Annotated in this window: 59 protein-coding genes, 5 tRNA genes, 1 other RNA gene and 1 riboswitch (2 of these 66 only partly in view); of the genes, 37 read left to right on the top strand and 28 right to left on the bottom strand. The window is 40.5% G+C overall.

Annotated features, from left to right (window positions below; genetic code table 11):
- The 3 genes from folP to rlmE all read right to left on the bottom strand — a co-directional run.
- A protein-coding gene (gene folP, locus D9K81_RS02695) for a dihydropteroate synthase (protein ID WP_120373782.1) crosses the window boundary here: on the bottom strand, positions 1 to 850 show its 5' portion. 8 nt of this gene lie to the left of the window's left edge; 850 of the gene's 858 nt are visible here — the first part of the coding sequence; the start codon lies at positions 848 to 850; its stop codon lies off the left edge, out of view.
- Positions 851 to 977: 127 nt separating this feature from the next.
- On the bottom strand, positions 978 to 2,867 hold the full coding sequence (gene ftsH, locus D9K81_RS02690) for an ATP-dependent zinc metalloprotease FtsH (protein ID WP_120373783.1): 1,890 nt from the start codon (positions 2,865 to 2,867) through the stop codon (positions 978 to 980).
- 131 nt (positions 2,868 to 2,998) lie between these two features.
- Complete coding sequence (rlmE, locus tag D9K81_RS02685) at positions 2,999 to 3,649, bottom strand: 23S rRNA (uridine(2552)-2'-O)-methyltransferase RlmE (RefSeq protein WP_120373784.1); 651 nt, start codon at positions 3,647 to 3,649, stop codon at positions 2,999 to 3,001.
- 195 nt (positions 3,650 to 3,844) lie between these two features.
- On the opposite strand from rlmE, the gene D9K81_RS02680 reads away from it, so the two are divergent.
- Entirely contained in the window at positions 3,845 to 4,168 is a 324-nt protein-coding gene (locus D9K81_RS02680) for a YhbY family RNA-binding protein (protein ID WP_120373785.1), read from the top strand.
- A 9-nt stretch (positions 4,169 to 4,177) separates the two neighbouring features.
- Positions 4,178 to 4,717, top strand: coding sequence for a DOMON-like domain-containing protein (locus tag D9K81_RS02675; RefSeq protein WP_120373786.1), 540 nt, complete (start codon positions 4,178 to 4,180; stop codon positions 4,715 to 4,717).
- Between the two features lie 323 nt (positions 4,718 to 5,040).
- Here the strand turns inward: D9K81_RS02675 and D9K81_RS02670 are convergent, their stop codons facing one another.
- On the bottom strand, positions 5,041 to 5,520 hold the full coding sequence (locus D9K81_RS02670; protein WP_120373787.1) for a hypothetical protein: 480 nt from the start codon (positions 5,518 to 5,520) through the stop codon (positions 5,041 to 5,043).
- A 309-nt stretch (positions 5,521 to 5,829) separates the two neighbouring features.
- On the opposite strand from D9K81_RS02670, the gene carA reads away from it, so the two are divergent.
- The 7 genes from carA (at position 5,830) to D9K81_RS02635 (ending at position 13,264) form a co-directional block, all read left to right on the top strand.
- Positions 5,830 to 6,972 (top strand): glutamine-hydrolyzing carbamoyl-phosphate synthase small subunit, encoded by a 1,143-nt coding sequence (gene carA, locus D9K81_RS02665; RefSeq protein ID WP_106984535.1) that lies wholly within the window; start codon positions 5,830 to 5,832, stop codon positions 6,970 to 6,972.
- A 13-nt stretch (positions 6,973 to 6,985) separates the two neighbouring features.
- On the top strand, positions 6,986 to 10,216 hold the full coding sequence (carB, locus tag D9K81_RS02660; RefSeq protein ID WP_120373789.1) for a carbamoyl-phosphate synthase large subunit: 3,231 nt from the start codon (positions 6,986 to 6,988) through the stop codon (positions 10,214 to 10,216).
- Between the two features lie 91 nt (positions 10,217 to 10,307).
- The gene (greA, locus tag D9K81_RS02655) at positions 10,308 to 10,787 is read left to right on the top strand and encodes a transcription elongation factor GreA (RefSeq protein WP_120373790.1); all 480 of its coding nucleotides are present in this window, start codon (positions 10,308 to 10,310) and stop codon (positions 10,785 to 10,787) included.
- A gap of 192 nt (positions 10,788 to 10,979) precedes the next feature.
- A complete protein-coding gene (locus D9K81_RS02650; protein ID WP_120373791.1) occupies positions 10,980 to 11,852 on the top strand; it encodes a class I SAM-dependent methyltransferase in 873 nt (290 codons plus the stop codon).
- Positions 11,853 to 11,907: 55 nt separating this feature from the next.
- Positions 11,908 to 12,528: a CatB-related O-acetyltransferase gene (locus D9K81_RS02645; protein WP_120373792.1), complete on the top strand. Its 621-nt coding sequence runs from the start codon at positions 11,908 to 11,910 to the stop codon at positions 12,526 to 12,528.
- 38 nt (positions 12,529 to 12,566) lie between these two features.
- On the top strand, positions 12,567 to 12,818 hold the full coding sequence (locus D9K81_RS02640) for a hypothetical protein (RefSeq protein WP_120373793.1): 252 nt from the start codon (positions 12,567 to 12,569) through the stop codon (positions 12,816 to 12,818).
- Between the two features lie 65 nt (positions 12,819 to 12,883).
- A complete protein-coding gene (locus tag D9K81_RS02635; protein ID WP_120373794.1) occupies positions 12,884 to 13,264 on the top strand; it encodes a hypothetical protein in 381 nt (126 codons plus the stop codon).
- A 40-nt stretch (positions 13,265 to 13,304) separates the two neighbouring features.
- Here the strand turns inward: D9K81_RS02635 and D9K81_RS02630 are convergent.
- The 4 genes from D9K81_RS02630 to coaD all read right to left on the bottom strand — a co-directional run bounded on the left by D9K81_RS02630 (position 13,305) and on the right by coaD (position 14,615).
- Positions 13,305 to 13,381, bottom strand: a tRNA-Met gene (locus D9K81_RS02630).
- Positions 13,382 to 13,454: 73 nt separating this feature from the next.
- Positions 13,455 to 13,832: RNase P RNA component class A (rnpB, locus tag D9K81_RS02625), an RNA gene on the bottom strand.
- Positions 13,833 to 13,858: 26 nt separating this feature from the next.
- On the bottom strand, positions 13,859 to 14,122 hold the full coding sequence (locus tag D9K81_RS02620) for a YfhL family 4Fe-4S dicluster ferredoxin (RefSeq protein WP_120373795.1): 264 nt from the start codon (positions 14,120 to 14,122) through the stop codon (positions 13,859 to 13,861).
- Position 14,123: 1 nt separating this feature from the next.
- Positions 14,124 to 14,615: a pantetheine-phosphate adenylyltransferase gene (gene coaD, locus D9K81_RS02615; RefSeq protein ID WP_120373796.1), complete on the bottom strand. Its 492-nt coding sequence runs from the start codon at positions 14,613 to 14,615 to the stop codon at positions 14,124 to 14,126.
- A 136-nt stretch (positions 14,616 to 14,751) separates the two neighbouring features.
- Here coaD and smpB point away from each other — a divergent pair, with 136 nt between their 5' ends.
- Positions 14,752 to 15,231, top strand: coding sequence for an SsrA-binding protein SmpB (gene smpB / locus D9K81_RS02610; protein WP_086176263.1), 480 nt, complete (start codon positions 14,752 to 14,754; stop codon positions 15,229 to 15,231).
- Between the two features lie 92 nt (positions 15,232 to 15,323).
- On the opposite strand, the gene D9K81_RS02605 is transcribed toward smpB, so the two are convergent.
- From D9K81_RS02605 to rluD, 4 genes are all read right to left on the bottom strand, one after another.
- The gene (locus tag D9K81_RS02605; RefSeq protein WP_120373797.1) at positions 15,324 to 16,748 is read right to left on the bottom strand and encodes a hypothetical protein; all 1,425 of its coding nucleotides are present in this window, start codon (positions 16,746 to 16,748) and stop codon (positions 15,324 to 15,326) included.
- A 231-nt stretch (positions 16,749 to 16,979) separates the two neighbouring features.
- The gene (locus D9K81_RS02600) at positions 16,980 to 17,531 is read right to left on the bottom strand and encodes a flavodoxin family protein (RefSeq protein WP_120373798.1); all 552 of its coding nucleotides are present in this window, start codon (positions 17,529 to 17,531) and stop codon (positions 16,980 to 16,982) included.
- A gap of 40 nt (positions 17,532 to 17,571) precedes the next feature.
- Positions 17,572 to 18,312 carry a peptidoglycan editing factor PgeF gene (pgeF, locus tag D9K81_RS02595; RefSeq protein WP_120373799.1) on the bottom strand — a complete coding sequence of 247 codons (741 nt, stop codon included), beginning with the start codon at positions 18,310 to 18,312 and terminating at the stop codon, positions 17,572 to 17,574.
- Between the two features lie 101 nt (positions 18,313 to 18,413).
- Complete coding sequence (gene rluD, locus D9K81_RS02590) at positions 18,414 to 19,466, bottom strand: 23S rRNA pseudouridine(1911/1915/1917) synthase RluD (RefSeq protein WP_120373800.1); 1,053 nt, start codon at positions 19,464 to 19,466, stop codon at positions 18,414 to 18,416.
- A 71-nt stretch (positions 19,467 to 19,537) separates the two neighbouring features.
- On the opposite strand from rluD, the gene D9K81_RS02585 reads away from it, so the two are divergent.
- Positions 19,538 to 20,530, top strand: a complete 993-nt coding sequence (locus D9K81_RS02585) for an outer membrane protein assembly factor BamD (RefSeq protein ID WP_120373801.1) — start codon at positions 19,538 to 19,540, stop codon at positions 20,528 to 20,530.
- Between the two features lie 221 nt (positions 20,531 to 20,751).
- Positions 20,752 to 22,668, top strand: coding sequence for a DNA primase (locus D9K81_RS02580; protein WP_120373802.1), 1,917 nt, complete (start codon positions 20,752 to 20,754; stop codon positions 22,666 to 22,668).
- A gap of 15 nt (positions 22,669 to 22,683) precedes the next feature.
- On the opposite strand, the gene hemA is transcribed toward D9K81_RS02580, so the two are convergent.
- Complete coding sequence (gene hemA / locus D9K81_RS02575; protein ID WP_120373803.1) at positions 22,684 to 23,967, bottom strand: glutamyl-tRNA reductase; 1,284 nt, start codon at positions 23,965 to 23,967, stop codon at positions 22,684 to 22,686.
- 78 nt (positions 23,968 to 24,045) lie between these two features.
- Here hemA and D9K81_RS02570 point away from each other — a divergent pair, with 78 nt between their 5' ends.
- The 11 genes from D9K81_RS02570 to panD all read left to right on the top strand — a co-directional run bounded on the left by D9K81_RS02570 (position 24,046) and on the right by panD (position 30,507).
- Positions 24,046 to 25,758 (top strand): tetratricopeptide repeat protein, encoded by a 1,713-nt coding sequence (locus D9K81_RS02570; protein ID WP_120373958.1) that lies wholly within the window; start codon positions 24,046 to 24,048, stop codon positions 25,756 to 25,758.
- Positions 25,759 to 25,767: 9 nt separating this feature from the next.
- Complete coding sequence (gene lolB / locus D9K81_RS02565) at positions 25,768 to 26,379, top strand: lipoprotein insertase outer membrane protein LolB (protein WP_120373804.1); 612 nt, start codon at positions 25,768 to 25,770, stop codon at positions 26,377 to 26,379.
- A 343-nt stretch (positions 26,380 to 26,722) separates the two neighbouring features.
- Positions 26,723 to 27,556 carry a 4-(cytidine 5'-diphospho)-2-C-methyl-D-erythritol kinase gene (gene ispE / locus D9K81_RS02560; RefSeq protein WP_228199817.1) on the top strand — a complete coding sequence of 278 codons (834 nt, stop codon included), beginning with the start codon at positions 26,723 to 26,725 and terminating at the stop codon, positions 27,554 to 27,556.
- A 1-nt stretch (position 27,557) separates the two neighbouring features.
- A tRNA-Gln gene (locus D9K81_RS02555) sits at positions 27,558 to 27,632 on the top strand.
- A gap of 28 nt (positions 27,633 to 27,660) precedes the next feature.
- Positions 27,661 to 27,735 (top strand) — tRNA-Gln (locus D9K81_RS02550).
- An 18-nt stretch (positions 27,736 to 27,753) separates the two neighbouring features.
- Positions 27,754 to 27,828, top strand: a tRNA-Gln gene (locus D9K81_RS02545).
- A gap of 91 nt (positions 27,829 to 27,919) precedes the next feature.
- Positions 27,920 to 27,994, top strand: a tRNA-Gln gene (locus D9K81_RS02540).
- Positions 27,995 to 28,031: 37 nt separating this feature from the next.
- A complete protein-coding gene (locus D9K81_RS02535) occupies positions 28,032 to 28,985 on the top strand; it encodes a ribose-phosphate pyrophosphokinase (protein WP_106984518.1) in 954 nt (317 codons plus the stop codon).
- 98 nt (positions 28,986 to 29,083) lie between these two features.
- Complete coding sequence (gene rplY / locus D9K81_RS02530) at positions 29,084 to 29,380, top strand: 50S ribosomal protein L25 (RefSeq protein ID WP_120373806.1); 297 nt, start codon at positions 29,084 to 29,086, stop codon at positions 29,378 to 29,380.
- Positions 29,381 to 29,399: 19 nt separating this feature from the next.
- Entirely contained in the window at positions 29,400 to 29,975 is a 576-nt protein-coding gene (gene pth / locus D9K81_RS02525) for an aminoacyl-tRNA hydrolase (protein ID WP_120373807.1), read from the top strand.
- Between the two features lie 151 nt (positions 29,976 to 30,126).
- Positions 30,127 to 30,507, top strand: coding sequence for an aspartate 1-decarboxylase (gene panD, locus D9K81_RS02520; RefSeq protein ID WP_067668515.1), 381 nt, complete (start codon positions 30,127 to 30,129; stop codon positions 30,505 to 30,507).
- A 100-nt stretch (positions 30,508 to 30,607) separates the two neighbouring features.
- Here the strand turns inward: panD and D9K81_RS02515 are convergent, their stop codons facing one another.
- Positions 30,608 to 31,138 carry a GDYXXLXY domain-containing protein gene (locus D9K81_RS02515; RefSeq protein WP_120373808.1) on the bottom strand — a complete coding sequence of 177 codons (531 nt, stop codon included), beginning with the start codon at positions 31,136 to 31,138 and terminating at the stop codon, positions 30,608 to 30,610.
- Positions 31,135 to 32,934 (bottom strand): DUF2157 domain-containing protein, encoded by a 1,800-nt coding sequence (locus D9K81_RS02510; RefSeq protein WP_120373809.1) that lies wholly within the window; start codon positions 32,932 to 32,934, stop codon positions 31,135 to 31,137. Before D9K81_RS02510 ends, D9K81_RS02515 begins: the two co-directional genes overlap by 4 nt.
- Positions 32,935 to 33,208: 274 nt before the next feature.
- A riboswitch (FMN riboswitch) is annotated at positions 33,209 to 33,358 on the top strand.
- 104 nt (positions 33,359 to 33,462) lie between these two features.
- Here D9K81_RS02510 and ribB point away from each other — a divergent pair.
- Complete coding sequence (gene ribB / locus D9K81_RS02505; protein WP_120373810.1) at positions 33,463 to 34,122, top strand: 3,4-dihydroxy-2-butanone-4-phosphate synthase; 660 nt, start codon at positions 33,463 to 33,465, stop codon at positions 34,120 to 34,122.
- Positions 34,123 to 34,288: 166 nt separating this feature from the next.
- On the opposite strand, the gene D9K81_RS02500 is transcribed toward ribB, so the two are convergent.
- Complete coding sequence (locus tag D9K81_RS02500; RefSeq protein WP_120373811.1) at positions 34,289 to 34,825, bottom strand: HPP family protein; 537 nt, start codon at positions 34,823 to 34,825, stop codon at positions 34,289 to 34,291.
- Positions 34,826 to 34,930: 105 nt separating this feature from the next.
- Between D9K81_RS02500 and D9K81_RS02495 the strand changes: the two genes are divergently transcribed.
- Complete coding sequence (locus D9K81_RS02495) at positions 34,931 to 35,494, top strand: TetR/AcrR family transcriptional regulator (RefSeq protein ID WP_120373812.1); 564 nt, start codon at positions 34,931 to 34,933, stop codon at positions 35,492 to 35,494.
- Here D9K81_RS02495 and D9K81_RS02490 read toward each other — a convergent pair.
- Both D9K81_RS02490 and D9K81_RS02485 read right to left on the bottom strand, forming a co-directional pair.
- Positions 35,486 to 36,097 (bottom strand): LysE family translocator, encoded by a 612-nt coding sequence (locus D9K81_RS02490; protein WP_120373813.1) that lies wholly within the window; start codon positions 36,095 to 36,097, stop codon positions 35,486 to 35,488. The two genes, D9K81_RS02495 and D9K81_RS02490, sit on opposite strands and share 9 nt — an antisense overlap.
- Positions 36,098 to 36,145: 48 nt before the next feature.
- Positions 36,146 to 36,637, bottom strand: coding sequence for a DUF1289 domain-containing protein (locus tag D9K81_RS02485; RefSeq protein ID WP_120373814.1), 492 nt, complete (start codon positions 36,635 to 36,637; stop codon positions 36,146 to 36,148).
- A gap of 188 nt (positions 36,638 to 36,825) precedes the next feature.
- Between D9K81_RS02485 and trhO the strand changes: the two genes are divergently transcribed.
- The 3 genes from trhO (at position 36,826) to D9K81_RS02470 (ending at position 39,148) form a co-directional block, all read left to right on the top strand.
- Entirely contained in the window at positions 36,826 to 37,758 is a 933-nt protein-coding gene (gene trhO / locus D9K81_RS02480) for an oxygen-dependent tRNA uridine(34) hydroxylase TrhO (RefSeq protein WP_120373815.1), read from the top strand.
- Between the two features lie 193 nt (positions 37,759 to 37,951).
- Positions 37,952 to 38,578 (top strand): DedA family protein, encoded by a 627-nt coding sequence (locus tag D9K81_RS02475; protein ID WP_120373816.1) that lies wholly within the window; start codon positions 37,952 to 37,954, stop codon positions 38,576 to 38,578.
- A 138-nt stretch (positions 38,579 to 38,716) separates the two neighbouring features.
- Positions 38,717 to 39,148, top strand: a complete 432-nt coding sequence (locus D9K81_RS02470) for an ABZJ_00895 family protein (RefSeq protein ID WP_120373817.1) — start codon at positions 38,717 to 38,719, stop codon at positions 39,146 to 39,148.
- Between the two features lie 67 nt (positions 39,149 to 39,215).
- Here the strand turns inward: D9K81_RS02470 and D9K81_RS02465 are convergent, their stop codons facing one another.
- Positions 39,216 to 39,740, bottom strand: a complete 525-nt coding sequence (locus tag D9K81_RS02465) for a YecA/YgfB family protein (RefSeq protein WP_120373818.1) — start codon at positions 39,738 to 39,740, stop codon at positions 39,216 to 39,218.
- A gap of 69 nt (positions 39,741 to 39,809) precedes the next feature.
- A complete protein-coding gene (locus tag D9K81_RS02460) occupies positions 39,810 to 40,019 on the bottom strand; it encodes a PA3496 family putative envelope integrity protein (RefSeq protein WP_106984504.1) in 210 nt (69 codons plus the stop codon).
- A gap of 411 nt (positions 40,020 to 40,430) precedes the next feature.
- On the opposite strand from D9K81_RS02460, the gene rpoD reads away from it, so the two are divergent.
- From rpoD to D9K81_RS02430, 6 genes are all read left to right on the top strand, one after another.
- Positions 40,431 to 42,320: an RNA polymerase sigma factor RpoD gene (gene rpoD / locus D9K81_RS02455; protein ID WP_120373819.1), complete on the top strand. Its 1,890-nt coding sequence runs from the start codon at positions 40,431 to 40,433 to the stop codon at positions 42,318 to 42,320.
- A gap of 126 nt (positions 42,321 to 42,446) precedes the next feature.
- Positions 42,447 to 42,734 (top strand): YbeD family protein, encoded by a 288-nt coding sequence (locus D9K81_RS02450; protein ID WP_120373959.1) that lies wholly within the window; start codon positions 42,447 to 42,449, stop codon positions 42,732 to 42,734.
- A 138-nt stretch (positions 42,735 to 42,872) separates the two neighbouring features.
- On the top strand, positions 42,873 to 43,532 hold the full coding sequence (lipB, locus tag D9K81_RS02445) for a lipoyl(octanoyl) transferase LipB (protein ID WP_171406861.1): 660 nt from the start codon (positions 42,873 to 42,875) through the stop codon (positions 43,530 to 43,532).
- A 75-nt stretch (positions 43,533 to 43,607) separates the two neighbouring features.
- Positions 43,608 to 44,141 (top strand): hypothetical protein, encoded by a 534-nt coding sequence (locus D9K81_RS02440; protein ID WP_120373821.1) that lies wholly within the window; start codon positions 43,608 to 43,610, stop codon positions 44,139 to 44,141.
- 3 nt (positions 44,142 to 44,144) lie between these two features.
- Complete coding sequence (locus D9K81_RS02435) at positions 44,145 to 45,329, top strand: iron-containing alcohol dehydrogenase (protein WP_120373822.1); 1,185 nt, start codon at positions 44,145 to 44,147, stop codon at positions 45,327 to 45,329.
- A 277-nt stretch (positions 45,330 to 45,606) separates the two neighbouring features.
- Entirely contained in the window at positions 45,607 to 46,995 is a 1,389-nt protein-coding gene (locus tag D9K81_RS02430) for an APC family permease (RefSeq protein ID WP_120373823.1), read from the top strand.
- A gap of 169 nt (positions 46,996 to 47,164) precedes the next feature.
- On the opposite strand, the gene D9K81_RS02425 is transcribed toward D9K81_RS02430, so the two are convergent.
- The 8 genes from D9K81_RS02425 to rplU form a co-directional block, all read right to left on the bottom strand.
- A complete protein-coding gene (locus D9K81_RS02425) occupies positions 47,165 to 47,605 on the bottom strand; it encodes a hypothetical protein (RefSeq protein ID WP_227601967.1) in 441 nt (146 codons plus the stop codon).
- A gap of 199 nt (positions 47,606 to 47,804) precedes the next feature.
- On the bottom strand, positions 47,805 to 48,284 hold the full coding sequence (locus tag D9K81_RS02420; RefSeq protein WP_120373961.1) for a tRNA (cytidine(34)-2'-O)-methyltransferase: 480 nt from the start codon (positions 48,282 to 48,284) through the stop codon (positions 47,805 to 47,807).
- Between the two features lie 36 nt (positions 48,285 to 48,320).
- On the bottom strand, positions 48,321 to 49,697 hold the full coding sequence (gene cysG, locus D9K81_RS02415; protein WP_120373824.1) for a siroheme synthase CysG: 1,377 nt from the start codon (positions 49,695 to 49,697) through the stop codon (positions 48,321 to 48,323).
- A 78-nt stretch (positions 49,698 to 49,775) separates the two neighbouring features.
- On the bottom strand, positions 49,776 to 51,047 hold the full coding sequence (serS, locus tag D9K81_RS02410) for a serine--tRNA ligase (RefSeq protein WP_120373825.1): 1,272 nt from the start codon (positions 51,045 to 51,047) through the stop codon (positions 49,776 to 49,778).
- Between the two features lie 131 nt (positions 51,048 to 51,178).
- Positions 51,179 to 51,967: an RsiV family protein gene (locus tag D9K81_RS02405; protein WP_120373826.1), complete on the bottom strand. Its 789-nt coding sequence runs from the start codon at positions 51,965 to 51,967 to the stop codon at positions 51,179 to 51,181.
- 205 nt (positions 51,968 to 52,172) lie between these two features.
- A complete protein-coding gene (lolA, locus tag D9K81_RS02400; RefSeq protein ID WP_120373827.1) occupies positions 52,173 to 52,868 on the bottom strand; it encodes an outer membrane lipoprotein chaperone LolA in 696 nt (231 codons plus the stop codon).
- Between the two features lie 328 nt (positions 52,869 to 53,196).
- Positions 53,197 to 53,451 carry a 50S ribosomal protein L27 gene (rpmA, locus tag D9K81_RS02395; protein WP_106984493.1) on the bottom strand — a complete coding sequence of 85 codons (255 nt, stop codon included), beginning with the start codon at positions 53,449 to 53,451 and terminating at the stop codon, positions 53,197 to 53,199.
- 20 nt (positions 53,452 to 53,471) lie between these two features.
- On the bottom strand, positions 53,472 to 53,783 hold the full coding sequence (rplU, locus tag D9K81_RS02390) for a 50S ribosomal protein L21 (protein WP_068911959.1): 312 nt from the start codon (positions 53,781 to 53,783) through the stop codon (positions 53,472 to 53,474).
- 455 nt (positions 53,784 to 54,238) lie between these two features.
- Between rplU and sdsA the strand changes: the two genes are divergently transcribed.
- From sdsA to D9K81_RS02375, 3 genes are all read left to right on the top strand, one after another.
- On the top strand, positions 54,239 to 55,216 hold the full coding sequence (gene sdsA, locus D9K81_RS02385; protein ID WP_120373828.1) for an All-trans-nonaprenyl-diphosphate synthase: 978 nt from the start codon (positions 54,239 to 54,241) through the stop codon (positions 55,214 to 55,216).
- A gap of 23 nt (positions 55,217 to 55,239) precedes the next feature.
- The gene (locus D9K81_RS02380) at positions 55,240 to 57,291 is read left to right on the top strand and encodes a site-specific recombinase (protein WP_120373829.1); all 2,052 of its coding nucleotides are present in this window, start codon (positions 55,240 to 55,242) and stop codon (positions 57,289 to 57,291) included.
- Positions 57,292 to 57,444: 153 nt separating this feature from the next.
- Positions 57,445 to 57,671, top strand: partial view of a phosphatase PAP2 family protein gene (locus tag D9K81_RS02375; protein ID WP_120373830.1) — the 5' end (the start) only. 379 nt of this gene lie beyond the right edge of the window; 227 of the gene's 606 nt are visible here — the first part of the coding sequence; it begins with the start codon at positions 57,445 to 57,447; its stop codon lies beyond the right edge, outside the window.

Below are 57,671 nucleotides of genomic sequence, written 5' to 3'. Positions count from 1 at the left end.
CAGCCAAACGCATAGCATTCCACATTAAAATTGCATCTTTGGTTGCTTTAACATCATGCGCGCGTACCATACAGGCGCCCTGCTGAATACTCATTAAATGAGCCATTACAGACCCCACTGCACGCTCTTTTGCATCGCTTGCTCCCACCGCTTCACCAATAAACCGCTTGCGCGACAATGCCGATAAAATTGGATAGCCCAATGCATTGAGCTGATATAACTCATTTAATAATTTTAAGTTTTGTTGTGCATTTTTAGCAAAACCAAAGCCAGGATCAATCATAATATTTTCAGCTTTTACACCTGCATCTAATGCATCCTGCACACGCTGTGATATTTCGTCCATCACATCAGTGGTTACATCCGTATATTGATCCAAATGATTCATGGTGGTCGGCTCACCACGCATGTGCATAATAATGACTGGAATATTCAGCTCAGCTGCGGTCTCTAAAGCATTCGGGCGGGTCAGCGCACGTACATCATTCCAAATATGCGCTCCAGCATTTACAGCTGCAGATATCACCTCTGGTGAAGAAGTATCAATAGAAATGACGACGTCTAATTTTGCCAACTCTTCTACCACAGGCACAACGCGACGTATTTCTTCTTCTACAGCAACAGCAGATGCACCAGGGCGTGTTGATTCACCCCCAACATCAATAACCGTTGCACCCTCGGCAATCATCTGCTTAGCACGCGCTACAGCTTCATCTTTACCATTGTGTTGCCCACCATCGCTAAACGAATCAGGTGTCACATTTAAAATGCCCATTACATGTGGTGTCGACAAATCCAAAGTCAACTCACCACATTTTAAGATTTTATTTGGTAAAGGCATTAAGCGCATACTAAGTCTCCTAAATGAATCTAACTATGTTATCAATTTTGCGTATGCGAAGTCGCCATTGTGCTCATCCAAAAACAAAAAAGAGCCTCACTGAGGCTCTTTTTTTTAAACTTATACAGTTAATGCATTAATTTGCAGGTAACGGTGGTGGTGTCGCTGGACCATCTGTAGGTGTAACATCAATCACTGGATTTTCTGCTACATATACTTTAGGTGGCTGTGGTTCACGACCTTCCATAATGTCACGAATTTGTTCGCGATCAATCGTTTCCCACTCAAGTAAAGCTTTCACCATCGCATGCGCAATATCCATGTTGTTTTCAAGAATATCACGAGCTACGCGGTACTGTTCATCAATAATACGACGAACTTCAGCATCGACTTGTTGTTGTGTTGCTTCTGAAATTGTACGACTACCAATGCTACCCATGAATGATTGCTGAGAATCATCTTCATAGACCATTACGCCCAATTTATCAGACATACCGTACTTCGTTACCATCGCACGTGCCATTTTAGTTGCACGTTCAAAGTCATTTGAAGCGCCTGTCGACATTTGGTTAATGAAGACTTCTTCGGCAATACGACCACCAAACAAAATAGAAAGTTCATTCAACATTTTGTCTTTGTAATGGCTGGTTTGGTCGTGCTCAGGCAACTGCCAAGTCACACCTAAAGCCCAACCACGAGGCATAATAGTTACTTTATGTACTGGGTCTGTACCCGGTAAAATTTCAGCAACAATCGCATGGCCTGCTTCATGATAAGCCGTTGCGCGACGTTCTTCTTCACGAAGTACCATCGATTTACGCTCAGGACCCATATAAAGTTTATCTTTTGCATCTTCAAAATCATGCATATCGACTGTGTTTTTATTGCGACGTGCAGCAAACAATGCAGCTTCGTTCACAAGGTTAGCCAATTGTGCACCAGAGAAACCCGGTGTACCACGTGCTAGAACTTTAACGTCAACACCAGTCGTTGAAGGCAATTTTTTCAAGTGAACATTTAAAATCTGCTCACGGCCCTTAATGTCTGGCAGACCAACCATCACTTGACGGTCAAAACGACCTGGACGAAGTAATGCTTTATCTAGAACGTCTGCACGGTTAGTAGCAGCAATTACGATAATACCTTCATTGCCTTCAAAACCGTCCATTTCTACAAGCATTTGGTTAAGTGTTTGCTCACGCTCATCATGACCACCACCTGTACCTGAACCACGATGACGACCTACCGCATCAATTTCATCGATAAAGATGATACATGGTGCATGGCGTTTCGCTTGTTCAAACATATCGCGAACACGGGACGCGCCCACACCCACAAACATTTCAACAAAGTCAGAACCAGAAATACTAAAGAATGGAACTTTTGCTTCACCAGCAATTGCCTTCGCAAGTAAAGTTTTACCCGTACCCGGAGGACCAACCATTAATACGCCACGTGGAATTGTCGCACCAAGACGTTTGAATTTTGTAGGGTCTTTTAAGAAATCTACAATTTCAACAACTTCTTGTTTTGCTTCATCACAACCTGCAACATCAGTAAATGTTACTTTAATTTGATCTTCTGTCAGCATTTTGGCTTTAGATTTACCAAAGCTCATCGGGCCATTTTTGCCACCAGCACCGCCACCCATATTCCGCATAAAGAACATGAATAACAAAATGATTAACAATACTGGGAAGCTCGCAATCAAAAGCTGCATTAATAAACCTTGACGTTGAGGTGCAGTACCTTCAACAACAACGTTATTTTTAATCAAATTCGGCATCAGTTCAGGATCTTGAACGGCTGGACGAATGCTTTCAAATTCAGAACCGTTTGATTTTTCACCACGGATTCTTTCGCCATCAATCGTGACGCGTTTAATTTGACCAGCATTCACCGCTGCAACAAACTCTGAATAATTCAGCGCTGTCGGCTGATTGCGGTCACTGACGTTGCTGAATATAAGTACCAGCACACCCAGTATGACGAGCCACAATACGGCATTCTTAAAAAGATCGCTCAAAGCTTTATTCCCATTTCAATCTAATTTGATCATGCCCAATACTGGGTGACCCTAATTTAACGCTGCAGATCAGCGAGCAATAATGTAAACCGTACAAAATGCACAATTTTTAAAGCGTTGGCAAGTAAACTTTATTTCAAAGCTTTCTTACGTCCCTGCCCGACTAAAAATACCTCTTTAGATCGAGCACGCGAAGCCGCAGGTTTAGCAGTTTTTAAAACATCGAAACTGTCGACGATCTGCTTACGAAACTCATCAAAACCTGTGCCTTGGAAAACCTTAACAACAAATTGACCATTTGGACCAAGTACTTTGTTCGCAAAATCAAGTGCAAGCTCACAAAGATAAATTTGACGTGGCTGATCTACGGCTTTGTTACCTGAAGTATTGGGGGCCATATCTGAAATTACAACGTCAACTTGGCGTCCATTTAAAATATTTAACAATTTATCGAACACTTCTTGCTCACGGAAGTCACCTTGCAAAAAGGTCACATCTGGTAAGGCGTCCATTTCCAAAATATCAGAGGCAATCACCAAACCCTTAGAACCAACAAGTTTACCTGCAATTTGCGACCAACTTCCCGGTGCAGCACCCAAGTCTACTACCACCATACCCGGCTTAATAAGCTTATATTTTTCTTGCATTTCTAGAAGTTTATAAGCTGCACGAGCACGGTAGCCTTCCTTTTGTGCTTTTTTCACAAATGGATCATCTAAATGCTCTCGCATCCAATCACGACTACTTTTAGATAACTTTTGGTTGGTAATGCGTGTAGCCATAACTCTCTAAATAAAAATAACTTCTAATTTTTTATTGTACGTGAAAAACACACTTTTTGCAGTATGCATGTGTATATAAATCATTACCCAGCGCATGTTTTTTCCAATAAATTACATCGATAAATTGCATAGAATTTACAGCGTTTCAATCTCACTTTTGTTATACTAAGCCGTTTTAAAATTTAGGTTATACTTATGGCGGCTTTATCTATTCAAGAACGTAAACGCTTACGTCAAATTGGTCATGCATTAAATCCAGTTGTAATGCTTGGCGACAAAGGCTTGTCCGAAGGCGTAACTGAAGAATTAAACCGCGCGCTCAATGATCACGAACTGATTAAAGTTAAAATCGTGGCTGAAGACCGTGAAGCACGTGCTGCACTTATTTCTGAAGTTGCTGCAGTGTCTGGCGCTGAAGTAGTACAAACAATTGGTAAAATTGCTTTGCTTTACAAAAAAGCGGCTAAGCAAAATCCAAAACTTTCAAACCTTGTTCGTCACGCACACTTGTCAAACTAATCTCCCTTTATGGCTAGTTTCGAACTCAGTGCCTTTGATCGTCGATTTCAAGCGATTTCTGTCGTTGGCGCAATTGAACAAAAAAGTCCGTATACCTTAAACACAGGTTTTTGGATACGCGACCCTAATCAACTGATCCAATGGCCAGAAGCTTCTGCATCTAATCCGCGTCGTGACTTTCTATGGGAACAGACCTGCTTCGAGATTTTTATTGGTGTGCATGGTGAAGATTTTTACCGTGAAATCAATCTATCTCCCTCCGAAGCATGGCAAGCCTATCAGTTTGAAGAATACCGCTATCCGGAAAATATGCCGCCGCAAGCTACGTATGATATTGAGCTGAACCAATTAAAGCGCACACATTACGGATTAAATGTCAGTCTGGATCTAACAGAATTTATGTTGATTCATAAATTAAAATGGGCAGACCTATATATTGGTCTAAGCGCAGTACTCAAAACTTCTCAAGGTGATCAGTATTACGCGATGCAACACAGCAGCCCACAAGCAGATTTTCACAATAAGCGTGACTGGCTACATCAATTTTGATGAATATCAAAGCACAAAAAATGAGGCAGATTGCCTCATTTTTTTCGCCTAACGTTTAGCTTTTATCACACACAATGCTTTCGCTCATACAAAGCATCATTCAACAGCAACTTATTGCATTGTTAATTTATCTTAGATTTAGCGTATGCATCCAAACTTAATACCAGCACAAATAATAACGCGCATTTAAAACTTAAAATAAAGACAAAAAATGGGCAGTCCCTACCCTACCCATTTTTTCATGCTAACAACCCACTTGAATTTGCTCATTTATACACACAACTCAGCAAACTTCCCTTTCAAGCGAACATCAGCGCAATCTTTTAGCTTTTTAGCGTTGAGTCTTGAGCATCAGCCTTTACTGGGTTCACTTTTTTCCAGGCTTCCAGCGTATGCTCTTTTGAGCGCTTAAACGTTTCTGTAATCTGCTCTTTGTGCTTACCTGAAATCTCAGAGACATCTGCTTTCAACTCTTTACCTAATTTTGATAAATCATCTAACACAGCATTAAATTCAGTTTTAACAAATGTTTTTAACTCGGTGAAGTCTTTTTGCGATGTACCAAAATGACTTTTGAGCAATTCAATTTTTTGCAAAATATCTTGCTTCAATTGCTGTAGCTGACCTTGCACATTTGCATTCAGCACCTTGGCCTCTTCCTGAAGTTTTTCTTTACTATCTACAACGGCCTCTACAGCTTGTTCAGTCGCTTCTTTCGCCACTTTTTCAAGCTTATCGGCACCCTCTGTTGCAATAGACTTCAGGGTTGTTTTCTCTGTACTTGCTTTTTCTTGAGTTGCCATGATTGTTATACCTATAGTTATTCATGAAACCACATATTAGCGATACTTGATAAATTTTAATTTATGATTTGTCAGACAATAATTAATTGCTTACATTTTTCGACAAACAACAAAAAACAAACTTTTTTATGAAATGCAAGCGCTTTATCTTATATATTCACGACTTTTAGAATGGACTTCCAAGGGCTTACTGCGTATAATGCCGTGTTAAGTTCAAGCGAGCAGACATAGGGAGGGTAGGTTTTAAAGTAACCTTCCTTTTTTTTCGTCTTCTCGCTTTTTTACAGCCTAAATTTCAGGAGCTTTGGTTTGAGCACCCCAGCAATTTTAGCCCTTGCCGACGGAACTATCTTTAAAGGTACTTCTATTGGTGCATCGGGTAGTACGACTGGTGAAGTCGTTTTCAACACTGCCATGACTGGCTATCAAGAAATTTTGACTGACCCAAGTTATGCACAGCAACTTGTAACCCTAACTTACCCACATATCGGTAATACAGGTTGTAATGATGAAGACGCTGAGTCAGGTCGAATTCATAAAGTATGGGCCAACGGATTGATCATTCGTGACCTACCTTTATTGCATAGCAACTTCCGATCTACGCAGTCATTAGGTGAATACTTAAAAGAACATAATGTTGTTGCCATTGCGGACATCGATACCCGACGATTAACACGTATCTTACGTGACAAAGGCGCGCAAAACGGCTGTATTCTTGCTGGTGAAAATATCACTGAAGAACAAGCATTAGAAAAAGCACGCGCTTTTGGTGGTTTAAACGGTTTAGATCTTGCAAAAGAATGCTGCGACCCTGAAGGCTTTGAATGGTCTGAAGGCTCTTGGACACTTGGCAAAGGCTTTTCTCAGCCTGAACTTAAATTCCATGTTGTTGCATACGATTACGGTGTCAAAACCAACATCTTGCGTATGCTTGCAGATCGCGGTTGTAAATTGACTGTCGTACCTGCGCAAACTCCTGCTGCTGACGTACTTGCGTTGAATCCAGATGGCGTGTTCTTGTCGAACGGCCCCGGCGATCCAGCGGCATGTGACTACGCAATTGAAGCTGTAAAAACAATTGTAGAAGACGCTCGTAATGTACCTGTATTTGGTATTTGCTTGGGTCACCAAATTCTTGCGCTAGCAAGCGGTGCTAAGACTGTGAAAATGCCTCACGGTCACCACGGTGCCAACCATCCTGTACAGAACATCGAAACTGGTACAGTGATGATTACTTCGCAAAACCACGGCTTCGCAGTAGATGCAGAAACACTACCTGCAAACTTGAAAGCTACGCACAAATCACTGTTCGACCAAACCCTACAAGGGATTCATCGCACAGACAAACCTGCGTTCAGTTTCCAAGGTCACCCTGAAGCAAGCCCTGGTCCACATGACTGCGCACCATTGTTCGATCATTTCATCGAACTTATCGAAGCATCTAAGAAGTAATTAAGGAAGCATCATGGCTAAACGTACAGACATTAAAAGCATCTTAATTATTGGTGCGGGTCCGATTGTGATCGGTCAAGCATGTGAGTTTGACTACTCAGGTGCGCAAGCTTGTAAAGCCCTTCGTGAAGAAGGCTACCGTGTTATTTTGGTGAACTCTAACCCAGCGACCATTATGACTGACCCTGCAATGGCAGATGCAACGTACATCGAACCGATTACTTGGCAAACTGTTGCAGCTATCATTGAGAAAGAACGCCCTGACGCAGTTCTTCCTACAATGGGTGGTCAAACTGCTTTGAACTGTGCCCTTGCACTTGATGAGCACGGTATTTTAGAAAAATACAATGTTGAATTGATTGGCGCGACGAAAGAAGCAATCGAAAAAGCGGAAGACCGTAAACTTTTCGATATCGCAATGCGCAAAATCGGTTTGGAATGTCCACGTGCTGACGTTGCAGAAAGCATGGAACACGCTTTGGAAATCCAAGCACGTTTCGGCTTCCCTGTAATTATCCGCCCATCATTCACGATGGGTGGTTCAGGTGGCGGTATCGCGTACAACAAAGAAGAATTCATTGAAATCTGTGAACGTGGTTTCGATCTTTCTCCAACCAAACAATTATTGATCGATGAATCTTTAATTGGTTGGAAAGAATACGAAATGGAAGTTGTTCGTGACAAAAACGACAACTGTATCATCGTATGTACGATTGAAAACTTTGACCCAATGGGCGTACACACAGGTGACTCAATCACTGTTGCTCCTGCGCAAACATTGACAGACAAAGAATTCCAGCTTTTACGTAATGCATCTTTAGCTGTACTTCGTGAAATTGGTGTTGAAACTGGCGGTTCTAACGTACAGTTCGGTATCAACCCGAAAGACGGCCGTATGGTTGTGATCGAGATGAACCCACGTGTATCACGTTCATCTGCTCTTGCGTCTAAAGCAACTGGTTTCCCAATTGCAAAAATCGCTGCAAAATTGGCTGTTGGTTATACCCTTGATGAATTGAAAAATGACATCACTGGCGGTACAACTCCAGCTTCATTCGAACCTGCGATTGACTACGTTGTAACCAAGATTCCTCGTTTCAACTTCGAAAAATTCCCACAAGCTGATGCAACACTTACAACTCAGATGAAGTCTGTAGGTGAAGTCATGGCAATTGGTCGTAACTTCCAAGAGTCTGTATCTAAAGCCCTTCGTGGTCTTGAAGTGGGCGCTTGTGGTTTTGATGAAAAAATTGAAGTGGGTACTGAAGGCGCGCGTGAGAAAATCTTACAAGAGCTTAAAGTTCCAGGTCCAGAGCGTATTTGGTACGTGGGCGATGCATTCCGTCACGGTTTCACACTAGACGAAGTATTTGCTGCGACAAACATCGACCGTTGGTTCTTAATCCAAATCGAAGACATCATTAAAACTGAAAACCAAATCAAAACTTTAGGTTTTGGTGATTTGAATGCGGACAACATCCGTTCATTCAAACGTAAAGGTTTATCAGATCTTCGCATTGCGAACTTGATGGGCATTTCACAAAAACAATTCCGTAAACACCGTTGGAACTTGGGCGTGACTCCAGTTTACAAACGTGTAGATACATGTGCTGCTGAGTTTGAATCAGATACAGCTTACATGTACTCAACTTACGATGAAGAATGTGAAGCAAATCCTTCAACTCGTGACAAGATCATGGTGATTGGTGGCGGTCCTAACCGTATTGGTCAAGGTATCGAATTCGATTACTGCTGTGTACACGCGGCACTTGCTATGCGTGATGACGGCTACGAAACAATCATGGTGAACTGTAACCCTGAAACTGTTTCTACAGATTACGACACATCTGATCGTTTGTACTTCGAACCAATTACACTTGAAGATGTTCTTGAAATCGTGCGTATTGAGAAGCCTAAAGGCATTATCGTACAGTACGGTGGTCAAACACCTTTAAAATTGGCTCGTGCTTTAGAAGAAGCTGGTGCGCCAATCATTGGTACATCTCCTGACGCCATTGACCGTGCAGAAGACCGCGAACGTTTCCAACAAATGATTCAACGTCTGCAACTTCGTCAACCAAACAACAGTATTGTAAAATCTGCTGAAGAAGGTATGGCTGAAGCAGCGAAAGTTGGCTACCCACTTGTAGTACGTCCTTCTTACGTGCTTGGTGGCCGTGCGATGGAAATCGTTTACAACGACGAAGAATTAAAACGCTACTTACGTGATGCGGTTCAAGCATCGAATGAAGCGCCAGTTCTTCTTGACCGTTTCCTAGATGACGCAATCGAAGTTGACGTAGACTGCGTATCTGACGGTAAAGACGTTGTGATCGGCGGTATTATGCAGCACATCGAACAAGCAGGTATTCACTCAGGTGACTCTGCATGTTCTATTCCTCCTTACTCTTTATCTAAAGAAGTACAGGACGAAATGCGCCGTCAAACAATTGCTATGGCGAAAGAGCTTGGCGTAATTGGTTTGATGAACGTACAGTTTGCTGTGAAAGGTAATGACGTATACATCTTAGAAGTGAACCCACGTGCATCACGTACTGTTCCATTCGTATCTAAGTGTATCGGCGAATCTTTAGCGAAAGTGGCTGCACGTTGTATGGCGGGTCAATCTCTAGAATCTCAAGGATTCACTTCAGAGATTATTCCTGAGCACTTCTCTGTAAAAGAAGCAGTGTTCCCATTCAACAAGTTCCCTGGCGTTGACCCAATTCTTGGACCTGAGATGAAATCTACAGGTGAAGTGATGGGCGTTGGTAAAACATTTGGTGAAGCGTTCTACAAAGCCGTTTTAGGTGCAAATGAACGTTTACCTGGTCTACCAACTGAAGGTGAAGTGAAACATGCATTTATTTCAGTGCGTGATTCAGACAAGCCTCGTGCTGCAGGCATTGCGAAACAACTTATTGATTTAGGCTTCAAGATTCTTGCGACTGATGGTACATTTAAAGTTATCAGTGAAGCTGGTCTTGAATGTGAACGCGTGAACAAAGTGACTGAAGGTCGTCCTAACATTGTGGACCGTATTAAAAACGGCGAAATCCACCTTGTAATTAACACGACTGAAGGTAAAAAGGCGCAAGAAGATTCATTCTCTATCCGCCGTTCTGCACTCCAAGGTAAAGTGTATAACACCACCACTCTAAACGGTGCTGATGCTGTATGCCAAGCTTTAGCAATTAAATTGCCAATGGATGTATACCGCTTGCAAGACCTTACCAAAGGTTAATTAAGCTACCGAGAAGTCCCGTCACCTTCTTGGTGGCGGGCTTTTTTCATTTATATACTTTGTCTTTTTGACATTTTTTTGAGGGACAACCATGCAACGTTATCCTATGACTCCTGAAGGCAAAATTGCCTTAGAGAAAGAATTACACCAACTTAAAACTGTGGATCGCCCACGTATTACTGCTTCAATTGCTGAAGCGCGCGAACACGGTGACTTAAAAGAAAATGCAGAATATCACGCAGCACGTGAGCAACAAGGTTTCTGCGAAGGCCGTATTCAAGATATCGAAGGTAAATTGGGTGCATGCCAAGTAGTTGATGTAAAAGATCTTGAGCAAAACGGTCGTGTTGTATTTGGTGTAACGGTAACAATTGAAAACCTAGACACTGAAGAACAAAAAACTTACCGCATTGTTGGTGATGACGAAGCTGATTTTAAAATTAATAAAATCTCTGTGAACTCACCAATTGCACGTGGTCTTTTGGGTAAAAACGAAGGCGACGAAGCAAAAATTCAAACACCAAATGGTGAAGTTGAATACGAAGTTGTTAAAGTTGAATATATTTCTTAATTGAAATAATTCAAAATTGAAGCCCCTCTTTTGAGGGGTTTTTTATTGCCAAATCATCATTACTCGTCTATCTAGCTCATATTTTAACTTGCCGTAATCATCACAAGTTTAAATCATTATTGTCATTGTAAATTTTGCACATTCTATTAGTGTTAAAACATCGAATTAAAAAAATTAAAGTGTGCATGCATTATGAAAACTGGACGTGCCAGCAATACCGCCCAAGCAGCCGCGGCTATTCGCGCTTACGATAACCTTAGCAATCAGCCACCCTTATTTCATGATGCTTATGCAATCAAAATGACCAGTCCTGCATGGCGATTTGTACTTTCAAATAAGGTACTTATGCGACTATTAAAAACACAGCCCGTACGCCGCGCATGGGATTTACTGGTCACACAAGTTGCATTACGTTCGGCTTATAGTGAAGACTGGTTATACGAGGCGCTCAATCGTGGTGTAAAACAATATGTCATGATTGGTGCTGGCCTAGATTCTTTTGCTTTACGGGCTGCTGCCCAATACCCAGATGTCAAAATTTATGAAGTTGATCATCCAGATACCCAAGCTCTGAAAATTAGCGTTTTAAGTGAACACGGAAAGATTCCAGAGAACGTCGAATTTGTACCCATTAATTTTGAACAAGAAAAACTCAGCGAGGCACTTAAAAAGAGTAGTTACGATGCCAATCAAATTGCATATTTTTCTTGGCTAGGCACAACGCATTATCTTAAACCAGAAACAACACTCAGCACATTAAAGGATCTTGCGAGTTGTGCTACCACTAACAGTGAAGTTGTGTTTGATTATTCGGTGCCATATCAACATTTACAGGGTATTGAACGCCTTGGCACCATGTTTCTTAGTCAAGTTACTCACTTACTCAATGAACCTATCATGGGATTTTTTAATACACAGCAATTGCACGATTTAATGTGGAATTTGGGATATCTCGTTTTAGAAGATCTATCTGGTACAGACATCACGGAGCGCTATTTGGTCGGCTCTAAAAAAGGAATGCAACATACAGATGCAGCGCACTTAATCCGTTTACAGATTATTTAGACTTTTGCATCCAGTGATATAAAATAGCACTGCACTAACTCCTCCTTTAAATTGTATGTCTGAAAAGTTAATTAATTCCCCTGTTAATCATTGGTGTGAGTTTGAGTTTATCTCTAAAACTGTCAAAAACCCCAATATTCATATTAAGGGCAATTACAGCTATTACTCAGCTTACTGGGATCAGGGCTTTGAGCGCTGTGTAGTACGTTATTTGCATGATAAGCCCTCCACACCAGATAAACCGATTGATCAGCTACATATCGGCAATTTTGTCTGTTTTGGCGCAGAATGCGTGATTATGATGGGTGGCAATCAATTGCACCGTACAGACTGGATTTCTGCTTTTCCATTTGATACACGCAGTTTTATGCCTGCTGGCAATACTGTTATTGGTGATGGTTGCTGGATTGGTTCACGTGCCATGATTATGCAAGGTGTTAAGCTTGGTGAAGGCGCTGTGGTAGCTACAGGTGCAGTGGTCACTAAAGATGTGCCACCTTATGCCGTTGTAGGGGGGGTACCTGCAAAAATTATTAAATACCGCTTTCCTGCGGACGATATTGAAAAACTGCTTTCCCTTAAAATTTATGACTTAGATGAAAAGCAGTTTTTAAAGATGCGTGAACAGTTGCAGACGGATGATCTGGAATTTCTAGTAGAATTTTTAAGGAATTAAATCTAATATTAAGCCATTAAAATTCCAAAAGATTAAGTATGCAAACTATTTTGAGTTTTATTAGTGGAAATCCAATTTTTTTCACCACAGTATTTGCACTTACGAATATTTTATGGCTGATATTTTCTTTTTACCAAAAACAAAAAAATGATAAATGTCTAATTGATTATAAGGCTGAAAGAGATAAGGAATTAGAAGGCCTAAAACATACCTTCGAATTAGGCTTGAAAAGAAAAAAAAGAATTTTGGCATCAAACAAGAAGTTTATGGAAACTTCTTTAGTAACTTAGACAAATTTCAATCAAAAGCGCAAATCGATTCACAAAAATCAATAAATCTTTACATGTAAAACTTTTTGATCAGCATCGTTAAAGCTTCAGAAAAAAATGATCCCAATGAGATTGCTAGAATCACTAGTGAGTATCATAAAAATATTCAAAGTTTTTTTGAAAACTTATCTGATGAACTTAATACCCTACAAAATGAATGTAATCGTTTGAAGTTCTTTGCACCTGATGAAATAAGAGATAAGCTAAAAGATATAACAATAGGCTATAAAAATATTTTTGAAATGACTACTCAATATACAAGTAATATTTCTAATCTCTTTTTTAATGAATCAGCACAGAATGAAATAACTAAAAAATTTACACTAGATCTTCAACCTATTTCAGATAAGTTAAAAACTGACATGAATGATATCGAAAAATTACTAAGATCAGATTTATTTTCATAAATAAAAAAACCCACTCAATCGGAGTGGGTTTTTCAGAATATGGTGGCTATGACGAGACTTGAACTTGTGACCCCCGCATTATGAGTGCGGTGCTCTAACCAACTGAGCTACATAGCCTTAAACTGTGCGCGCATTATGTGGTTTTATCCACGGTACGTCAAGTACCTCATGCGCTTAATCGATCAAAATTTGTTGAAGTGAGCCGATAAGCCGGGTTCTGTCTAGAACGATCATTCCTCTAGGCGCACAATCACTCATACGCTCAAGCGACCTACCCGGATCCAGCATGGGCCATGCCTATTGGATCCCTATTTGGTCTTGCTTCCGGTGGGGTTTACCTCGCCATGAACTGTTACCAGCCATGCGGTGCGCTCTTACCGCACCCTTTCACCCTTACCTTCGATTTCGATTGCTCGAAAACATAATGAAGGCGGTCTTCTCTCTGCTGCACTTGCCGTCGGTTTACACCGCCCAGGCGTTACCTGGCACCTTGCCCTATGAAGCCCGGACTTTCCTCCCCTGCTTTAATCACGGAGATTTCCACAGCAGCGATCGTCTGGCTCACTTCGAGGTGCATCTTAGCAAAAATTTGAACTAATTGCTTGATGTTTTTTGAGCAGTCAGTTTTTCATACTTTGCAAACAGCTCATCCTGTGTTTCTTCGTGGTTCGGATCTAGTGGAATACAGTCGACAGGGCAAAACAATTGACACTGCGGTTTATCATGATGCCCGACACACTCTGTGCATAAATTTGGGTTAATTTCATAAATGATGTCCCCCATAAAAATTGCCTCATTCGGGCACACAGGTTCACAAACATCACAATTGATGCATTCATCGGTGATATATAAAGACACGCTACCAGCCTTGTTTAAGTTTACGCTTAAAGGCAGCTTCGACATTTGCAGGAACAAATTTCGTTACATCACCTTGTAAGCGAGCAATTTCACGTACTAACGTACTTGAAATAAATGAATACTGTTCAGATGGGGTTAAAAACACAGCTTCAAAATGCGGGTCAAGTTGGCGATTCATATTGGCTAATTGAAATTCATATTCAAAGTCCGATACGGCGCGCAGACCACGCAATACTGCTGTTGCATTTTGCTCATGAAAAAAATTCACCAGCAAACCATCAAAGCCTACAAATTCGACATTGTCCAAATGACTTAAAGAGTCTTTTGCCAATTCAACACGTTCGTCCAAACTAAATACCGGATTTTTATGATGCCCAATTGCAATAGCCACCACAACTTCATCAAACATGCGCGCTGCACGTGTAACTAAATCGATATGTCCATTGGTAATCGGATCAAATGTGCCCGGATAAATTACGCGAGTTTTAGACATCCATTTGTACTCAGTTTATTTTGTAGGACTGTATTTTAGCAAAATCTTGTTTTTGGGTGAAGAAACTCCATCATTTAAAAACTTCATATCTATGTAAGTTCGGGTACAATAGTCTTAAGTTTGGAAGTATCAGATTATGGCGAAAGCAAGTATTGTAGTTAAAAAAAATAACGGCGGCACTATTGCACTTAACAAGCGTGCACGCCACGATTATTTTATTGAAGAAAAATTTGAAGCAGGACTTTCTCTACAAGGTTGGGAAGTCAAATCAATGCGTGCAGGCCGTATGACCATTGTTGAAAGTTATATTACTTTTAAAAATGGCGAAGCGTTTTTATTTGGCGCGCAAGTGCAGCCTTTGTTGAGTGCTTCTACACACGTGGTACCAGAAGCAACACGTACACGTAAGTTGTTACTGAACCGCCGTGAAATTGAAAAACTTATGGGCGCAATCAATCAAAAAGGTTATTCATGTGTGCCGCTGGCGTGTTATTGGAAAGGCCCAAATGCCAAGCTTGAAATTGCATTGGTAAAAGGTAAACAATTGCATGACAAACGTGCGACTGAGAAAGACCGTGATTGGCAACGCGATAAAGCCCGCATTATGCATAAATAATTGCTCATCCTTTATATGTAAAAAAAACCTCCAAATACGGAGGTTTTTTACATATAAAGGATCGGCTTAAACTTATACGTGAGCGACTAGTATTAGCAGAACTTTAAACCACCATAGCAATTAGACGCAAAGCTTTGGCCTTTTAAAATTAAGTTTTCAACATTTAATTTTAATGGTGTACTACTCAAATCAATATTGCCAATATTAGCTGTTAATGCACCTAGCTTTAACAAGCCTCCCAAATCGTTGGTTTTAGCTGGATTCTTTTGTAAATAAGCACTGACAGCAGTACCAATTTGTGGGAATAACTGATCGATATTAATTAAGTCTTGTGGAATCACATCCCCAATATTCACTGGGTCTTTTGCCGATAACCACCAACCTTTTTGTGCAATATCATCATCATTGGTACCCATCCATTTCACTGCTTGCTTTTGTAGACTGAGTGATAAAGCTGAGTTGATAGGTAAGTTATGAATTAAACCCAAAGATTGATTTAGGGTTAAATCTGCGGTTACTCCCGTGATTTTGCCGTTCATATACACATTTTCAAACTTTGAATTTGTAGGTGCCAACAAACAAGCTAATAAATTACAGCTGGTTACTGTCGCTGTTACCTTACCGCCTAAAGCAGTTACACCCGTAGGATAGCCCGTAACTGGGTCATAATTGACCTTACCTTCTGTAGAGTATCCACTTTTATCGTCACCCAACAAAATATCAGGCACATTGACCCGTGATACCAGTGTTACAGATTTCATGCGTGTACCATTCACCACAATTGCTGGCGTGGTAAACGGGTTATTATTAATATCTGGAATATTAAAGCCACCTGCAGTGGTGGTAAAATTGACTTCGGCAAGTCCACCTAAACCTAGAGCTTGTAAGCGACCATTGACCGAAAGATTGCCGTATTGATTCGAACCATACAGGTTGTATCGTGTGCCTGCTGTACTGGCTAAGCCTTTAATCGTACCACTGCTGTCAGACTGTACTTTCATATAACCCGATAAACTATTAATACCATTGGGTTTAGAGCTATTTTCTGTCCCCGTTGTCAGCAAGCCCACAACCTTATCTGCACTTAAGCGAAAACCAACAATCTCTCGTGCCGCCGCACTGTTAGGGTTTTTCACAGCAAATTCAATAAAAGGATTCGTTAACTGCGCAGAAGATGATGCTCGTCCATCTGCTGTATTGCTTTGTCCACTCAGACTTAAATTATCAATGTCGATATCACAGCCACCTGCACCATTTACACCGCCACAGCCAAGTTTTAAGCTCTTCACATTAATGTTTAAATCCATCACAGCATCCATACCGAGCTTATAAAAGCCAATATTTTCAGCTTTCATTTGTGCATTGGTATTTTCTGGATTAGTGACTGTCATACTCAATAAAGCTTGACCATTCACTTTGGACAGCTCTTGATCATCCAAGAGATTCAGCCCATCAGCCGCATGTACACTATTTAAAAAACAAAGCGTAACACCTGCGACAAGTGTTGTTCTTTTCATTTTAGCTCATCCTTCTTCTCTTTTTAGGAGCGCCATCCTCGGCGATTTTATGAGAAGATTAGAACAAGAAATAGCTCAATCATATATATCATTTTGTGACTTAAATCACACTAAACACCCTTAAAATGCCATTTACAGCCTCAAAAAAAGCCAAAAGAACAGAAATTCTTTTGGCTTTTCATTCATTTATAGTTGAAATATCTATTAACAATTAATTTCAACAATACGTCATTATTTAATTCTACTTAATAATAAAGCTAAGTATTCACCAAACCAAAGTGCTGTGTCTAAATCACCTGCGGGTGGTGTCACCTCTATAGGTGCATTGTCAGATTGCGTCATTAAGCCTAAAAAACTCGACATACGATTCAGATCTTGCGTACCACGACCTGTAGGCATCATCGGTAAGCCTGACCACAACATGCCATGTTGCATAGCAAATAAGTTAATTTGCTGTAATACAGCCAGCTTGTCGCCACTCAATCCGCCACCATTGGTAAAACCAGCAGCCAATTTGCCTTGCCATGAACGTGCAAGCCAGCGCTTAGAAGATTGCTCCATAAAGAGCTTTAAGCCCGAGGTGATATTCCCCATATAGGTTGGACATCCGAATACAATGGCTTGAGCCCCATCAAGTGCCTCCCAATCCAAATGCTCAATATCCATTAAATGAACTTGAACCCCGACCTTTCGAGCACCTTGGGAAATAAAATCAGCAACTTTAGCGGTATGCCCGTATGGACTGTGATAAACAATAGCGAGAGATTGATCAGACAAAGACATAACAATTAAAAGCTGATAGATTCACTCAAGTTTAACATTTTCAAGCCATAAACACGAATGTTGCCATACGCCCTGTTTGCGCATGACGGCGATATGAAAAATACTCTTCCTCTTGGCGGTATGAGCATTGATCTCCACCTAAAACGGTCTGTACACCCTGTTGCACTAAAATGTAACGCGCAATCGCATACAAGTCCGCATAATATTTATCAGCTTTTTCACCTGCTCTGAATGCATCTTCTAAATCTGGATATTTTGAACAAAATGCGAGTTTGACTTCTGCGCCTATTTCAAAGCATTCTTGGCTAATGGCAGCGCCCAACCAAGCCCATGTTGGAGCTGATTGCATTGTAGCAATGGTATTTTCAATGATACCACCCGCCAAACCACGCCAACCCGCATGTAAATTAGCAACTTCAGTGCCCGTAGCATTACCCAAAACTACAGGTAAACAATCAGCAGTCATCATCATTAAGGCATGACCTTGACGCTGAGTCACCAAGCCATCACCTTCTAAAGGCTCAAAAGGAATTTGTTCGTTTACGGTATGGCAACCTGTGCTATGCGTTTGGTTCATCCAAGTGATTTTATTAACGCCATAACTAGCGAAATCTTGTAATAAAGCCATACGGTGATGTTGTACGCGCTTTGCATCATCTTGAACATGTAATGCTAAATTAAAGCCATTGAGTGCTTGATTGGTCGTCGCTAAGGTCTGCGTGTGATGTACTCGGGTCTGACCGACGTAGATCCCTTTAGGCAATCCTTCCACAAACTGCATGTCCATTCCTTTCATTTATATCTTTGAACTCATCATAACGAAAAAAGCCCATACTCGGGCAACTTAGATTGCCTTTATATGGGCTTAATTTCATTTTGAAATTAGTACGCTTTATTTTCTGTGCGCAACACTTCAACTAACTGGGTGAAGTCTTCAGGCCAAGGCGCTTCAAACATCATGTCTTCACGTGTACGTGGATGTACTAGACCAAGTTTTGCAGCATGCAGTGCTTGACGTCTAAAGCCACGTAAAGTGTCTTCTAACAATTCAGACGCACCCGCAGGTAAACGTACACGAGGCACGTATACTTGATCGCCTACTAAACCATGACCAATATAAGTAAAGTGCACACGAATTTGGTGAGTACGACCTGTTTCTAAGCGTGCTTGTACACGCGTAAAGTTTTGGAAGCGCTCTTTGACGTTGTAATGCGTTACTGCATCTTTACCGCCTGGCAATACGGCCATTTTAATACGGTCAACTGGATGACGCTTGATCGGTTGATCAACCGTACCACCCGCAATAATGTTGCCGTATACCACTAAATCGTAAATACGATAAACCGATTTTTTCTCAAGTTGGCGACTTAAAGCGAACTGAGCTTCTAGGTTTTTTGCAACAACCAGTAAGCCCGATGTGTCTTTATCAATACGGTGTACCAAACCTGCACGTGCAAGTTCAACAGATTTTGGATAGTGATATAGCAAAGCATTCACTAATGTACCGGTAATATTACCTGCACCAGGATGTACAACCATGCCCACTGGCTTATTAATGACAATAATATCATCATCTTCGTAAACGATATCCAATGGAATATTTTCTGGCAGACTGCGTGTTTGAGGCTCTAATTCAACATTAAGGCTTAATAATTCAACACCTTCACATTTAAATTTAGGCTTTACGACTACGCCATCGACCAGCAAACTGCCGTCTTTAATCCATTGTTTCAGCTTCTCACGTGAAAAGTCTGACCAAACTGATGCTGCAACTTGGTCTATACGTTGCCCCAGATAGCTTTCATCCAATTGAAATTGCAACGATAAACGTGTTGCAGTTGAGTCTGAAGTATGGTTATCTGCATCCTCAGAATCTTCAAGTAAATTGAAATCAGTTTCAGGGAAAGTAGAATTGGAAGATTGTGCTTGACTCATTTGCTCATTCAGACAAAAGTGGTTTAATAGTGCAATTGTAGCTCATTGCCCGTAATAACAGAGGAATTTTTATGTCACTACCACATTATAAAATGACAATGCTTGCTCTAACAATTGGCATTGCATCGGCAATGGTAGGCTGCAGCAGCAATCCCAAAAAAGAAGTTGTAGACACAGGCCCACTTTCTAGTGAGCAAGTTTATATTGAAAAAGCACAAAAAGCGTTAGATCGTCATCAATATACTGATGCCGCAAAACATCTCGAAGCTTTAGAAACTTATTACCCTACAGGTAATTATGCAACACAAGCACAGCTTGAATTACTCTATGTAAAATTCCAGCAAAAAGATTATGAAGGTGCAGTGGCTTTAGCAGATCGCTTTATTCGTTTGAATCCACAACACCCGAAAGTAGATTATGCTTATTATGTACGTGGCGTTTCAAACATGGAACAAAACTACGATGGCTTACTTCGTTACACTTCTTTAAAACAAGCGCATCGTGATGTGAGCTACTTAAAAATAGCCTATCAAAACTTTGTAGACTTTATTCGTCGCTACCCATCGAGCGAATACGCAGTCGATGCGGCGCAACGTATGAAATTTATCGGCCAAGAATTGGCTGAAAGTGAAATGAATGCGGCGCGTTTCAATATTAAACGTAAGGCATACTTGGCGGCAGTAGAACGTTCACTTTGGGTAATTGAACATTACCCTCAAACACCTCAAATTCCAGAAGCCCTTGCTACAGTGGCATACGGTTATGAAAAACTGGGCGATAAAGCCACTGCACAACAATATATTAACGTTTTAAAACAAAACTACCCTGAGCTTGTAAAAGCAGATGGTACAGTGAATATGCGTGCAGCACGTAGTGATGGCAGTATCATTAACCGAGTAACGCTGGGCATTTTTGGTAAAGAAGGTCGTACACACTCAGAACAAGACAGTAAAACTCAAAACTCTGTCGAGAATGAAGACCGTAGCCTGACAAATCGTTTGAGTTTCGGCCTACTCGACCGTCCAAAATCTGAAACGACGAGCATTGAGAAATCAGCTGAGTAATTCAACCGCTATTCTGGGTGCATTTTTTCATAGGGCAAGTTATTATACTTGCCCTTTTATATTTTAGTTTTAGGCTTGTACACCACAGGCGAACAATTGTATAAAAGATACACGTAAAACTTTTAAACTACAGATACGTTCATTGATTGAATCAATTTTGTTCTGTAAAAACAATCCTTTATTTGTTTCGTAATAAATTTCTAGATTAAATCGGCAACGGCATGGCTATCCCTCAACATACAATTGATCAAATACTAGATCGCACCGATATTGTCGATGTGATTGGTCAATTCGTGAAATTGAAAAAGACGGGTCGTACTTATTCAGGCTGTTGCCCTTTTCACCAAGAAAAATCTCCTTCTTTTCATGTTTATCGCGATAAGCAGTATTTCCACTGTTTTGGTTGCCAAGCCAATGGTAATGCCATTCGCTTTTTAATGGATATTGGCAGTCGCAATTTTGTCGATGTCATGAAAGACCTGTCGAGCCAAACAGGTGTTGAATTACCTAAAGATAATCGCGATGCCAATAAGCTCAAATACAAACGCGAAGCGCCCAAACCCAAGGTAACCACGCCAGCACCTACACCAAGCACAGATCGTTCAGCTCAGCCATCTACTCGCAATGACACATTTACGCCTAATTTAGAACATGATCCATTTGCCGAGTTTCAAGCATTTGACGCGTCTGAATTACAAGACCCATTTGCAGGCTTTGAGCAATTTAATGTGGCTGAAGAAGCCGTACAAGATGGTAACCTTTACGATTTATTGGAAAATATTGCCCAGTTTTATGAACAACAATTACCGCAAAGCCAAACAGCGCAGCAATATTTTAAACAGCGTGGCTTGAGCTCAGAGACCATTGCTTATTGGCGTTTGGGCTATGCGCCAGAAGACTGGCAACATCTCGAAAAAGCATTTCCACAAGATATTGAAGGGATTAAGTTACTTGGGCTAATTCGTACCAATGACAATGGCCGTAGCTTTAACTTATTACGTGACCGCGTTATTTTTCCAATCCGCGATGTAAAAGGTCGTGTGGTGGGTTTTGGTGGTCGTGCACTTAACGACGAGATTAAGCCCAAATATATTAACTCTCCCGATTCCGAAGTTTTCCATAAAAACCAATTGCTCTATGGTCTGTATGAAGGACGTAAGCAAAAAGCCCATGACTGGTTGATGGTGGAAGGCTATATGGACGTGATTGCCTTGCAACAATATGGCGTAGCGGGTGCAGTCGCAACTTTAGGTACAGCTAGTAATACTGAACATCTAAATATTCTATTTAAACAAAATAATCGCATAACTATTGCTTTCGATGGCGATGTTGCTGGGCAAAAAGCTGCCCGTCGTACGCTTGAAATTGCACTACCACTGCTTAATGACGGCCGTGAACTTAAGTTTTTCGTGTTGCCCAATAACCATGATCCAGATTCATTAATTCGTCGTGAAGGAATTGAGAATTTTAGAAGGTTACTTAATAAAGCGCCTCTCATGTCTGATTTTGTTTTTGGACTGCTAACGCAAAATCAAGATATTTCTACACCTGAAGGTAAAAGTCAGGTAATGGGTGAACTTCGTCAATTAACAGATTTACTACCTAAATTCGGGACTTACAAATACCTACTTAGTCAATCTTTTAAAGAAAGAATGGGGGTTGGACGACGTTGGACACCTAGTACAAATAATGATGCAATATTATCTTTTAACATTCGCACTCGTGATGAGGATTTTGCCATTGCATTATTGGCGATGAATCCATACCTATATACCCATTTTGAAATTTTAAGGGCATATTTAAACGAGAATTCAATTCTTGAATATTTCTTAAATTGCTTAGATAAAATTTTTGAAAATTTACCTGATGATCAAGAAATGGCTATATATTATGTGCTAGGCGCAACATCAAAATATTCTAATGAACTTGCCGAAATACTTGAGCGCGTAAATGTATCTTATATGCTAGAAACACCTGAACGTGCTTTTAACCATGCCACAGAATACTCTGAAGGTCTTCAAAATAAATTTCTCAAAGCCAAAATCCGAGACGCTAAATCATTAAAGGAAGGTGTCAATTTACGTCGCCAACTCAATGAGTTAACCAAGAAAATGGCTCAGCGCCTAATCTCTAGCTAGATCAACTTAAATTAATTAATGTTTTGATTTACGACGTTTTTTAGCTACTAAATTAAGCTTTTCCTTCATCAACTCAAAGCTACTTGGATCTTCAGCTTTAGCCGCTTCACGCAGTAAAATTGAAGTCGGGTGTAGTAATTTTTGAGTTAAACGATGTGAGAATTCAGTCATCACCAATTCAGCATTTTCACCACGCTGAATACGCTCAACTGCAAAAGCCAACTCTTCTTTACGCAACTGTTCACCCTGCTGGCGGTAAGCATGAATGGTTTCACCCGCAAGATTGACTTTTTGCTGTGTGATTAGCTCAGTCGCCAATTGATTGACCATCACTTCAGCTTCCACAGCCGCTTGGCGACGCTGTGCAAGGTTTTCATCAATTACAGACTGTAAGTCGTCCACACCATACAAGTAAACACCATCCAGTGTTTCCACTTTAGGCTCTATATCACGAGGTACAGCTAAATCGACCAATAACATTTGTTTATAACGGCGTTTTTTTAATGCGGCTTTTACATCTGCAAAATAAATCACTTGATGCAAACTACCCGTACAGCTCGAAATAACATCTGCGCGGTGCAGATTTTCGGCCAACTGAGAGAATTCGATAATTTCTACATCAACACGATGTGCAATTTCTTGTGCCAAAGTTTCGGCGCGACTGCGAGTACGGTTACAAATAATAATTTTACCCACACCCATTTCGGCCAAATGCTTTGCGACTAAGCTATTCATTTCGCCCGCAGCCACCACCATTACAGTCAGTTGCTCTGGCTTACTAAAAACTTGGAGTGCTAACTGAGCAACTGCATAACCCATAGATACAGCATGGCTACCCACTGCAGTTTCCGAGCGTACACGCTTGGCTGCATAAAAGGCATATTCAAATATACGGTTTAAATTGGGTGAAACTGTAGAGGCATCTTTGGCTAAAGACAGTGCTGTTTTGACTTGACCCAAAATTTGTGGCTCACCAAGCATCAGGGAGTCTAGACCACTCGCCACACGCATAAGATGTGTTACTGCATTGGCATTTTCATAGCGGTAAACATGATTACTCAATTGTCGAACATCTAAACCATTGGATTGTGCGAGCCAATTCATCACCTTGTCTGCATTTTCAGACATTGCATACACTTCAGTGCGATTACAGGTTGATACCACAACCATGTCATTTAAATCGGCACACTGACTCTGCTCCGCGAGTAAAGCACTTAACTTTTCTGGGTTAAATGCAATCTGTTCGCGTAGCTCTACAGAGGCGGTTTGATGATTGACACCTAATGCAAAGAAAGACATATCAGGTCATCATTTCGCTAAATTTATGCTATTGTGCAACATCGGTGTCATAAAAAGCATTACTTGGATCAAGAAAAATTGCGTCAAACAAATAGCCGAATTCGCGGCGAGACAATAAAGCAGTATTCTACCACATTCTTGTTACTTGGTAGCATGGCTTCTAGTGCTCAAATTCGAGCATCTGGAGAATTTTACCATGCAAATTCAAATTATGATGCACTTAAGCAAAGCATGATTGCTGAGTTTGCGCTGGCTTATGACGATATACCTACCGCAGTACATAATTACACTGTTTTGGCTATAAAAAGCAATTCAACTACGGTTAAGCAACGCGCATTAAATATTGCTATAGAACAAAATGATATGCGAGCGGCCTTAGACATCGCAACGTTTTGGGTGGTGCAAGAGCCAGAAGATGTACCTGCCATGTTTTACTTGGCACATATTGCTCTTAAAACCCATGAATATGATTTGGCTGCTGACACCTTAAATAAGATTTTAAATATTGATCCCAATGCTGATTTGGCTCAAATTTTAACAGGTATTTCGCCAGAATCTGAGGAAGATCGTGACTTTTTAATTCGTGCCTTACGTGCAAGCAAAGAAAGTACGAATCCATCTATTTTAGTGTTAATTGCAGGCTTAGAAGCTCAAAATAATCAATTAGATAATGCACTCAACACCATTAATCTTGCGCTAAAAAAACGCCCTAAAGTTACCAGTTACATTTTATTAAAAGCCAATATTTTAAATGCTTTAGGCAATATAGATGACACCGTTAATTGGTATGCCAAAGCCAGTCATCAGCATCGCAATAATATAGATGTGCGCCTTGCGGAAGCAAAGTATTTAATCAATATTAACCGCTCAGAACTGGCTCTGAGTAAACTAGAAGATTTACTGAAAAAATGGCCTAAAACCGACGAAGCACTGTTTATTGCAGGCTTAACCAGTATTGATTTAGAACATTATGAGCAGGCCGAAAAATATTTGGTTGAACTCCGTTATTCAGCACAATATCAAAATGAAGCTTACTACTACCTTGCTGTAAATGCTGAGCGAAAACAACATTTTGAAACTGCTAAAGCTTATTACCGCCTTGTAGATGGTAGCCTGTATACCGTTTCTAGACGCAACATGATTCACATTTTTGCCACGCAAGATAAGCTTAATGATGCACTTCGTTTTTTAACGCAAGAACGTGTGAATTATCCGCAACATGCAAGTTTTTTATATCTAGCACAAGCCGATATTTTAAAGCGCATGGACAATAAAAAAGCAGCTGTAAGATTATTAGATGAAGCAGTTAAAAACCTGCCAGATGATCCAGAGCTTATATATGCCGAAGTGCTCATGCTTGACCCTTTTCAAGACCGCGAAAAGCTCGACAACTTACTCAAAAAACTACTCAAATTAGAACCCAATAGCCCAACTTATCTCAATGCTTATGCCTACACATTAGCCATGCAAAACAGACGCTTAGATGAAGCACGTAGTTATGTAGAACATGCGCTTGAATATGCGCCAGAACAAGCATCTATTTTGGATACCCTTGGCTATATTTGTTTCTTGCAAAATGATTTTATCACTTCTGCACAAGTACTCGAAAAAGCTTATAACTTAAGCCACAGCGTCAATATTGGCACACGTTATGCCCGTGCTGTTTTCATGCAAGGTGACATGAATAAATTCAACCAAGTGTTACACCAACTGCAACAAAAATACCCAAATGATCCTCAATTAGATCAATTAAATTCGCTATTGTTACCTCAACATATTAAAAAGAGTTAAGCCCGCATGATGCGCCAACTGTCTAAATATACCCTTCCATTTTTTGCATGTAGCACGTTGGCTTTGACAGGCTGTCAACAATTCAGCAAACCGCAACTGCCTCCTCAAACTGTACAGCCAACTGCACCAGAAAAAGCACAATCTACAAACGAAGCTATAGATCAATTTGCCTTACAAGGCAAAATTGGCGTGCGCACACCGCAGCAATCTGGCAGTGCTTTTTTTACATGGCAACAACAGCAAGATAAATTTGACATCGAATTAAGTGGCATTTTAGGGGTGGGTAAAACGCAAATTACAGGTAGCACAGGCCAAGTAACACTCAATAGCGCTAAAACAGGCGAAATCCACGCAGACAGCCCAGAAGAGTTGCTCGAACGTGCAACTGGATGGCATGCACCTATTACGCATTTAATCAAATGGGTACAAGCAAAACCAGCCACAGATTCAGCCGTTGTAAATAAAGATCAACAACAGCGCATCACTCATATTACAGAAGATGATTGGGATGTGGATTTAAGCTATGCAGAACAAAATAACTTACCTAATAAGCTAATTTTGAAACAAGCACTCGAATCTGGTAAAGAAAACCGTATCACCATGGTGATTCAAAACCGTTAAAAACAATAAATATGAGTAGCCAAAGTATGAATAGCTCATGCTTTGGTACATGCTTAATGCATTTGTTTCAATCACTCTCTTCACTCTTTTTCTTCTTTCTAATAAAAAATAAATAGTGAGCGAGTAATTGAAGTCAACTTGCACCACATTTAAAAGACAGCTCGACACTGATCTGTAGAAAACTCATTCGGTACAATGCCTGCAAAATTCGATGTTTTAATCGTTTAGGTAGCGCACAACTGACATAGTACCAAAATGCAATCCTCTCAAAACAATATTCGACTATAATGCCCAATCAATGCGTGACGCACTTATAAGCACTAAGTTTCAGGAAAAAACGATTGTGAATGTAATTCGAGTTCCTTCCCCTGCCAAATTAAATTTGTTTTTGCATATTACTGGACGCCGTGAAAATGGCTACCACGAATTGCAGAGCATTTTTCAGCTCATCGACTTATATGACTGGCTAGAATTCAAACAAACAACTTCTACAGACATCGAAATTGATGGAATTGGCACTGTTGAACTTGAACAAAACCTCATTTACAAAGCAGCACAAATTCTAAAACCACATGCAAAAACACCAACTGGCTTAAAAATCAGCATTGAAAAGCATATTCCAATGGGTGCAGGACTCGGTGGTGGCTCATCAAATGCAGCAACGACACTGATTATTTTGAACCAGCTTTGGCAGTGCGGATTAACAATTGAGCAACTTGCATCGCTTGGTGTTCAATTAGGTGCCGACGTTCCCATCTTTGTGCATGGTCAAAATGCATGGGCTGAAGGCATCGGGGAACACTTAACATTCATAGATTTAGCTCAAAAAAAGTTCATTGTGCTTAAACCTGATTGTTTTATCAGCACTCAACTGCTTTTTTCACAAAAAACGTTGACAAGAAACTCAAAGCCCTCTAAATTTTGCGCCTATCAGTTAACGCCATCGAGTTTCGGCAATAACTTTGAGCCTCTGGCAAGAAGTTTATATCCTGAAGTAGATGAAGCAATGCAATACTTAGATCAGTTCGGTACTGCAAAACTTACAGGTACAGGTGCTTGTGTGTTTATTGAGTTAACCGAAAATTTGAATGTAAATGACATTCTTGAAAATGCACCATGTAAAGCTTACTTGGTGAATAGTTTACAAGAATCGCCATTACGCAAATTTAAGGTGTGATAGGGGTATCGCCAAGTGGTAAGGCACCGGGTTTTGATCTCGGCATCCGTTGGTTCGAATCCAGCTACCCCTGCCATTTAATTCATCTGTAGATGTACTGTATTAGGGGTATCGCCAAGTGGTAAGGCACCGGGTTTTGATCTCGGCATCCGTTGGTTCGAATCCAGCTACCCCTGCCATCTTACAGTCATCAAATTAGGGGTATCGCCAAGTGGTAAGGCACCGGGTTTTGATCTCGGCATCCGTTGGTTCGAATCCAGCTACCCCTGCCATTTTCTCAAAAAAGACAGAACATTCTTTTGTAGCTTCGATGTTAAATAATCTTGACAAAAAGCTATAAAAATATTAAAGTTCTGCCGCATTAGGGGTATCGCCAAGTGGTAAGGCACCGGGTTTTGATCTCGGCATCCGTTGGTTCGAATCCAGCTACCCCTGCCATCTATTTTCCCTATATATCAACCGCCAAGGGTGCTTCATGCCCAATCTTGTCGTTTTTAGTGGAACTGCGCATCCACAATTCGCTCAAAAAGTCGTAAGCCATTTACACATTCCTCTAGGTGCTGCTGCCGTTTCTACCTTTTCAGATGGTGAAATTGCTGTAGAAATCACTGAGAATGTTCGTGGTAAAGACGTATTTATCGTACAGCCTACGTGTGCCCCAACCAATGACAACCTTATGGAAGTCTTAGTTATGGCAGACGCATTACGCCGTGCGAGCGCTGGCCGTATCACTGCCGTGATTCCTTATTTTGGTTATGCTCGTCAAGACCGTCGTCCTCGTTCAAGCCGTGTGCCAATTACTGCTAAAGTTGTTGCAGATATGCTTACAACTGTAGGTATTGACCGTGTTGTAATGATCGATCTACACGCAGACCAAATCCAAGGTTTCTTCGATATTCCTGTAGACAACATCTACGGTACACCTGCTCTTTTAGCTGATCTTCGTCAACAGTCACATGACAATCTTATGGTTGTATCTCCTGACGTTGGTGGTGTAGTACGTGCGCGTGCTGTTGCTAAACAAATGGGTGATATCGATCTTGCAATCATCGATAAACGTCGTCAAAAAGCAAATGAATCACAAGTGATGCATTTGATTGGTGATGTTAAAGGCCGTGACTGTGTCATTGTTGATGACATGGTAGATACAGCGGGTACATTGTGTAAAGCAGCTGACGCATTAAAAACTTTTGGTGCGCGTAAAGTTGTTGCATACGCAACTCACCCAGTATTGTCTGGTAAAGCAATTGAGAACCTAAAGAACTCTGTTATTGATGAACTTGTTGTTACTGACACAATTCCTCTTTCAGAAGAAGCTTTAGCTCTTGGCAAGATTCGTCAAGTTTCAGTAGCAAGTATGGTTGCTGAAACGATTCGTCGTATTAACAACGAAGAATCTATTAGCGCAATGTTTGATTCTTATCTATAATATAGCGCTGAATTCCGAAGCCCTGCCTTTTGGCGGGGCTTTTACTCACTAGACTGGTCGAAGGTCTAGTCAATTAAACTTAAATTAGGATGTCTATCATGGCAAACTTCGTATTAAATGCAGTAGCACGTGAAGAAGCAGTACAAGGGAAAGGTTCGAGCCGCCGCCTTCGTCTTCAAGCTAAAGTTCCAGCAATCATCTACGGTGGCGAAGTAGCTCCTGTAGCAGTAACTTTAGAGCTTCGTGAGCTTGTTAAAGCTTTAGAAAACAAAGCTTTCTTTGAAGAAACTGTAGAAATCAACATCGACGGTAAAGTTGAAAGCGTTAAAATCCAAGCTTTACAACGTCACCCGTCTAAAAACACTCCAATGCACGCTGACTTCAAACGCGCATAAGTGTTAATGGTGTAAATTAGTGTCAAATATTTCACTGATTGTAGGTTTGGGCAACCCAGGTTCTGAGTATGCCCAAACCCGCCATAATGCTGGCTTCTGGTTCGTAGAACGTTTAGCCCAAGCTTATGGTATCTCGCTCAAAGCAGACCCAAAATTTCATGGAATTAGTGGTCGTGGTAATATTGAAGGTCAGGACGTTCGTCTGTTGTTACCTACAACATTTATGAACCTTTCAGGTAAAAGTGTTGTTCCCTTCGCAAAATTCTATCAAATTGCTCCCGAAGCAATGCTCATTGCACACGATGAACTAGACATGAACCCAGGTGTCATTCGCCTTAAAACTGGTGGTGGTCACGGTGGTCATAATGGTTTACGTGATATCGTTCCACATACAGGTCCTAATTTCCATCGCTTACGCATTGGTATTGGTCACCCTGGTTCTAAAGACCGCGTATCTGGACATGTATTGGGCAAAGCCCCTAGCAGTGAACAAGGTTTAATGGATGATGCTATTGCTCATGCTTTATCACGTAGCAAACTACTGGTAAACGGAGACATACAACAAGCCATGAACCAAATCAATGCTTACAAATAGAACTGATCAATCCACAAATTGTTGAACAATGTTTCTTGCCATGTTGCTCATTTCAGAGCAAAATGCGCTTGCTTGCCGAGTCTAAGCTGCAAGTAGGAAACTGATTTAACCATAAGATCAACATCTTAGGTCTACTAAGGAGACGCTAGCCATGCTATCTCGTTTATTAAAAGCAAAAATCCATCGTTGTGTCGTAACACAAGCAGAATTACATTATGAAGGTTCTTGTGCGATCGATGGCATTCTTTTGGATTTAGCCGGTATCCGCGAATATGAAGAAATTCACATGTGGAACGTGACGAATGGTAAGCGTTTTACAACGTATGCAATTCGTGGTGAAGAAGGTTCTGGCATCATTTCTGTAAATGGTGGCGCTGCACTTCAAGCTGACGTTGGCGACCTAATGATTATTGCAACATTTGGTGATTTCACTGAAGCTGAAGCAAATGCGCATAAACCGCGTTTAGTGTATGCAAACCCAAATAATACTGTAAACCACACAGCGAACTGTATTCCTGTTCAAGTGGCTTAAGTCCAAGATTTTAAAAAACCCGCACATCTGCGGGTTTTTATATGCCTGATGTTCTAAGCATCTGTATCTACGAATGACTTTTAGCAACCCTCGATTAGATTTATATAGCAGACTTTTTTACGCCATTTTGCCATTTTTGTTGTGCCTCACAATTTAAGCTCTGCAATTGCTCATCGACTAAATCAGCCAATACAGGCTTGCCTTGTGCCGACACTTTAAATAATGCAAAACGCGCTTGCTCATAACAACTGGCCAAACCTTCTGCAAAAAAATAACTATCTGATGCTGGGAATGGAAGTTCTCCGCTCCCCATCTTAAGCTGTAAAGGATAAATACGCCCCTGTCCTAATAAATCTTGTCGTTTAAAACTGGTTTTTAAAACACGCTCCTGACTATCTATAAGCACATAAGCCAAAGCTAATGCTCCTCGAGGTGCTTGTACAGTGCCTACAAAATTTAAGTCATAACGCAAAGCCATATAGTCGCCCTGTAGCAATGCGCGCGGATCGACGGGTGCTAAAGACACATAAATGCTTTGCCCTGTAGCTAAATGTTGCTCATTCTTTGCAATTAAGGCACCAAATAAAATTAAGCTTAGTCCTGCCAAAAAGATTGGAATTATTTTTTTCATATCACGTCCTGTGCTGTATTGACCAACTGATTACGGCGTACCAAATATCGCAACACCAATACAGCCAGACCTGATAAAAAGATGGTGAGGCTTTTTGCAAGAAAGCTGAGACCCAAGAAATAATACAGATGAAAAAGTAAAAGGCAGAGCACCACAATACTCAACGCATAGATCAGCCGATCTCGATGCTCAAGCCCCCAAGCCAGCACCAATACACAAAGGAAAATTTCAAAATACCCTAAGGCCAATAAAACCATAGAAAAAATAAACCAAAGTGCCAACTGAAAAGGACTGAATGTCTGCGAACAATAGCGCTTATAAACATAGCCAAACACCAGCCACCATAGGCCTGCAAAAAGCAACTGCCCCCACCATGCTACGGTAATGAGTCCACCTGAAATGGCGAATAAATCACGCCCCATCATGAGTGATGCAGGACCAATGAACAGCACACATAAGCCCCAAAGTAATAGGCTTCGTTGATATTTTTGGTCCAACTTCAGCAAAGCGATGAGAATCAAGCCATAGATGCCGTAATGCACCCCATACCAGCACCAGCTAAAAGCGACCTGATGCATCTGCCACTCATACACCGCAAAATATAAACTCAGCAAAAGCATAGAATAAAAAGACAGTAGCTGTAGCCACAGCAACCATGCACGCAAGCGTAATAAATAAGTGATCAATATTAAGGGTGGCATGACCAGCATGGCCCATACTGGATTTTCTGTCAGCCCAAACACGCCACCATACATACCCACTTGTGAAAATATCAGTAAGCTATACAACAGTTGATTTTTAAAGTGTTGAGCAAGTTTATCCCCTTTTCGAAATTGCAAAATAACAATCACATAAGCCACAACACCACACAGCAAGGCACCCCATGCAGAGCGAACCATGCCAAAAACAAAGGCCGAAAGAAAAAGTCCTGCTAACCATGCACCAATACCTAAGGGAATAGTACTGACATAAGATTTTGGTAAAACCTTTAGTATCACTTTTGTGATTAAGTAAAAAATGCCAAGACTCATCATCACCAGAATTAAGAAGCCAAAGCTACCTAAATTTAATTGTGAGACTAAACCATAGGCTATCCACATAAAGATGTTAATACCTATACCCGCACTCAACAGGCTAAAAGCCAAAGTGTCTTGCTTGTAGTAACTTTGCCAAGCCAGTAAAGACAGCGGTAGAAAAGCACAGACCCAGAATATAAACGCAGACTGATTCTCCGTAGAGAAAAAGCCAACCATGCTGACCACGGATAAAACAATAATCCAGAGCAAGGTATATTTTTCTAAAGCGCGATATTGCCAAGATGCCAGTAGCCACATCCCGCTCCACCAAAGTAGTAGCACAACAATACTTTGCCAGCCTTTAAATCCCAACTGAACAGAAGCAAGATAAAGTGTTAGAAATCCTGTTAAACCCAGTAAAATAAAAATCCCTGTATTTGGGCGATATAACCAAGGAACTAACAGCACAGACCACAGCAAAAATAACAAATAACTATTGGCACCCGTTTGATACACCTGACCAATGACCGCAAGGGATAAACCTAACATTAACCCACATAAAGTATGCAAGCTTTGTATGATGCTTTCTGATGCATGAGATAAATAAACACTGGCAATCGCAAGTATAAAAAGTAATATCTGTGGCAAAGCCAGCTGAATAGAGTGCGGTAGCATCCACCAATTGGCTGCAATTAAATACAAGATACTCACACCCAATAAGCTAAAACCGATGGCAGTTAAATGTTGCTGAAAATTCTGCCGATTCAGTAAATTTTCCATAATATCGATCCAACCTTATTTTTATTTTGAGGTGATTTAAAGCTCAGCACTTCACACCTTTTTCATCATTTTTTTCTTTTTTATAGTGCATAAATAAATTACCCTCTAACACTATGATTTATCCCCCAGCTTAAAGAGATCTGCTAAATAACACCAGTACGTATTGAATATAGGCATCACCCAGTAACAGCCTAAATACCATTTTTGCTCAAATCATTTGCCTAGTCATACAGAAAAGCTGGCCTTTATGGATAATAAGCATATAATCAAATGACATCGCTTCAGGGCGGGGTGTAATTCCCCACCGGTGGTAATTGGGTTAAATAAATTGCCCATAGCCCACGAGCCAATGTACTTTATGGTGCATAGCAGATTTGGTGAGATTCCAAAGCCGACGGTATAGTCCGGATGAAAGAAGACGACGTCACATCTTAATATCTTGAAATTTTCAAGTTATGCCGTAACGCCACACTATTTCACATGTCCTGAAATGTTCAACCGTACCTTAAAACTTACGAGAGCGTTTCAATGTCTAGTTTAATGCAACCCGAAATTTTCTTTGTAGCACTTCCCCCTTCAGAGCAACGTGTATTACAAGCACTTGAAGATATGCGCCAAGGCAAACCTGTTTTGGTCATGGATGATTTTGACCGTGAAAATGAAGCTGACCTCATTGTGGCAGCTGAAACACTGAATGTCGAAACCATGGCACGCATGATTCGTGATGGATCTGGGATTGTTTGCCTCACACTCACCAATACACTGGCAGATCATTTAGCCTTACCACCAATGGTTGCAGATAATTCAAGCCAATTTAAAACCGCTTTTACCGTGACCATTGAAGCTGCCGAAGGTGTGACTACAGGCGTATCAGCCCAAGACCGCACCACCACTATTCATGCAGCCATTAAAGATGGTGCTGTGGCTCGTGATTTAAATCGTCCTGGACACGTATTTCCATTACGTGCGCGTGATGGTGGTGTACTCACTCGTCGTGGACATACCGAAGGCAGTGTAGATCTGGCACGTTTAGCGGGTCTTAAACCAGCGGGCGTTCTCTGTGAAGTGACTAATCCGGATGGCTCAATGGCATCTGGTATTCAAGTCCTGTCCTACGCAGAAAAACATGCTTTAACATTAATTACTATTGATGAAATTGTTCAATACCGTTTGGCACATCAACTCTAATTAATGTCTTTTTGAAGAAAAGCCCATCCTCTGTGTTGGGCTTTTCTATATGTATTTAATTTCACAGATGATTCATTCTATATAAAACCAATCGCAAGCAGTTGCATACATGCTAGATCTGCACAGCCTGACTCTAAAATAGAGTAATTTCCTTCTTACCGGCCACTCATTCTTTCGTTTTAGTGTGCCACACAGCTAGACCATACTCTGGCCACGGTTTACTACTGCGCCAATTATTCACCATATAAGCTACAACAACCAAACTCACGGCACCAGATAACACTGGAAATAATAAAAACCACCAATCGTAGTGCTGTATATGTACGGTCAATAAAATGACCAATGGATTTGCACCTGCTGGCGGATGTACACATCTAAAAAATTGCATACAACAAATAGCCAGCCCGACAGTAATAGCAATACTGAAAGTATTAACTGGAAAATATAGCGCAACACATAAACCTATAGCCGCAGACACCACATGCCCAAAAATCACATTCCGTGGCTGTGCCAATGGCGACTGAGGTACCGCATACAACAATACACAACTCGCACCAAAAGGTGCCATGATCCATGCATGATGTGAATACTGCCCGATGAGCAACAAAATAAAAATGCTGAGCGTCCCCCCACAAAATCCGCGTAGCAGTGCCTGTCCTGAGGGTTTAGGCGCTAGTTTCTCTTTACTGGCCAATATATTCATCCTTATTTCCTCTTGATTGATCTTAGATACCGCGCGCGCTATAATTAAAATAGTACAGATCTGTACTATTTGTAAATATACTATTTCAAATGAGGCAATAGCACGATGTCTAAATCAGCACAGAAAATATTAAAAACCGCTGAACAGCTGTTTAATCAGCAAAGCTTTAGTGCTGTTGGTGTCGATCTTATTCGGGATGAATCTGGGTGTTCTAAAACGACGCTATACACATATTTTAAAAATAAGCACCAGTTGGTTTACAGCGTATTACAAGCGCGTGATGAACGCTTTCGACAAAGCCTGCTCTCTAGCGTTCAAGAACTTGATGGCATAAAGGCCTTAGAAAAAATTTATGACTGGCATATCAACTGGTTTCAGGCAGATCACTTTAAAGGTTGCCTGTTTGTGCGGGCTGTGAGTGAATCAAATGCTGAAGATACAGATATCCTTGCCATTTCTCAGGCGCATAAGCAATGGATCCGCGATTTGATCCAAAACAAAACCACCCATCTTCCTCAGCAACAGGAAATAAGCGCCCTATTTTATCTTCAGCTTGAAGGCCTCATCAGCACAGTATTGATCGATGGCTTTAATGCACAAATGTGCAACCAACAAAAAGCGCTGATCTTTCAATTAATTGATTTATTAATAGCCCAGCCTTCAAAATAAAGCACTATAAATACCGTATAAAGCAACCACAACCAGTACGGCGCCACAGATTCCCAGTAATTTTGGGTACACGGCGGAGCCTGATAAACGATTAAACGCTAGATAAACCAAAGACAGCGTGGCGAAATCTAAAATAATCCAGCTGATGGTTAAAATGCTCAGGCTCAAATTCAAATCAGCTGTAATACCTGTAAATTGCGGAAAGAAAGATGCAAAGAAAATAATATCTTTAGGATTGGAAATACCCACCAGCAAACCTTGCTTAAAACCGCCTTGCGTATCGGATAGCGCCACCTGATTTTGTTCGGGTTGAGCCTCACGTGCTTCTTTTAAAACCTGTAGGCCAATATAAGCAATATAGATACACCCCAATATTTTAATTGCATTTAGCCATTGCTCATTAATATTCAATACGCCTTTTAAAATCAGTACAGACAATACAATCAGCACCAATGAGGCTAAATTCGTCCCAAAAATCGTTTGTAGCGCTTTTTTATAGCCTCCTTTTAATCCAGCGCTAGCCACCAAAAGCATGACTGGCCCAGGCGTTGCAATCATCACAATCACAGCAACACAATATAAAAAATATTCAGAGTAGTTCATATATAAATACCAAGATAACCTTATATCTCTTCATCAAAAAAAAGAGGACTATTCGTCCTCTTCTTCATATACCTTCAGTAAATGATGACTAATGCCATCTGCTCGTAAAAAGGCAAAATCATAGCTGGCTGTTGCCAGTGCCAATACACGACGTTCAAATTCTTCCCACAGCGGTCGCACTTGTTTATAGTGAATTCCAAGCCCACTATCATCGGTAAAATGACGGTTTTTTTCACACAGCTTTAAGGCATGATACAACTTGCGTCCTTGGCTCGCATCTGGACGTAAACGCACACGCTTAGACAGAACAAAACCTTCTACATGACGAAGATCCGCAAAAGGTAGCATAGGCACTAAAATTTGATCCAACTGTGCGTCTAAACGTTTCCACACAGCAGTTTGTTGTACTGAATTATAAGTATTCCACTGAATAACTTCATGATTGAATCGGCGACAGCCACGACATACTGCATCACCAAATACCGTTGAACAACGCCCTGCACATGGCGTAAGTGAAGCAATTCGACGGTCATTACTCAAAACAAACTCCTAAAATTCTGCTGTTGTTATTAAAACAAAACACAACGTGAGGCCCCGAATATACACGCAGTTGAGCACGAATAGAAGTCATTGCCTTGTACTGTTTTACTCGCATATTCCATCAATACACGTTAAAATACGCGCCTTTCGAAATTCCTATTTTTATTTTTCTATTTTTGGAGTACTCCATGAACGCTACTGTAGAACAGCTTGCACCTGTAGAACAGCAAGCGACCACTGGTTGGGTTGTTGCCGCGCTATATCAATTTAAAGAAGTTCAAGACGCAGCTGCGTTAAAAGAACGCCTGTTGAACTTAGTCGGCTCAATCAATTTGTGCGGTACTCTTATTGTGGCAGACGAAGGTATTAACGGCACGGTCGCGGGCGACCGCGTTGCAATTGATGCTGTACACCAATTCCTTTTAGACGAGGGCTTTACGTCTATGGAATACAAAGAGTCACACAGCGCGGAAAAACCTTTCCGGAAAATGAAAATTAAACTCAAAAAAGAAATTGTTACTTTAGGCGTAGAAGTTAAGCCACGTGATCTTGTGGGCCATTACTTAGACCCGAAAGAATGGAACGAGCTAATTGCACGTGACGATGTAATTTTAATTGATACACGTAATGACTACGAATATAAAGCTGGTACGTTCAAGGGTGCTGTTGACCCTAAAACAGAAACTTTCCGTGAATTTCCAGACTATGTAAAAAAAGAGTTGGAACAACACAAAGATAAAAAAATTGCGATGTTCTGTACTGGCGGTATTCGCTGTGAGAAATCAACATCACTACTTCTTCAAGAAGGCTTTAACGAAGTGTATCACCTCAAAGGTGGCATTCTAAAATACCTAGAAGAAACCCCGGCTGATGAAAGCTTATGGGAAGGCGAATGCTTTGTATTTGATGGACGTACAGCCGTAACACATGGTATGGAAGAAGGTGCAAACATTAAATGTCACGCATGTGGCTGGCCTCTTGTTCCTGCAGAAGTGGAGCTACCAAGCTATGAGCATGGGGTGTCTTGTGTTTACTGCATCAACAAAACAACAGACAAGCAAAAAGAAGGCTTCCGTATGCGTCAATCGCAAATTTTAGCAGCGAAACGTAAACGCCTCTAAAAGTGTAGTAAACCCATAAAATTAAAAAGCCCTCCAATGGAGGGTTTTTTATTGCACTTTATAAATAGCCAAAATGTTTTAAAAGACTCGTAAATACACAATTTACATGATTTTGTAACACACATGATATGGATTATCTTGCATACTCAAACACTATTTATTTTTACTTCATCTGATTATATTTGGACGTCCCATGAATTTAACCGAATGGATTTTAAGCATCATGCAACAACTCGGTTACTTGGGTATCGCTTTCCTGATGTTTCTAGATAATGTCTTTCCACCGATTCCCTCAGAAATTATTATGCCCTCAGCGGGCTATACCGCATCACAAGGTCAACTTCTACTCACAGGCGTAATTATTGCAGGAAGTGTTGGATCTCTTGTGGCTGCTGCTGTGCTGTACTGGGTGGGCTATAAGTTCAATCACGACAGCATTTTTTGCTGTGTCGATAAATACGGAAAGTATTTGTTTATAAAAACTGAAGATGTTAAAACTGCATTAGCATGGTTCGAGCAATATGGTCATCGCATTGTGTTTTTTGGCCGTATGATTCCTGCGGTACGCTCACTGATTAGCATTCCAGCAGGCATGAGTCGCATGCCTTTTTGGAAGTTCATGCTCTACAGTAGCTTAGGTACGGTTATTTGGACCACTTTTTTAGCCTGTGTCGGCTATTACTTTGGTGAAAACCAAGCACTGATGCATGAAATCTTTAGTCGTGTTGGCTATGTAATTATTGCAATCGTGATAGTTGTGATGATCTGGATTCTATACCGTCGCCAACAACGCAAAAATCGTGCGCAACAAAACAAATAAAAGTATTAACCGCTGAGTGAGACATAAAGTCGCTCTATGTGCGTTTTGTATTTCTCAATCATCACTTATACTTATATTATAAAAAATTGCCGTCTTGTTATGGCTTCTCATTTAAATAACACTCGAATATAAACACGAATGAAAAAATACATTATTTACTTTTCTATCGCCTATTTAGCTGCAATGGTACTCATGGCTGTCATTATTTACTTCCTTGACATACCTAACGGCACCTCAGTTGCTAGCATTATGGCCGCAGGATTTGCCACAGCCAGTAAATTTGTACAAGATCAACAAAGAGTCCCTAACGCTGAAGAAAAGAAACAACTCATTTGGGGCTGTCTGATCTCTTCAATTATGATTAGCCTGATCTCTTCAGTAATCGTCGTACTTGCTATATTTAAATCTATTTCAGCTTTTAGCGTATTAAGTGCAGTACCACTATGGGTAATTGCGTTAGCATTTGGATTCACGTTCCTCATTCATTATGCACTACTGGCTCTAAGCTTTGGTTGGATGAGTAAAAATGTACTTAAAGGCTTAGAAAAGCAGAAAAAGCGCAAATCTTAAATACTACAACAGAAGATTAGTCATAAAAAAGCACCCGAATTGGTGCTTTTTTTATGACTTATTTGAATTAGTTTGGTGTGTGATACATCAAATACAATTCATTTAAGTTCTCTGGAATCTCTTCTGCAAGTTCATCCATTAACTGACCATTACGGCGGAAGGTTTCCATTTGAGGGTCTTCTTCATCGATACCACTGAAGACCATAATTGGTAAAGTTAAATCAACCAATTGTTCCTCAAATTCAGGCGCGAACCATGCTTCTTCATTAAGGAACATGGCGTCAACAAAACCAACGCTCCAATCGCCAAGGCTAGATTCAACATCTGCTTCTTCAATTTCAAAAGGAAATTCAATTCCTTCTTCATTGGCTAAATTTTGACGAATCGAATCCAACCAAGCTTCAACTTGCGCAATAATATCTGCTGGCACCTTTTTTTGGTTACCTTCAAATAACTCATTTAGCCACTTATCAAATTTAGGGCCAACTGCAATTGCGCACAAGAAACCATGAGTTGCAGCAAAATCCAGACCAAACTCATTCTGATCGCCGTCTAGATAGTCGCTCAAACGGTCTAAATCTAAAGCACTCATTTTATATCCACAAATATACAAACTTAATGTGTAAGCATAGCATTTAAAAACACTCTGCAAAAACTGATTTTAGTCGTCTTCATCGCCAAAATCGTCGTCATCGTCAAAGTCATAGTCAAAATCTTTGAGTTCACGCTCTAAACGACGTTGTGCAAGAAGTTCATCAATCAGGCGACGTTTTTCTAGCGATTCTTTAGCGCTAATTTTTCCGCCGGCCTCATCGAAATTAACATCATCATCACCGTAGTTATCATCTAGTTCAAAATCTGTCGAAGACACTGAAACTACCTCATAATGAAAAAAATTAAAGGGGTCTAGGCGCTATTTATATGGGTTATAGAACCTTGTCAAGTTTTATTTGTGTTTTTAGGTGTTAAAGCCGTAAATTGGCCTTTTTTCTTAGCCTCAGTTATGGCATGATATAATCCACCCTGCGTCTTTCAGTTTTATGACGATCGAGATGATCTCATCTGACCAAATGCGCACGGGATGAACTTGAAAACAACAATTTCAGCCCCACCTAAATTACTGAATTTAATTTTTTAATATTTCATTGAAGCGTCTTTCAACTAAGACCGAATATTCAATGGAATAAGCAAGCTATTGATAAATTTTTATTGAGATGAATCGTATTAGTTTATTAAAACTTTACGATTTTAATGTCCTAGATTCAACGAAGAGTAAGCATAGATGAGCGATATGAATTCCCCTACTTCCCAAGTAGCGGCGCTGATTAGCCGAGGCAAAGAACAAGGTTACTTAACTTTCGCTGAGGTCAACGATCATCTTCCGGATTCAATCACAGAAAGCGAACAGATTGAAGACATCATTCAAATGTTGAATGACGTCGGTATTCCTGTACATGACCGTGCACCTGAAACTGATGATGCCATGTTTGAGGGTGGTAGCGACGCAACAGATGAAGTTGCTGAAGAAGAAGCCGCTGCTGTACTCGCATCAGTTGAAAATGAACCAGGTCGTACGACTGACCCAGTTCGTATGTATATGCGTGAAATGGGTACAGTTGAGCTACTGACGCGCGAAGGCGAAATTAGCATTGCGAAACGAATCGAAGAAGGTATTCGTGACGTTTTAAACTCAATCGCTTATTGGCCAAATGCCGTTGAAGTGGTTTTAAAAGAATATAAAGATTACGAAGCGGGTGAACGTCGCCTTGCTGATATTTTATCTGGTTATTTAGACCCTGAAACTGATGAAGATATTCCTGAAGTTTTAGAAGATGAGTCTGAAGATCTAGACGAAGATGATGCATCATCAAGTAAATCAACCAAAGATGTAAAATTGGATGATGACGATGAAGAAGAAGAATCTGAAAGTGATGATGATTCTGAAGGTGATTCTGGCCCAGACCCTGAAATTGCCAAAGCACGTTTTACTGAATTAGAAAACGCGTGGACAAATACTAAAGCACTGGTTGCAAAACACGGTCGTAATAGTAAAGAAGGTAAACAAGCACTCGAAGATTTAGCTGCTGTGTTTATGATGTTTAAATTTACGCCTCGCCTATTCGACATCATTTCTGAAATGATTCGTGGTACACATGAACAAATTCGTACCTCAGAACGTGAAGTAATGCGTTATGCAGTACGTCGTGGTCGTATGGATCGTACGCTATTCCGTACATCATTCCCAGGTCAAGAATCTAACCAAGCTTGGTTAGATGAGCAAATTGCGAAAGCACCTGCAGAAATGAAAGGCTACTTAGAAAAAGTACGTCCTGATATTCTAGCCTTCCAACAAAAAATTGCAGATATTGAAAAAGATCTCAATTTAAGCGTTAAAGAAATTAAAGAAATTTCTAAACGTATGGCTGTAGGCGAAGCGAAAGCGCGCCGTGCTAAAAAAGAAATGGTCGAAGCGAACTTACGTCTTGTAATCTCGATTGCGAAAAAATACACCAACCGTGGTCTACAATTCCTCGACTTGATTCAAGAAGGTAACATCGGTTTGATGAAAGCGGTAGATAAGTTTGAATACCGTCGTGGTTATAAGTTCTCAACTTATGCAACATGGTGGATTCGTCAGGCCATTACCCGTTCAATTGCCGATCAAGCACGTACCATTCGTATTCCTGTGCACATGATTGAAACGATTAACAAGATTAACCGTGTATCTCGTCAATTGCTTCAAGAAATGGGCCGTGAGCCAACCCCTGAAGAATTAGGCGAACGTCTAGAAATGGACGAAGTTAAAGTTCGTAAAGTCCTCAAAATTGCCAAAGAACCGATTTCTATGGAAACGCCAATTGGTGATGATGAAGATTCGCATCTGGGTGATTTCATTGAAGATGGTAACATTACTTCTCCAATTGATGCAGCAACCTCTGAAGGCTTGAAAGAGGCAACACGTGAAGTTTTAGAAAACTTGACTGAACGTGAAGCGAAAGTCTTAAAAATGCGTTTTGGTATTGATATGCCAACGGATCATACTTTAGAAGAAGTCGGTAAACAGTTTGACGTAACACGTGAACGTATTCGTCAGATTGAAGCCAAAGCTTTGCGTAAATTACGTCATCCATCTCGTTCTGAACACTTACGTTCGTTCCTTGAGAATGACTAACCCATCAGTGGGATAATACAGGCTTGATTATGGGGGAAGCTCCCCCATAATAAGAGCATGTAGCAAATGAATCAAAATACCTGCGCATTGCAGGTATTTTTAATATTGAGGTGTCCTATGACTGACATGACTGATCGCACTCCATCACGTGAATTACAAGAGCATCTTTGGGTGTTTCCAATGGACTACCCTATTAAACTGATTGGTAATGCGGGTGATGAACTTCGCCAAGCCGTGAATGATATTTTTATTAAACATTTTCCAGAATTTGACGGCACAGCTATGACTGTAACGCCTTCACGCACTGGTAAATATCATTCAATTACTGCACAGCTTCGTTTTGAAGAGCTTGAGCAAGTGCATGCTGTATATGCAGACCTTGCAGCTTGTCCTCTCATCAAAACGGCACTCTAATAAAAACACGCTTTCGGGCGTGTTTTTTTATGCTTACTTTATTGCCTAGCGCATATACAAAATCTGCCCTCAGCTCCCCTTATCTCATCTAATTTATCTATAATAGATTTTAAATAGAGCATTTCTTAAGGATTTAAAATCGTGGAGATTGAAGCTAAACCACAACTCATTATTCGTCATTACACTCAGTTAACGTCTTATGAAGATCGTTTTCTGGAAATGAAACAATTGACCGAACAACGTGACGAAAATACGCCAGATGAATTGTGGATTTTGCAACATCATGATGTCCTAACGCAGGGCCAAGCAGGTAAACCCGAACACATTTTATTGCACAGTAATATTCCAGTGGTGCAAAGTGATCGTGGTGGCCAAGTGACATGGCATGGTCCGGGTCAGCTTGTTGCATATTTTATGTTTGACTTAAATCGCTTAGGTTGGAATGTACGCACTTTAGTCAGCTATGCTGAAAATCTCATGATCGATTTGCTTAAAAAATATGGCATTGAAGCATACGCCAAAGCAGATGCACCTGGGGTATATGTTGATGAACGAAAAATTGGCTCACTTGGCTTTAAAATTCGTAAAGGTCGCTCTTATCACGGCTTAGCATTGAACATCGACTGCGACCTATTTGGTTTTCATACGATTAATCCATGTGGCTATGCAGGCTTAGAAATGGTTCGTGTACAAGACCTTGTCGAAGACTATCCAAAATTTGAAAACTTATGCGTCGATATGATTGAAACCTTGCAAAACAGCGGTTACTTTAAAGACGTTCAGATTGAACAAAAATAAAGCCTTTGCTTTCATAGATAAAATAAATTAGAGTATTTACTCTAAATAAATAATATTTTGAAAAGGGATGAATACGTGATTGCAACTAAATCCGTCAAGCCCGCTTTGCAGCTAGCCTATGTCAAACTCATGATGGACGTGATTGGCAGAGGCTTAGTGATGGCGAGCCAAGTCGATGCAGAAGTCAAACAGGAAGTCGCTCAATTTCCAGATCATTTCACACTCTCTATGAATGTATTTCCCAATGGACCTGCATTCATTGCGCGTGTGACAGCAGATAAAAAACTGGAATTAGTTCCTGATTTAGTGACTAAGCCAGATTTAACCATTACTTTTAAGCATCTTAATCATGCATTTTTGGTGTTTTCATTTCAAGAAAGTACCGCACAAGCATTTGCCAATGACCGTATGATTGCCAATGGCGATATTTCTTATGCCATTCGACTGGTACGTTGCTTGAATAAAATGGAAGCGCTGATTTTGCCAAAACTGGTTGCAGAATTAGCTGTCAAAGAATATCCAAACGATTTAAGCCTAAAAGAAAAATTAACTGGAGCTGCAAATATCTATCTTAAGGTAGCTCAATCCTATTTCAAGCGGAGCGCATAACCCATGGCTAAACCCTATTACGAATTTTTTTGTCCAGTTAAAGTCATTGCTGGGCATGCTGCGCTAGAGCATATCCCTTTTGAACTTGCGACTTTAGGTGCGACTCGTCCATTAATTATTACCGACAAAGGCGTACGTAGTAACAACTTACTTGCACCGATTGAAGCTGCTTTTGAATCAAGTGAAACAGTGATTGGGCATATTTTTGACGATGTACCTCCAGATTCAAGCCTTGAGACTGTACGTAAAGCCGCTCAGCTTTATCGCGATAACAATTGCGATGCGATTATTGCTGTGGGTGGTGGCTCAGTTATTGATACCTCTAAGGCCACGAATATTTTAGTGTCCGAAGGTGGAGATGACCTGCTGAAATACTCAGGTGCACATAACCTACCAAAACCTTTAAAGCCATTTTTTGTGATTCCTACTACCTCGGGAACGGGTTCAGAAGTGACTATGGTTGCCGTGGTTTCGGATAATCAAAAAAATGTCAAAATGCCATTTGCATCGTATTATTTGATGCCACATGCGGCCATTTTAGACCCGCGTATGACGCAAACACTACCACCGCACCTTACTGCGATGACAGCAATGGATGCAATGACGCATGCGGTAGAAGCCTATACCTGCCTTGCTGCCAATCCAATATCTGATGCTTATGCAACAGCTGCTATTAAAAAAGTAAGTAATCATTTATTTAACGTGCTGGATAATCCAACCGATGCACAAGGTCGCTTGGAATTAGCCCAAGCTTCTACCATGGCTGGTATTGCATTTTCTAACTCTATGGTTGGTTTAGTTCACTCGCTTGGTCATGCGTTGGGTGCAGTTGCACACTTGCCCCACGGCTTATGCATGAATCTTTTCTTGCCTTATGTACTGGAATACAACAAAGAAGTGAATGCAGATAAAATTGCGGATTTGCTACTTCCACTGGCTGGCCCAGATATTTACTCACAAACACCTGCTCACTTACGCGCCGACAAAGCGATTTCTACAATTTTAGCTATGCGTGATCGTATTTACAGCCTTACTAAATTACCACGCACACTAAGTGAAACAGGTAAAGTGACTCAAGCACAGCTTGATGAGGTTGCAGAAAAAGCATTAAATGATGGTTCGATCATTTATAATCCAAAAGAAGCAACACTCAAAGATTTGAAAACTATCTTAGAAAAAGCTTGGTAATTACTGAAAAATAAGCCAATATAGCGAAAATTTCAGCCTGATGTTTTTTTAAGCATCAGGCTTTTATCTGTAAGCCTTTAAAACAGCGACTTTCACTTTATCTTCATGTAAGTTGGCATGTTTTCTGCTCAGAAAAGAAATAAAATCACTGGCAAAAATTTACATCTTGGAGTAAATTGGCGCACTTTTGTTTCAAAATGTAGGGGGGATCGTTCGTCTCAAACGATCCTGACACGATAAGACTGATCCTTGATCAACGATTAAGAGGATAACGCCGTTGACAAATTTATCTGGGACTCAATCGGCAGCTAAACTGCAAAAAACACTTGGGCTTTGGCACATCATCATCATTGGTTTGGCTTATATCCAACCCATGACCCTATTTGACACGTTCGGCTTAGTTTCCGAAGAAAGTCATTTCCATGTGCCTACCTCTTATATTATTGCTTTAATTGCAATTTTATTTACATCTATTAGCTATGGTCATATGATCCGTCGCTACCCTTCTTCGGGTTCGGCATATACCTACGCGCAAAAGTCAATTCACCCAAACGTTGGTTTCATGGTGGGTTGGTCATCTTGGCTTGACTATTTATTGTCGCCAATGGTCAACATTATTCTGGCGGTCATTTACCTAGAAGCACTCTTCCCTTCAGTAAATCACTGGGTTTGGGTAGTTGTCCTCACTGCATTTATGACTGGTATTAACCTGCGTGGTGCTCGCTTCGTTGCGAACTTTAACAGCTTAATTGTTTTAATTCAGCTGATCGTGATTGGCGCATTCACTTGGTTGGTTTACAGCAAACTTCAGGCCGGCTTCAATGCGGATGGCCCAATTACAGCAGAAACACGTGCACAATTGTGGAGCCTAGAACCATTTTGGAATGAATTAACCAGCGTAGGTGCACTGATTACTGGTGCAACTTTACTGTGTTTCTCATTCACAGGTTTTGATTCATTAAGTTCACTTGCCGAAGAAACTAAAGATACTGAAAAAACACTTCCTAAAGCGATTTTCTTAACAGCGCTGATTGCAGGTGTCATTTTCATTATCAGTACTTATTTCATGCAATTGTACTTCCCTTCTGCACCAGGAACATACTTCAAGAATATTGCCGAAACACAACCAGAAATTTTATTGCTTGTGGGTGGTTCATTATTCCAATCTTATGTACTTGCATTTGCGATCGTTACCGTTATGGCATCAGGTATCTCTGCACATGCAGGTGTATCACGCTTAATGTACGTTATGGGTCGTGACGGTGTCATTAATAAGAAGATCTTTGGTCATATTAGTCCAAAAAACTTCACACCGTCTTACAACATTATGATTGTCGGTGTTGTCGCTTTAACAGCTGGCTTTATGGATCTTGATATTGTAATTTCTATGATCAGCTTCGGTGCCTTAACTGCATTTACCTTCGTGAACCTTTCAGTGATTTCACGCTACGCATTGCGTGATGGCCGTACCAAAAACTTCAAAGATATCTTTAGTTTTGTGATCATTCCAATGTGTGGTTTCCTCAGTATCTTTGCCATGTGGTTAGAGATTGAAGAAACAGCTCTGAAATACGGTTTATGGTGGGCAATGTTTGGTATCTTGTACCTTGGTTATAAAACCAAGGGCTTTAAGCACCCTGCACCACAGCATAATGAATTTGAATAATCTTCAAATTTTGCATACCTCATAAAAATATTCTTTTCCACCTACAGAGGTGGAAAAGAACACTTCAATCATCCAGACATCTTAATCATTTGAACATGATTAAATGATATGTCTCTTGAAAATATTCATGTTCAAATCGCGTTCTAGATGCCCAACGAATCTGATCACTTTAACGTAATCGACAATTAAAGCCCATTTTCGTATCTACAATATTATTTTGATAACCTAATGCTCCTATAAAAGCATTGCGGTCATCCAGCAACTTTTGATCTGCCTCATTAAGTCTAGTTCGATTCGCTACTGCGCCTTTATAAGCATCATCAACAGTATGCTGAAAAATACCACAAACTTCCTGACGCTTATTCTTTTTCAGTTGTCGGCCCGAAATCCAACTACGCTCGAAATCATCAGGTTTTAATGTTTTTCCCCATTCTTCAATTCGCTGATTTTGTCGCTCAGCCAACATTTTTAGCCCATTTTGAATTTCATCAGCTTTTAGTGGGGCTATTTCTGTTTCTTGCTGTGGTACTAGTGGATCAGCAGCATACGCAACTGAAAAAAATATAGCCAATGCAATAAAAGACCCTGCTGTTAAATTATTAGCAAGCATATCCAACGTTATCCTGAATAATTACTTATGATGTTGATTTATTTATACACAATTCTGGTCCTAATCTGAATCTTTACAGACGACTGCTTACATAATTGCAATCTTTAGCCTTAAATCTCAGGTTGTTGAAAAGACTTCATTTAATATAACTAAAAACTAAAAAACCGCTCAATTGAGCGGTTTTTAAATCGATAATATATTATACCAATTCTTTAAAATCTTGCTGACGCCAAGCTTCATATAAAATCACAGCTGTTGCATTCGATAAATTCAAGCTACGAGAATTGGCAGCCATCGGCAAACGAATCCAATGTTCTTTAGGGAACATCATACGCACATCTTCAGGTAAACCTCGTGTTTCTGGCCCCATAAGTAATGCTACTGGGCGGTTTAAATTCGAAGTATGCGGTGTTTCAGTACCTTTGGTGGTTAAGGGATAAATTGCATCCTGCGCAATTCCTACACTCTCCAAATGTGATAAACACTCTGCAAAGTTTTCCCATACTTTCATGTGTGCCCATTCGTGATAATCCAACCCCGCGCGACGCAACTTTTTATCATCTAACTCAAAGCCTAGTGGCTTCACTAGATGTAATTGCGCTCCTGTATTGGCACATAAACGAATGATATTCCCTGTATTTGCAGGAATTTCTGGCTCGTATAAAACAACATGAATCACAGGATTTACTCTACTCTTTTCAATGTCGCAAGGCACTTAAGCTTGCCACTGTAATTGTTCACGCAAACGTACAACTTCACCAATAATAGTTAAAGTCGGCGCTTGTATTTGATGGTCACTCACTTTAGAAGCAATATCTGCCAGTGTACCCACCACCACTTTTTGATCAGGTGTGGTACCTTTAGAAACCAACGCCACGGGCATATCTGGACGTTGCCCATGCTCAATCAAGCGTTGGCAAATTTTTTCCAATCCAACCAAGCCCATATACAACACAAGGGTTTGATTTTCATAGACCAACTCATGCCAAGGCAGTTCTGGTGAACCTTCCTTTAAATGACCTGTTAAAAAGCGAACACTTTGCGCATAGTCACGATGTGTCAGTGGAATACCTGCATACGCAGAACAGCCAGACGCAGCCGTAATACCTGGGACAACTTGAAACGCGATGCCTGCAGCAAATAGCTCTTCAATTTCTTCACCACCACGACCAAAGATAAACGGATCGCCTCCTTTAAGACGACAAACACGCTTACCTTGCTGTGCATATTGAACCAATAAGGCATTAATACCTTCTTGGGGTACAGCATGATTTGATCGGGCTTTGCCTACATAGATTTTTTCTGCATCACGGCGACACAGCTCCATAATTGGCTCAGACACCAAACGGTCGTAAATCACTACATCAGCTTGTTGCATCAGACGCAATGCTTTCAACGTTAATAACTCTGGATCACCTGGCCCAGCTCCCACCAAATACACCTCACCTTTTGGCTTTGTCCACTCAATTAAAGCTTGTTCAATTAAACGATCTGCCTCGGCAAGATTGCCATTAAACACCTGCTCTTTGAGTGGACTGGCATATAAGTCTTCCCAAAAAATACGGCGTTCATCTGGATTGATAATTTTGGCTTTTACTGCACTGCGCCATTGACCCGAAAATTTAGCCAAAGCGCCCATTCCATGTGGAATACTGGCTTCTAACTGCGTACGAATTTGACGAGAAAGTACGGGTGATGTGCCATTGCTTGCAATAGAAACCACCAACGGTGAACGATCTATAATGGCTGGCACCATAAAACGACAATGTGGTGGATCATCCACACTATTCACTAAAACATTTTCAGCTTCACACGCCTCAAATACTTGGCGGTTTACTTCAGCATCATCCGTAGCTGCAATCACCAAACGATATTGGCGTAATAATATTTCGGCACTGAACAAAGCTTGTGTATATTGCCCCTGCGATTGTTCCACAATTTCTAACAAATTCGCATCAATGACTGGAGCGACAACATTGACCATAGCACCCGCTTTGGCCAACAACACCGCTTTACGATAAGCAATATGGCCACCGCCAACAATCAGACAAGCTTGCTGTTGCAACTTTAACGAGATTGGAAAAATATCCACAAGAGACCTCAAAAAAACTATATCTGACTGCTTAAAACAAAAGTGCACACTGTTGTGTGCACTTGATCCTACTCGAACTTAATCGATGTAAGTTTTACCACCCATGTATGGACGTAATACTTCTGGAATTTCAATTGAACCGTCTGCGCGTTGATAGTTTTCCATCACCGCAAGCAAAGTACGACCTACAGCCAAACCAGAACCATTCAATGTATGCACAAATTCAGTTTTCTTCTGGTCTGCACGGTAACGTGCTTTCATACGACGTGCTTGGAAGTCGCCCATATTTGAACATGAAGAAATTTCACGGTAGGTATTTTGGCTTGGCACCCACACTTCTAAATCGTAAGTTTTAGTTGCGCCAAAGCCCATATCACCACCACATAAAATGATTTTACGGTATGGCAGACCTAAAGCTTGCAAAATACCTTCTGCATGGCCTGTAAGGTCTTCTAGCGCTTGCATAGAGGTTTCAGGTTTTACAATCTGAACCATTTCTACTTTATCAAATTGGTGCTGACGGATTAGACCACGCGTATCACGGCCGTATGAACCTGCTTCACTACGGAAACAAGGTGTATGCGCTGCATATTTCAATGGTAGACGATCTGCATCGATGATTTCGTCACGTACAAAGTTCGTTACAGGTACTTCAGCTGTTGGAATTAAATAGAATTCTTTTTCGCCTTGAAGCTTAAATAAATCTTCTTCAAATTTAGGCAACTGACCTGTACCACGTAATGAATCCGCATTTACAAGATAAGGTACATACGCTTCTGTATAACCATTTTGTTCAGTATGTGTATTGAGCATGAACTGCGTAATCGCACGTTGTAAACGCGCTAATGGTCCTTTCAATACACTAAAACGTGAACCTGTTAATTTTGTAGCAGTTTCAAATTCCAAACCACCCATCATTTCGCCAAGGTCAGTATGGTCTTTTACTTCAAAATCAAATGTACGTGGTGTACCCCACTTTAAAATCTCAACGTTATCTGCTTCATCTTTACCTTCTGGTACAGACTCATCTGGTAAGTTTGGAATAGATAATGATTTTTCTTCTAGCTCTGCTTGCAATTCGGCCAAAGCAACTTCAGCTGCTTTAATTTCATCACCAATTGCAGACATACGCGCCATAATTTCAGAAGCGTCTTCGCCTGCTTTTTTAAGCTGACCAACTTGCTTCGCGCCCGCATTACGCTCTGCTTGCAAAGATTCAGTTTTTGATTGAATTTCTTTACGACGTGCTTCAAGTGATGCCCACTCTTCTACATTTAATTGCACACCACGTTTAGCTAAGGCTAAATTTACAGCCTCAATATTATTTCTGAGTAATTTCGGGTCGATCATAGCCAGTCTTGGAATAAGAAAAAAACTGGCTATAGTGTAAGCTTTTCATGCTAAAAAATACAGTGACTGGGCATACAGCTGTGCCTTATTAGAACAATATTGCGAGGATTTTATACAAATCCTCGTCGCGATTATTGATTGTGATATTTTGGCAAACTTGGTAAATATTGCGCCTGAATCACCTCACCAGCAGATTCATACGGCAATTTAAGCTCAGACATCCCTTCAGCATAGCTGGCCAACTCATACAACGGATAAACAAACATCAGTCCATTCGGGCCATAATAGAAATTGTCACTCAGCTTTAATTGAGCCTTTTCAATTTTATGGTTGTATAGCCAGTTAATGTTAGCGTCATACAGTGAATCTAGTACTTTTTGCTCAGCACCCTTAGTCAAAATATCTTGCAAAGACAATCGTTTGTGAGTTTTTAAATCAAAGTTCACATATTCAACATGATACATGCCATGTGCTGCACCAGCGCTGTAGCTATAACTATAAATGGCAAAAGTAGCGATATTATAATGCTGACCAATATAGCGCACAGACATATTTTGCTGATTTAAACCGGCTTGACTGCCTTCAGAAACATCAACCTTTTGTGGTGCATGTTCTGCAAATGCAATTGGTTCAGCCTTACGAATACGATCATTGAAATAATCATCAATCCAAGACACACCCGACTGAACAGTTTGCAATACAAACTGAGTACAACCTTCTTTTTCACACACGTTCTTATGATAATTGGCTACATTCACCGCTTTTACTTGTAACAATGGAACAGATGGTGCCTCAGCGACCACAGGCGCAGATGCTGCAGCCTCTTGATCTTTCTTAGGTAGGTCATGACGTTGGCAACCTACAAACACTGTCGCCAGTAGGGTCATTAACAAAACCGGTTTAAGTTGTACTGAGTTCATCCGAAATCCCTGTGGTTATTTCTAGCCGAAGTAAAGTTGAATTTTCACATTTTTCAAAGTCAAAAGTATAGCCAAAATCACCAAAGCACCTGAAAATAATTTATTGATACATCAGCGCTCTATACTTTATCTCTCAAGCATAGACATAAAAAAAGCAAGCCTCAGCTTGCTTTTTGTATCTAGGATTTAACCCAAAGATTATGAATTATTGATCAATAATATCTGTGCCTTTTGGTGGTACAAAATTAAAAGTCGATGCTGGAATAGGTGGGTTCACTTTTACATTATTAAATCGAACATAAGTTGTTTGACCCAAAGAATCCGCCAAGATCATCAAATTTGGTGCTTTGTTCGCACCAAAACTAATGGTTAAACTTTGAAAAACACCATCTTTTTGTTTCGGATAAAGCGTGTAATAGGTTTTTGCCTTGTTTGGTTGAGTTACACGGTAAGACTGCATAATTTGGTTAGTATTACCTGAAAGCAATAATGCTGGAGTATTCGCAACTTGATCATCTAAGCTCTGTCTAACTGCTTGTTGTAGATCAGGATCATATATCCAAACTGTTTTGCCTGAAGTTACAATGGTTTGCTTAGATGGGCTTGTGGTTTCCCAGTAAAACTTCCCTGGACGCTCAACCTTCATTACACCTTTAAAGGTTTGGTTCATGTGCTGTGCAGATAACCCTTTTTTCTGCACAGGTTTTGCACCTGCTGTCGCTTTAGAGGTTTGTTCAAATGTCGCACTTAAACTTCGAATACCATTTAACTGTTTAATTAAGCCCGCTGTTGCTTGTTGCTCCGATGCTGCGGTAGCAGCAAACACAGTCGTACTCATGGCAGGTGCAAACATTACTACACCCAATGTCATTGCACACACGGTTTTACGAAGCATTTTCATAATTCACCTTTTAATATTTTCTGCTCAAAGCAATTGAATCTATGTAGCCATCTTAAACCAATTTGAAACACAAAAATGAGGTAAAACAATTCATTTTGTATACTTTCTTATGTAAATTCTCTATTTTTATTCATCATGATGGAGAAAATTATCTATCCTTTCATGATTCAAATCTTGAATAATTATTCAATTCATTCTTTATATAAATCTATATTTATTCCACCACTATAAATGCTTTTAATCTTTTATTTTTATTTGCCCTAAGTTGCTTAAATGAATAGACATAAAAAAACCCGCAATCAATGCGGGTTTTTTTCTATATCAGCGATTACGCGTCAACAGATACATAGCGACGGCCAAATTGACCTTTCACTTCAAATTTTACTACGCCATCAGCAGTAGCAAAAAGTGTATGGTCACGACCCATACCTACGTTTTGACCAGCGTGGAATTCAGTACCACGTTGACGAACGATGATGTTACCAGCAGTCACAGATTGACCACCGTAGATTTTAACACCCAACATTTTTGGGTTCGAGTCACGACCGTTTTTAGTCGAACCACCGGCTTTTTTAGATGCCATGTCTCATTTACTCCTCGTAATTAGCCTGAAATAGCTGTAATTTTCAACTCAGTGAACCATTGACGGTGACCTTGTTGTTTACGATAGTGTTTACGACGACGCATTTTGATGATGCGGATTTTGTCGTGACGACCATGGCTAACTACTTCAGCAGTTACAGTAGCGCCAGCAACAACTGGAGCACCGATTTGAATGCTTTCGCCGTTAACAAGCATCAATACGTCATCAAACGTAATTGTAGAGCCAGTTTCAGCTTTAAGTAATTCTACTTTAAGGGTCTCGCCCTCAACTACACGGTGTTGTTTACCACCGCTTTGGATAACTGCGTACATAATGTACTCCAAACATGCCCGTGTCGTCGTGCCGATAAAGGAATATACCGATCTTAATACGATCGCCACTGGGGTTGTACAAGGGCAAGGATTTTAAGTGATAATAAAGCAAACAACAAGTCATTTGCACAAAATTTTATCTAGAATTAACGATTATTTAATAAACAATGTCTTAGAACATGCTTAAATATTGCCTAAGGCTTATACTTCTTTGAAAAATGACATAGATTTTTAAAAACTATTCGTTACTATAGTCCTTATAAACATAAGCACACGTTTCTTATTTTGCCAGAAATAAGCCATGTGCACTCTACAGGGAGATTAGAAGTATTATATTTGTCGCATTGAAGCCTTGTGCATGCTACAAAACTAGTCGCTTCTATCTATAAAACACCACCAGAATTACTCGTTTTCAAATTCAGAGTAATTTCAAACCAAATGAGGTTTTTCTTCACATGACCATCGACTTTAAGCAAGATATTCTCGCTCCTGTTGCAACTGATTTTGCCGCGATGGACACATTCATTAATGAAGGAATTACCTCTAAAGTGGCATTAGTCATGGCGGTAAGTAAGCATGTTGTGGAAGCAGGTGGTAAACGCATGCGTCCAATTATGTGCCTATTGGCAGCCAAAGCTTGTGGTGCAGAAGACTTAGAGAAACATCGTAAATTAGCAGCGATTATTGAAATGTTGCACACTGCAACGTTGGTTCATGATGATGTGGTCGATGAATCTGGCTTAAGACGTGGTCGTCCGACAGCTAATGCAACATGGAATAACCAAACCGCGGTTTTGGTTGGTGATTTCCTAATTTCTCGCGCTTTCGATCTTTTGGTCGATTTAGACAATATGGTCTTGCTCAAAGACTTTTCAACGGGGACTTGCGAAATCGCTGAAGGTGAAGTTTTACAATTACAAGCACAGCACCAACCCGACACAGACGAACAAACTTATTTAGATATTATTCACGGCAAAACTTCACGTTTGTTTGAACTCGCAACAGAAGGCGCAGCTATTTTAAGTGGCACGCCAGACTACCGTGAACCGCTACGAAAATTTGCTGGACACTTTGGTAATGCCTTCCAAATTATTGATGATATTTTAGATTACACCTCAGATGCTGAAACATTAGGTAAAAATATTGGTGATGATTTGATGGAAGGTAAGCCAACTTTACCTTTAATCTCAGCACTGAAAAATACACAAGGTGAAGAACACGACATTATTCGTCGTAGTATTGCCACTGGCGGAACAGCAGATTTAGAGCGTGTTATTGCCATTGTGCAAAGCTCAGGCGCGCTGGACTACTGTAGCAAACGTGCCGAGGAAGAAACGCAAGCTGCATTAAATGCTCTGCAAAGTCTCCCCGATACGATTTACCGCCAAGCGCTAATGAATTTAGCACAGTTGGCACTTCATCGCATTCAGTAAACTTTTAATTTTTTACCTTGCCTATGCATATAAATTTCAACGATTTATTTTTATCTATGCAATTCCAGCTCGAGCAACCTCGAGCTGTATTAGATGACCAATTACTGATTGATCTGGTTGACCGTATTCGTCCAGAAAATAGCAAAAATAATGAAGAAATACATACAAAGTTTAATGCTTTTTTACAAGCATTACTGCTCACACCAGATGCAGCCTCTACCCTACAAAGTTTCGTTTTAAAACTTATTAGCCAATACAAACAAACGAGTCTTTATGCCGATACGGGCATTTTATCGCTTGATGGCTTTTGGAATCAGCTATCACAACGTCTAGGTGCGCACTTTCTACCGCTCATTAATGATCACAGCCAGCTACAAGATTTAGTGCGCCGTGTATTTCACAATCGTAGTGACAAATACTGGCTCGATCAAATTGAAGCACATGAATGGCAAAAGCTGTTTAAATTTCTGAATCAAGGTCATAGCAACCAAGACGAAAAAAAACAAATTCGCAGTGAATTAATCAAAGCCATTACAGTCCTGTCTTATCGCGTGAGCGGAATTGGCCTCTACCCCGAATTTATTAATGCACAGCCCGATTTAACTGAATATGAATCACCTTTTTTGGTTCAAAACCGAGAAATTAATGAATTTATTCAGCAGTACAAACAGCTACACCAATCTACTGAGCACATGCGTGCCATCATGCCCCCTGATGCCTCACAAGCATTCGTCATGCTTGATCAATGTCGTGAAGTGGTGCTCAAAATTCGCCGTGCCACCAAACGGATTGGTGTGAGTGTCAGCCTGACCTATTTGTTGTCTTTATTAGAGCAATGCCTTGACCGCGTAGAACTGCTCTTAAAACTCATTGTTGAAGAAGATAACGAACGCTATCTTGCGCTTGGCATACTGCTCGCAGATATTACGGATGCTATTTACAGTGAGCAAAGTGTACGCTCACTATTGGCAACCAATAGCGAATTGATGGCCTTACAGGTGACAGAAAATGCCAGTAAAACTGGCGAACACTATGTAAGTACGGACAAAAAAGGCTTTTTTTCGATGTACAAATCCGCAGCAGGTGCCGGAGTGATTATTGCCATAATGGCCACACTCAAAACCCTGATGGCACGCGTATCGATGGCACCCTTAATGCAGGCCTTTAGCTATAGCATGAATTATTCCTTAGGCTTTATGCTGATTCATGTCATGCATTTTACCGTCGCCACCAAGCAACCTGCGATGACCGCGGCGGCACTCGCAGCCACAGTTCAACACCGCAAAGGTTCAAAAACGACGCAAATTGCAGAATTGGCAGCATTGATTATTAATATCATTCGAACCCAATTTATTGCAATTTTAGGCAATATTTCTATTGCCATACCGGTAGCAGCACTCATTGTGATGTTTTGGGATGTCGTGTTACATGAGCAACTCATGACCCACGCCAAAGCGACCAAAACACTGCATGACCTCAATCCGTTTACGTCTTTAGCTGTTCCCCATGCAGCCATTGCTGGCATTTGCTTGTTTTTATCGGGTCTGTTGGCAGGCTATTTTGACAATATGGCTATTTACCGCAAGGTTGGCCCTCGAATTCAATCCCATCCAAAACTCGAAAAAATCATGAGCCAAGAACGCTTAAATGCTTTTGCTGCTTATATAGAACGAAATTTAGGTGCTTTGGCAGGTAATTTCTTGTTCGGGATTATGCTCGGTAGTATGGGCACGATAGGTTATATTTTGGGTTTACCTTTAGATATCCGACATATTGCCTTTGCCTCTGCCAATTTTATTCAAGGCTTAATGCAAATTAATGGCAGTCCAGATATTGGTCTCGTGATTGTGTCCTTTATGGGCGTACTGATGATTGGTTTAACCAACTTATTTGTAAGTTTTACTTTAACCATTATTGTGGCACTTCGTGCACGCCGTGTACGATTTGAGCAGTGGAAACCTTTAGCAAAATTAGTGCTCACACATTTCCTTACCCGTCCAAGTGATTTTTTCTGGCCACCAAAGCAAGCACTTGAAATTCGCGAAACAAATGCACCACAAAAGAATTCCCACTAAAAGGATTTGTTATTTTATTTTACATAGTGTTAAAAAAGTACGAAAAAGAAATTAGCATAATTTACACACACTTGAAATAAAGTGTACTGATGAGTACACTTTAATCCATTATTTAACCTTGCTCTGCTCGGTTAACATGACAAGGATACATGCATGCCAAAGCGATTGCTGTTCCTCGGCTGTTTTTTGTTGTTGATTAGCATGTTTTTACTGAAAATTCCTGCACTTAATGTTTTTGATTTAGGTGCAGTGCAATGGATGTTTAAGCATCGTAGCCATACTATCAACAGCATTGCTATAGGATTGTCGATTGCTGGTGGCATGCCTTTTGTATTATTTATAACCACGCTATGGTGTTTAACTATGGCATGGTATAAAAA

Source organism: Acinetobacter chengduensis, assembly GCF_003664645.1.
Lineage (GTDB): Bacteria > Pseudomonadota > Gammaproteobacteria > Pseudomonadales > Moraxellaceae > Acinetobacter > Acinetobacter chengduensis.
Note: the sequence above shows the minus strand (reverse complement) of the source record. Positions and strands in the feature narration are given on the sequence as shown.

Coding starts and splice junctions, on each gene's coding strand:
- rlmE (WP_120373784.1), bottom strand. CDS start 3,649: ATGGCTACACGCATTACCAACCAAAAGTTATCTAAAAGTAGTCGTGAT.
- D9K81_RS02680 (WP_120373785.1), top strand. CDS start 3,845: ATGGCGGCTTTATCTATTCAAGAACGTAAACGCTTACGTCAAATTGGT.
- D9K81_RS02675 (WP_120373786.1), top strand. CDS start 4,178: ATGGCTAGTTTCGAACTCAGTGCCTTTGATCGTCGATTTCAAGCGATT.
- D9K81_RS02670 (WP_120373787.1), bottom strand. CDS start 5,520: ATGGCAACTCAAGAAAAAGCAAGTACAGAGAAAACAACCCTGAAGTCT.
- carB (WP_120373789.1), top strand. CDS start 6,986: ATGGCTAAACGTACAGACATTAAAAGCATCTTAATTATTGGTGCGGGT.
- greA (WP_120373790.1), top strand. CDS start 10,308: ATGCAACGTTATCCTATGACTCCTGAAGGCAAAATTGCCTTAGAGAAA.
- D9K81_RS02650 (WP_120373791.1), top strand. CDS start 10,980: ATGAAAACTGGACGTGCCAGCAATACCGCCCAAGCAGCCGCGGCTATT.
- D9K81_RS02645 (WP_120373792.1), top strand. CDS start 11,908: ATGTCTGAAAAGTTAATTAATTCCCCTGTTAATCATTGGTGTGAGTTT.
- D9K81_RS02640 (WP_120373793.1), top strand. CDS start 12,567: ATGCAAACTATTTTGAGTTTTATTAGTGGAAATCCAATTTTTTTCACC.
- coaD (WP_120373796.1), bottom strand. CDS start 14,615: ATGTCTAAAACTCGCGTAATTTATCCGGGCACATTTGATCCGATTACC.
- smpB (WP_086176263.1), top strand. CDS start 14,752: ATGGCGAAAGCAAGTATTGTAGTTAAAAAAAATAACGGCGGCACTATT.
- D9K81_RS02605 (WP_120373797.1), bottom strand. CDS start 16,748: ATGAAAAGAACAACACTTGTCGCAGGTGTTACGCTTTGTTTTTTAAAT.
- D9K81_RS02600 (WP_120373798.1), bottom strand. CDS start 17,531: ATGTCTTTGTCTGATCAATCTCTCGCTATTGTTTATCACAGTCCATAC.
- pgeF (WP_120373799.1), bottom strand. CDS start 18,312: ATGCAGTTTGTGGAAGGATTGCCTAAAGGGATCTACGTCGGTCAGACC.
- rluD (WP_120373800.1), bottom strand. CDS start 19,466: ATGAGTCAAGCACAATCTTCCAATTCTACTTTCCCTGAAACTGATTTC.
- D9K81_RS02585 (WP_120373801.1), top strand. CDS start 19,538: ATGTCACTACCACATTATAAAATGACAATGCTTGCTCTAACAATTGGC.
- D9K81_RS02580 (WP_120373802.1), top strand. CDS start 20,752: ATGGCTATCCCTCAACATACAATTGATCAAATACTAGATCGCACCGAT.
- hemA (WP_120373803.1), bottom strand. CDS start 23,967: ATGTCTTTCTTTGCATTAGGTGTCAATCATCAAACCGCCTCTGTAGAG.
- lolB (WP_120373804.1), top strand. CDS start 25,768: ATGCGCCAACTGTCTAAATATACCCTTCCATTTTTTGCATGTAGCACG.
- D9K81_RS02535 (WP_106984518.1), top strand. CDS start 28,032: ATGCCCAATCTTGTCGTTTTTAGTGGAACTGCGCATCCACAATTCGCT.
- rplY (WP_120373806.1), top strand. CDS start 29,084: ATGGCAAACTTCGTATTAAATGCAGTAGCACGTGAAGAAGCAGTACAA.
- panD (WP_067668515.1), top strand. CDS start 30,127: ATGCTATCTCGTTTATTAAAAGCAAAAATCCATCGTTGTGTCGTAACA.
- D9K81_RS02515 (WP_120373808.1), bottom strand. CDS start 31,138: ATGAAAAAAATAATTCCAATCTTTTTGGCAGGACTAAGCTTAATTTTA.
- D9K81_RS02510 (WP_120373809.1), bottom strand. CDS start 32,934: ATGGAAAATTTACTGAATCGGCAGAATTTTCAGCAACATTTAACTGCC.
- ribB (WP_120373810.1), top strand. CDS start 33,463: ATGTCTAGTTTAATGCAACCCGAAATTTTCTTTGTAGCACTTCCCCCT.
- D9K81_RS02500 (WP_120373811.1), bottom strand. CDS start 34,825: ATGAATATATTGGCCAGTAAAGAGAAACTAGCGCCTAAACCCTCAGGA.
- D9K81_RS02495 (WP_120373812.1), top strand. CDS start 34,931: ATGTCTAAATCAGCACAGAAAATATTAAAAACCGCTGAACAGCTGTTT.
- D9K81_RS02490 (WP_120373813.1), bottom strand. CDS start 36,097: ATGAACTACTCTGAATATTTTTTATATTGTGTTGCTGTGATTGTGATG.
- trhO (WP_120373815.1), top strand. CDS start 36,826: ATGAACGCTACTGTAGAACAGCTTGCACCTGTAGAACAGCAAGCGACC.
- D9K81_RS02475 (WP_120373816.1), top strand. CDS start 37,952: ATGAATTTAACCGAATGGATTTTAAGCATCATGCAACAACTCGGTTAC.
- D9K81_RS02470 (WP_120373817.1), top strand. CDS start 38,717: ATGAAAAAATACATTATTTACTTTTCTATCGCCTATTTAGCTGCAATG.
- D9K81_RS02465 (WP_120373818.1), bottom strand. CDS start 39,740: ATGAGTGCTTTAGATTTAGACCGTTTGAGCGACTATCTAGACGGCGAT.
- rpoD (WP_120373819.1), top strand. CDS start 40,431: ATGAGCGATATGAATTCCCCTACTTCCCAAGTAGCGGCGCTGATTAGC.
- D9K81_RS02450 (WP_120373959.1), top strand. CDS start 42,447: ATGACTGATCGCACTCCATCACGTGAATTACAAGAGCATCTTTGGGTG.
- D9K81_RS02435 (WP_120373822.1), top strand. CDS start 44,145: ATGGCTAAACCCTATTACGAATTTTTTTGTCCAGTTAAAGTCATTGCT.
- D9K81_RS02425 (WP_227601967.1), bottom strand. CDS start 47,605: ATGCTTGCTAATAATTTAACAGCAGGGTCTTTTATTGCATTGGCTATA.
- serS (WP_120373825.1), bottom strand. CDS start 51,047: ATGATCGACCCGAAATTACTCAGAAATAATATTGAGGCTGTAAATTTA.
- D9K81_RS02405 (WP_120373826.1), bottom strand. CDS start 51,967: ATGAACTCAGTACAACTTAAACCGGTTTTGTTAATGACCCTACTGGCG.
- lolA (WP_120373827.1), bottom strand. CDS start 52,868: ATGAAAATGCTTCGTAAAACCGTGTGTGCAATGACATTGGGTGTAGTA.
- rpmA (WP_106984493.1), bottom strand. CDS start 53,451: ATGGCATCTAAAAAAGCCGGTGGTTCGACTAAAAACGGTCGTGACTCG.
- rplU (WP_068911959.1), bottom strand. CDS start 53,783: ATGTACGCAGTTATCCAAAGCGGTGGTAAACAACACCGTGTAGTTGAG.
- sdsA (WP_120373828.1), top strand. CDS start 54,239: ATGACCATCGACTTTAAGCAAGATATTCTCGCTCCTGTTGCAACTGAT.
- D9K81_RS02380 (WP_120373829.1), top strand. CDS start 55,240: ATGCATATAAATTTCAACGATTTATTTTTATCTATGCAATTCCAGCTC.